The organism is Leptospira mtsangambouensis, from assembly GCF_004770475.1.
GTDB classification, from domain to species: domain Bacteria; phylum Spirochaetota; class Leptospiria; order Leptospirales; family Leptospiraceae; genus Leptospira_A; species Leptospira_A mtsangambouensis.
Genome location: NZ_RQHK01000017.1, coordinates 1,095,759 through 1,153,429, shown reverse-complemented (window position 1 = coordinate 1,153,429; position 57,671 = coordinate 1,095,759). Strand labels below are relative to the sequence as shown.

Genomic DNA, 57,671 nt, shown 5'->3' with positions numbered 1-57,671 from the left:
TATTTAATGTTAGGTATCAAAAAATCAGTCGCACAACTTGTCTTTTCGTTACCAGAACATTGGATATCTGCTTTGGCGCGTAAAAATAACCAACCGGAAACAAGCCAGTTAGACCCGCGTTGCGCATTGGCATGTAACATTGCGAAGTTCCTACCGAAAATGGAACAAATGAGTCCAGAAAAAGCACGTAGGCACTACCGCGATCAAATGCGAATCTTCGATGAGCAGGAATTTCCCATTGCTCATATCGAAGACAAACTCATTCCCACTCCTAGTGCCTCATTCATTCCCATCCGAGTCTACAACGCCAACCCACAAAAAAGAAATCTTCCCACCATACTCTTCTTTCACGGTGGCGGACTCACCATCGGCAATTTAGAAACACATGATAATTTTTGCCGAAGAATGTCTCATTACACAAAAAGTATTGTGATTGCTGTAGATTATCGTTTGGCACCGGAACACCCATACCCTGCAGCTCATGATGATGTTTGGCTTGCCTACCAATATGTTCGCAATACTGCTTATCTGTTTGGAGGATCACCAAACGCCATTGCTGTTTGTGGAGATAGCGCAGGAGCACTCCTTGCCACTTCTCTTTGCCTCCGTGCCAAGAAAGACAAAATCCCTGTTCCTGTTTTCCAAGCCCTGTTGTACCCAATGCTTGATACAACAAAAGAATCGGAAACCTATGAGCTCTTCGGGGAAGGTTATGTCCTCACAAGGTCTCTCATGAGATGGTTCATTCAAAACTACCTTCCCAATCCAAAAGATCGACTTTTACACAATAATTCCCCGGTTTTGGCCGACCCAAAAGAATTAAAGGGCCTTCCTCCCACTTATGTCGGAGTTGCGGGTTACGACCCTCTCCGGGAGGAAGGCGAAACCTATGCCAGACACCTGCAAACCGCAGGAGTCAAGGTAGAGGAAAGACTTTTCCCTTCTCTGGTCCATGGATACATCCAATTGACAGGGCTCATTCCCAAAGCCAAGGAAGCCGAACAGGACCTCTTCCAGTCCCTAGTGCGATTTTTTTCTGCAAGAAAAATCTGAGCCAGTCCATTCAAGAATCGACAAGGCAGGATTCGATACTATAAAAGACAGAATTCCCTGAGGTACGTCATGATTCTACGATTCTCCATCGCTCTCGCTTTCTTACTTGGGATTTCGGCCCTTTCTGCTGAAAAACCGGCTTCTGCTACCTTGAAGGAACGTGAGACCCAAAAACAAATCGATCTCCAAAGAAAAAACGGGTTTGGTGATAACGAAATCGACACCCTTCACTCAGATATCATTGGAAATTTGCGTAAAATCAAAAAACTCCAAGAGTTAGGTGTGGATAAAACAGCAGCTCAGTATTTGGCGCAAACACCTGAAGAACACAAAGAACTTTATAAAAAAGACAAAGATGGGAAACCTTATTTGGAAATCAAACTTCCGCAAGGACAGTCTTACATTGATTATCCGACAGTTTTTTTATATGATGGACTTGCTTATATCTACCCGAAAGAAGATTTCAGTGATTTGGACAAAATCATTTTAACATTCCGCCGGGTAAATGCTGATGGAACCATCCACGTAAAAGAAATGAGACGTCTTGTAAACCCGTCCCCAAGATCAGAAAGTCCAGAAAAAGATGAAAAAGGGGAAGCGAAGTTAGATACAAACTCTGACATTCGTTTGGAATACTACAGATCTCTTACATCCGATACCATTTGGCCAAATGATCCGGTACAACCAGCAGAACCAGACATTGCAATGGTTTTGAATGATGAAAAAGATCCACTCCCTTACGACAAACAAAAACATATCATGAGATCTTACAAAAAGATGTTACGAAAAATTGCAAAACAAACTGCATTCAAACTACGTAATATTGAGTTAGATCAAAAACAAATGATTACTAAAATTTTGGATTACAATACGAACTAAAAAATCATAAAACAACAAACCAAAGTTCAGGTTTGTTGTTTTTCTCTTCGACTGATGAGGAGCTGCGAAATCGTTTGCTCTTCTGTCACATACTTCCTCTTTAAATACGACAGGGCATTGTTAATAAAACGAGGCACCTTTTTTTCAGCATCCAGTAGATCCATCTTTGTTAACATTAGTTCATCGATGGTGGCCAAAGCCAAATTTCTTTGGCTCTGGTGTAATTCAAAATCGTCCTCGTCTTCTACAATCATGTTTTTTCTTGGAACGCTTGAGCCGCTTCAACTCCCCTTTCTTCATTCACAAACAAGTTAATGACAAGCGATAGAAAATAAAAGAAAGCAACCACAAGGAATGCATTTCGAAGTGTTACTAGTGTTTGGATGTATCCAAAAAGAAAAAGCCCTGCTGCTGCTGCAATTTTTCCAGAGAGTCCCCACATTCCAAAAAATTCCCCCGATTTGGATTCTGGACTAAAGATCCCAACGAGGGCTCTGGATGCTGATTGGGTAGAACCAAGTCCCATTCCAGCAAGAGAAGAGATAAAAACAAAAACCCACTGAACAGTCCAAGTTTTACCAAGACTGGCATTGGCAAAGTTTGTTAGATCATGTACAAAATATATTAAAGCACAGGTCACGAGCCAGAGAACAAGAGTTAGATTGAATGTTTTTTTAGCACCAATACTATCTTGGATCACACCAAAGGCAAGTGCTCCCACAGCCGCAAAAATTTGGATAAAAATAAACATAGCTTGTTTGTGTTCGGCTTCGATATGAATTTCTTGTGATCCGTAAATAAAGGCAAAAGAAATGACAATCGCAAGAGCTGCCATCGTAAAGAACAAGGAAACCAAATACACCATTAAATCTTTGAAGTGGCTTGCATCCTTTAAGGTTTGGACCACACGATCTTTTCCGATCTTAAAGTAATTTACATGATGCGAAACACCAAGTGGTAAATGAGGTTCTTTCAAAAATAAGAAAGTAGGAATTGCAGCAATTAAAAAGAAAATTGCAGTGTAAGGACCAACTAACTTTAAATTTTGAAAATTGTCTAAGGTATAATCGCCAAGAGTGGTCGCAAGAGCAACAGACCCAATCCCACCAAAATATCCAATCCCCCAAGCATATCCTGAGATTTTACCCAAATCTTCTTTGGATCCAAGGAAGGGTAAAAAGCTAGAGGCAAAGTTTTCTCCAGAAGCAAAGAAAAAGTTAGAAAAAGCAACAAGCACCATTCCAAGCCATACCATCCCTGGTTCCACATAGTAGAGTGCAAAGGTCGCAACGACACAACCGATATAACTTAGGAAAAGAAATAGTTTTTTCTTAGAACTGTAGTCCGTGATAGCACCAAAGATGGGTCCAGTGGCGACCACAAATAAATACGAGGCAGCGAGCGCCCAAGCCCAAAGGGAATTTCCCATTCGGTACGGATTGTCCGATCCCATGTCGGCAGGGACAACAAGTCTGGTAAAAATCTCACAATAAACAACGCTGATGATAACTGTGGTGTAAGATGAGTTCGCAAAATCGAACATACACCATCCGAATATTTCACGGTTTTTTTTCTTTTTGGCTTCCGGGTTTCTGTCTTGGGACATAGAGGGTGTTAGAATTTTCCTTGGTTGAAAGTAATTAAAGAGTTTCCCTCCCTTTCGTAAATCTGTCAAATGATTAGTTCAGGTATGGAACCTTTCGATTTAAATTCCCTCATGAGACCCAAACGGGTCTGTTTATGTCGAATGGTGACGGAAGATGATTTAGTCCGTGCCATCCATGCGGGCGCCGTGACAATGGAACAAATCAGAGAAACCACAAGGGCCTCTACCGGCTGCGGAACCTGCTCCATGCAGGTGTACCACATCCTCCAGCGCGAATTGCAGAATCTCTCACGGAGGAAAATTTCATGAAATTATCGATCAATATGGCCATGACCTTGGACGGGAAAGTCGTTCGACCGGATGGCCGGTGGTATGGTCTTACATCCAGTGAGGACAAAACGCAAATGGATGTCTACCGCTCCCAGTCCGATGCAATCCTTGTAGGAAAAAACTCTATATTAAACGACAACCCCATTGTTAAAATCCGTGCGGTTCCCAACGCATTGAATCCAAGACCAGTCATTTTGGTCCGCAAAGGGACTCTCCCTCCTGACAAACATGTCTTTGAAGAATCCGACCATATCCCCTTAATCATTTGTACCAAATCCAACCTAAAAGAAATCAAAACAAGCCTTGAGAACAAAGCGGAAATCTTCGCTCTGGATTCTGATGACATTGATCCGAAAAAAGTCACAGGAATCCTAAAACGCAAAGGGTATAAAAATGTCCTCTTAGAAGGTGGGCCCAAACTGAACTTTTCCTTTTTGGAAGCGGACCTGGTGGATCGGATTTATCTGACCATTGTGCCCTTTGTGATCGGTAAAACTGGCCTCCCTGGAATTGCTGACCGCAATTCAGAACTCCCCGGGTTCGATCAGAACCGTTGGACCCTAAAGGACCATTTTGCCAAAGGAAACGAAATCTTTCTCGTTTACGAAAAACCTTAAAATTTTTTAAAAATAGTATTGACGGGTTTGGTCATCATTAAGTAGTTTGATATTAAACTATTTAGCGATAAGAGGTTCTATGTTTTATAAATTACTCGCAACAAACAAAGACATCACACTCACCATCCTCCGTGTCACACTCGGTCTGGTGATCCTTCCCCACGGAGCTCAAAAAGTTCTAGGTGCATTCGGCGGATACGGATTCGAAGGAACAATGGGTTTCTTTACAGGAACACTGGGCATTCCGTACTTCTTTGCTCTTCTTGCCATTGTCGCTGAGTTTTTTGGTGCCATTGGTCTTATCGTAGGACTTTTCACAAGAGTAGCAGCGTTTGGAATTTTCGCTACTATGCTTGTAGCAGCAGTGCTTGTACATTTACCAAACGGATTCTTTGCTGATAAAGGTGGATACGAATACCAACTTTTAACTTTTGGTTTGGCAATCCCTCTGATCATTAAAGGCGCTGGTTCGTTTTCTTTGGATGATATCATCGCTCATAAAATCGAAGGATAATAGAAAAATCGTGACTAAGACTATCTAATAGTGTTAGCCAAACTTTGACCTCTCTGATTCCTTGTCTTAAACCAACGATAAGGAATCGGAGATGAACCAACTCAATCTATCTGCTCTCCAGTCATTACTTCCAGAAGCAAAGTTTCAAAATACAGAAAGTATTCTTTCTCTTTCTTTTACAGGACTCGCTTCTCTTTCATTAGCTAGTACAAACGATATTTCTTTTGTAGCTTCCAAAACATTTGTCAATGATGCCAAAACTTCCAAAGCTCCCGTACTCATTGTATCTTCTGATATCGTTGATTCCCTTCCAGACAAAGCATTGATCATAGTTCCTAAAGTGGAACTCGCAACTGCAAAAATCATTCGCCACTTCTTTCCTGAAAAACAACCATCAGGAAAACACAGTGCACAAGTTGCCATCGATCCTACAGCAAAAATTGGATCCAATACTGATATTGGACATTTTGTATCCATAGGTAAAAACTCTATCATTGGAAATGATTGTATCATTGAAGATGGAGTCAAAATTGGGGACAACGTCCATATTGGTGATGGCGCAAGGATTGGGAAAAACTGCGTATTCTTTGATGATACCATCATCGGAAAACGTTTCATCGTATTTGGAAATTCCAGTTTTGGTGGCGATGGTTTTGGATTTGTTTTTGCTGATGGCAAACACAACAAAATCCCACAAGTGGGTCGTGTTGTGATTGGTGACGATGTGGAAGTAGGAAGTAACTGCACCATCGATCGTGGAGCTCTGACAGATACAACCATTGGCAACGGATGTAAATTTGATAATATGGTTCATATAGCGCACAACTGTAAAGTGGGAGATCATGTCATCATTGCGGGCCAGTCCGGTCTTGCAGGTAGTGTGACACTTGGAAACCATGTGATCATCGGTGGAGCTTGTGCCATTAGTGACCATTTAACACTTGTTGATGGAACCATCATTGCTGGTGGATCAAGCCTTCGCACATCCCCTAAAACAAAAGATGTTTATGTGGGTTGGGACTTGGGCCTTACCTTCCCTGAATTTCAAAAGTATCGTGTGAATATCAAAAACATTGTGAACCTAAACAAATGGTTAAAACGCATTGAAAACATTGAAAAGAAAGTAGGAATCGAAGCTAAGGAATCTTAATTAAATTCCTAAGGAAAGATTTTCGAAATACAGATGTTCATCAATCTTTCAGATTTTTATTTTTATATTTAGGAAACCGAATCAATATACAATTGAACTCGGTTTTGGATCTCCACAAGAATGGATGGATCTGGGAAAGGAATCGGATTTCCTTCTGGATCTGTCCATTGTAACTTCCCTTCCTCCCCTTTTCGTAAACTCAAATAAAAGATAGGTGCCGGATTCCTTCGATTCCCTTCCAATCCACCTAACCTTAATGTTACGGAACCCATATCTGAAATTACCCATTCAAAGATCTGTCCCATCTGTTCTGTCTTCCAACGAATGGGAAATTCGATAGGTTCTTGGGTATGTGGTTTCGGAATTTCTATATTTGGATACTTTGCCAACAACCAACGAAAAACACGAAGGGATTCTTCTCTTAAATAAGGCAAATCATTGAGTTCAATGGCATTCATAGTTTGATAACACTGTTTTTAATTTTGATACGAAAGAATACTCGCCAAACAACCATCATTTGAATTCTTTTTTTGCTTCTTCTTCTTTTAATTGCAACTTTGCTTTGTCCCAAAACTGATCTAGTTCTGCAAGGGAATGATCTTTTAAAGTTTTTCCGGTTTTTTCCACAAATTCTTCCACCATACGAAAACGAGTTTCAAATTTTTCATTCGCACGGCGAAGACAGGTTTCGGGATCAACGGACAGTTTACGAGATAAATTGACGAGTAAAAAGAAAAGATCACCTAACTCGTCTTCGATGCGTTCGTCATAAGGTAATTTTTTCGTATTTAAAGATCCTTGGGATTTTAGTTCTGTATCCAATTCTCCTATTTCTTCTTGGAACTTTTCAAACACTCCCGAAACAGTAGGCCAGTCAAATCCCTGTTTCGTGACCTTACTTTGAATTTTTTCTGATCTCTGGATGGCAGGGAGAGCTTTTGGAATCCCCGCTAGAATACTTTTATCCGAACCGGTGTTTCCCTTTTTCTCTTTTTCTTTTTGTTTTAACTGATCCCACTGCGAGAGCACCTGTTCCCCAGAATTAATTCCTTCTTTGTTCCCATAAACATGGGGATGGCGAAACACTAATTTTTGAAATACATCATTGGCTACGTCTTGGAACTCGAAGGCTCCTCTTTCCTTGGCCAATTGGCTATGAAAGGTAATCTGAAAAAGTAGATCACCCAATTCTTCTTTTAGGTGGTTGTCGTCTCCCCTTTCAATTGTATCAACGACTTCGTAGGTTTCTTCCAGTAAATGGGGAACAACGGAAAGATGGGTCTGCTCTTTGTCCCAAGGACAACCTTCGGGACTGCGTAAATCCGCCGTCAGAGCAAGTAGGTTTTCCAAGGGTGAATCAAAATTAGGAGGGTTCACTGATTGTATTTTTCCCGAACCTTGCGGGAAGCAAACGGAAATTTTATCTTGCGAAAGCCCCCCCCCTTTACGAGTCTATCCCTATGTTCCAATCTCGTGTCTCCGTTGCCATCCTTATGGTGATCGCTACTGTCATCAGCCGTATCCTACCTCACCCACCGAATTTTACGCCCATTTTGGCCGTTTCTTTGTTTTCGGGTGCCTATTTGACAGACAGACGACTTGCTCTTTTTGTTCCTATCTTAGCGATGTTCGTATCCGATTATTTCATCGGGTTTCATGACTTAATGCCTGTGGTTTACGGATTTATGATCCTTGCCGTTCTCTTTGGAAAACAAATTGGAACTTCCCTTACAAAATCCTTTGGATTCACAGTGGTTGGATCGGTTGTTTTCTTTATTCTGACGAACCTAGCAGTTTGGGCCACCAGCGGAATGTATATTCTTGATGCTTCTGGACTTGCGACTTGTTTTACACTTGCCGTTCCTTTTTTCCAAAACTCAATCGCAGGTGATTTAGTATATTCTGGAATCCTTTTTGGATCGATGGCTTTCCTCAATCGCACTGTATTTGTTACGGCAAAACAAAACGCATAAAAACCAATTTCTCTTTTACAATTCTTGTAACATTCGGTGGACTCGGGTCTTAGGTCCATCCGCCGAATTCTTAATTTTCTCCACTAACTGCAAACGATCTCTTAGTCCCATCCGGTTCGCAATCTGAATTCCAAGCCCAGGCCTTGCATTCATTTCCAAAAGAAGTGGGCCACGTAATTCATCGAGTACGATATCTACACCCAAATATCCGAGACCGGACATATCGTAACAACGAGAGGCCATTTCTAAAATGGTTTCCCAATGAGGGATCACTCTTCCACTTAATGTTTGTTTTGTGTCAGGATGTAAATGAATGATTTTATCATTACAAACGGCATGGGTGAGTGTTCCTGTAGTTAAGTCTACGCCCACACCGAGAGCACCTTGGTGAAGATTGGCCCTTCCCCCTGATTCTTTTGTTGGCAAACGTAACATAGCCATCACAGGGTATCCTAAAAATACAATCACACGAATGTCTGGAATTCCACGAAAGGAAATCTCACGAAAGAAAGAATGGCATTCCAACCTCTCTTGTAATACACAAGAATCCGAGTTTCCATCCAAGGAATAAAGTCCAGATAAAATCCCAGAAATATGGTGGTGAAGTTCTTTTTCTGAGATATTTTTTCCATCTACTTTCTGATAAAGAATAGAACCACTAGAGGTTTCCGATTCACCAGTAATTACAAGGATTCCATTCCCCATACCACCGTTAGCTGGTTTGACAACGAATCCAGGCCTTTTTTGGACGAGTTCCCGAGTGCCTCGGATTCCACCAAAAGCATCCACCACTCCGTAATGGTGAGGCATAGGAACATGGAACTGCCTAGCAAGTTCCGCAGTTTTCCATTTATCATCCACTAACGGATAATATTCTCTTGGATTGTAAGGCAAAATGTATTCGCCAATCCTTCGATTGATTCCAAGAATTCCCTCTTCTTCAAACTTCTTGAAAAGAGAGATCATGATTTAAAAATTTCCTTAAATCGAAAAAGTTCTGAAACTCGATACCCTTTGTATTGGCCAAGAAGGATTTGAATGGCAATGACTATGAACAACAATTCGGGATGAGTAAAAAAGAGAATTTGTAAAGAACCAAAAAAGAAAATCATATAACTAATGAGAGCGATGAGTAACGTTCCTGCAAGTGTCACAAATGTATGCAAAACGCCTTCTTCTATGATCATAATCGAAAATCTCTCTACAAAAATCGTAGTAATGACAATTGGAAACAAAGTAACACTCATTTGGTTAAAAAAAGAAATTTCTTCATTCAAAACGGAAAATAATATTAAGGTAATTACGGTGATTGTGAGTAGAATCGAAAGCCTTGGAACTGCTAGTAGATAGTATTTGTCCAAAGCATACCTTTCAAAAAACCCAAGCCCAATGATCAAAAGGAAAAAACAAATCCCGAACAGAAGATTGGTTTCATAAAAAAACATCGCAAGTAAGATCGGAGTAAAAATTCCAAAAGTAGGAATTCCTATCATATTCCTGGCCACCGATAAAACCAAGGCACCAATGGGAATCAAAATCACCAACCGGAACAAATTCTGTAGCGGCGTTGGCAAACTATACAAAGAATAATAACGCAAAAAACGATTACTAGTAGCTATTTCATCACTATACTCTTTAAAATTATACCGATTGACATTTGATTTTGTGATATAAGTCGTATAACGAAAGGTAGCTGGTTCTTCCCCAAGAGATCTTCTCTCTTCGACGGATTTCCAAAGTGGCAGATACCCGTTGACAGCACTGGCAAAAATATTTTTGTAAGTGGACACAAAATACCACTTACCATGAATTCTAATTTCGTTCCAAAAACTAAGTTTTGTTTTATTATCTTTTGTATTCTGTTTGGACAAATCAAAACCAGCCACTGTCCTGGCCTGGATTCCCCGTATCCTACAAAGTAGGGAAAAAAGAATCGCCTGCGTATAAGCACTTCCATTGTGCAAACGAATTGTATCCGAAAGAGAAATTTCTTTGGTTGTATTCAAAACTTCTTCGGAAATAAAATAAAAAATTTGTTTGGCAGCTGCTACATTGTCTTTGTCGTAAGGATGAATCTGTTCAAAGAGTTTTTTAGCTAACTGAATTTCTTCTGGAGAAAAATTCTTTAGAGAAAGATAATATGGTTCCTTTGCACTTTGTTTTCCCGTTGTTTGAGGAATATCATGCTCTGGATGAGAATGTGTGTAAGGTAAAATTTTTATTTTTGCATAATAACCAATTGGAGAATTCCAATCTTCTCCTTCCCAAATTCCCAAATGTCCATACTGTCTTTTTTGCATCCTAAAATCTAAATCCTCTATCTTCATATTGGATTTTAAAACTTTAGATTGAATGAATTGTTTTGGGACAGGAAAGTTCACTTCCGAAACGGCAACATTTTCTTTTGGAAGGATCACTACTTGTAAGTTGACAGTATCATCAACTTCCATTGGTAAAAGCGAAAGATCCGCAACCTTTAGTTTATAAAGAATCGATACAATAGGTAAAATAATCAGTATCGATACTGTAATTAAAGTTTTGCGATCCAAACTAATCCCCTAATGCGTGCGACAAAGATACATCGACTAAAAACTTACCCATTAAATAATTTCGGCCAATGAGAATGGGATAATTCAAATTCGTTCGATCATTCAAATTGATGATGACTTCTTCTTTGATTTTACCCATCTTCATCACCTCACGAATCATAATTCGTTTTTCAGAAACACCAGAAGTACTAGAAACTTTTGCTTCTTTTACAAATCGACTTTTCAACTTAACTGGTTTTTCATCCACAAAGGTTTCAAAAACAACAAATTCTTCCCCATTTTCCGTAAGTCTTTCAATATTGACTGCGTGGATGGAACAGGATTTAGCACCTGTATCGATTCTTGCCCGAAGTTTAAGTTTCCAATTGGGAAATTCAACCCACTCCACTCGACCAATGATGGGTTTTAAATATTGAGGTGGAATGACAATGGGTTTGATATGAGAATCTGGTTTTTTCTCAATGATTTGTTTCGATCCAAAACAATTGAGAAGAAGTGACATTGACCCAAGTAAAAGAATAAATAAAAAACGAGAATGATTGGAATCAATGGATCTGAATTGAAATTTCATAAAATGACTGGAAAAACTCATACTGACTTACGCTGCTTATTTTTCACTTCATTTTGGTATGCATTGAATAAATCAATATAACGCAAATAACCCAAACATTTACCATCTTCAACAATTGCAAGTTTGTCGACATCATATTCTAAGAGAATGCGTAACGCTTTTCCTAAAGTATCTTTCGTGCAAACAGAAGGAACATCTTGCACAATTTCTCCGCAAGTAATCAAGTTTTTTAAATCAGCTTCAAATTCTGGAAGGATTCTATTTTTCCGAAGGGAGACAATCCCTTTGTATTCTTCCCCGGCACCGACCAAAATGAAATCACTCGCTTGGATACCCGGCGCATTGGATTGTAATTCAGTCAAAGAAAGATGTTCTGAAACAATTGCATACTTTCTAAATTCAGAAAAATGATCAGTGATACGAATCCGATCCATAATGTCCTGATTCATATCCCAATGATGCGAAGGAGACAAAAATCTATTTTTAATTTGGTTTCTGTAAATAGAAAATTTATGAGACAAAACAACAGCAACAACAGATACAATCATAAGTGGCGGTAGGAGTTCATAACTTCCAATCATATCGCAAACCATAACCATTCCGGCAATGGGAGCTCTTGCCACTCCAGCAAAAAAAGATCCCATCCCCACCAAAAGAAAAGGAAAAATAACAATACCTAATTCAGGAAATACAACTTGTGCCATCGAGCCAACAAAGGCACCTAACATACCACCGATGGCAAAAGAAGGACCAAGTAACCCGCCTGAACTTCCAGATCCAACAGTCAGTGATGTAGAAAAAACTTTAAACAAAGCAACGGCCAAAAGGAAAAAAGGACCTGAAAAAGCAAAACTTGTCGACTCTAACACTTCACCATTGATCATTCTTTGGATGAGCCCAAACCCAGAACCCAAAACTTCAGGAAACAATAAAGCAATACAACCAACAATCAGACCACCAAACGCTGGTTTTAAGAAATTGGGTAAAGGAAGTTTTGAAAAAATATCCTGCACAAAATGGTATACTTTTACAAAAAAATATCCAACCACATAACAAAGAAGCCCAAGTAAAATATATAAAGGAATGTGCCTGTAATCGTTAAGACTATACTCTTGTACAGAAAATATAGAACCACTCCCTGCGATGCTAGTATATGTCAAATAGGCAGTAACAGATGATAAAATACAAGGAACAAGAGAATCACTTTCGATATCTTCTTGGTAAACCATCTCCACGGCAGTGATCGCTCCACCAAGTGGTGCACGAAAAATGGCTCCAAGTCCACCTGCAGTACCTGCTAACATCAAAGTCCTTCGGGCTCTGGCTCCGGCACCTAAGAACCCAGCCAAACTAGAACCAAACCCTGCACCAATTTGTGCTGTTGGTCCTTCCTTTCCTCCAGACCCACCGGAACCTAACGTGAGTATGGTGGCAATTGCTTTATAAAATGGAACCTTGGTTTGGATTTTTCCTTCATTAAAATGAAATGCATAAATGAGAGAATCAGTTCCTCCACCTTGGGCTTCGGAGCAAAAAAAACTTGTGATGATCCCAACAAGAAGACCACCGATGGCTGGTAAAAAAACAACCCAAAGAGGAGAAAGAGGACCCACGTCTCCTATGGAATGGAAATGCAAATCACCAGCTGGGATCCCTGGATCATAACCCATCAAACTTCCGAAGGTAAACGATTCCGTCCAAGTTAAGGCCCAGTTGAATCCATAGGCACCAAATCCAGAAAGGAGTCCGATGAGAAGCGAATAGACATAAATCGATCTCGGTCCCTGGATAGAAAACACGCCCTTTAGACCGAAATTTGACCCCATAGGGCAAGATTGCAAATTCGTCTAAATTTCCCAAGGAAATTCTGAATCCTCTTGACCAGGGAATGAATTCCTGTGACGATTGGATGGTATGTTTCGATCGACTGTTATCCTTTTGGTTCTTTCCTCCGTTTTTGCGGCTTGTGGTCTTAAAAACGAAAACAAAGCGGAATTGTCTATGCTCGCCGACGGAGAACCCGGCCTCTACTTTTTAGGGGAAGTGGATAGCGATATCACCACTAGTTGTGGCCAAGCCACTCCAGCAACGACCACAACGACAGGAACCGGAACTACAACAGGAACCACCGGGTCTACTTCAACTACAAATAACACCCGCTTTACGGTAATTTCCCAGTTGATTTTCAAAACAAAAGAAACACTTAACTTACGTTTTACTTATGATAGCACACAGATCCAAGGAAAGATCGATCCACAACAAGGTTTTGTTCTTGCAGGTGGTGCATTTGGAAAAACAGTCCAAGGAACACAAGGGACAGTGGAATGGTTTAACCAAGGGATCAATATTGACACTGCTTTACAAAGTGCCCAACAGATTTCTTTCTTCAACTTAGAACTCACACTCAATGGAACTTATAGTACCACAGCTACAACTACAAATGTCCTTCTTTCTTGTAATACATTGGATAGTGTAAATTGTACTTCAGGAACATCCACAACACAATGTTTTACTTCAGATAACAAAACTTGTTTAGTGCAAAACACAAGCACAGATTCAAAAGCCGTAATCATTCGCGGAACCATCAAATGTAATGCGCCAAATATTGTTCCGCAATAAGATAAAACTAACAGACCTTAACGATTGTATCGATTTCTTTTTTGCCTTTGTTTCCTTCCTCTCTCGCTTTGGGCGGAAGGGAATCCGGGACTCTGGCATTTAGGAACCAACCCACAAACAAAACAATCGGAACTTTCTCCCAAAGATTACCACCATCACTTTTATTTCGGTTTTACCAAAGAAGATCACTACTACCAAATCCAAATTGAGGAAAATGCATCACAGTATTTTCATTTTGAAAATGGAATGATCTCAGAACTGGATGTATGGTTCTTCCAAAATGATCGATTGATTTCAGAATTACAAACGGGATTACTACGAAAAAAAAATCCAGATGTTTTGTTTACTGGCGGATTTGTTTTACCCGCAAAGGAAAAGGGAACTTATCTATTCCGAGTCCATTCAGACGATCCGCACCGAATCAATTTTCGAATCCGAAGTGATTCCAACTTATTACAATATACTAAATCCATTTCTTTATGGCAGGGTTTTCATTTAGGACTTTGTATTTTAGTTTGTCTTTTGTCTGCGACACAGTTTGTGTTATTAAGAGAAAAAGTATATTTATTACTTACATTTGCGACTCTTTCTATCCTTTTTACCAATACATTAAGATCTGGACTTTTATATGAATATGGTGCCAGCAACTATGAATGGTTTTATCGTTACATACCAGGCCTCATTTCGCTTACTCCATTTGGGCTCGTCATCTTTTTGAGAGAGTTTTTACATACGAAAGAAAAATACCCGAATGCAGATAAATATTTTGTATCCTATGCCATCTTTATGTTGGCTTCAATATTAATTGTTTTTATAGACTTACAATATTATTTTCGGTTCATTTACTCAAATAGCCTGATGTTAACATCACTAACTTTTGGTTATGCAATCTATAGTTTAATCAAAAAGAAAGAAAATGCAAACGTATTGTTTTACGCATTTTTTGTTAGGCAACTAAGCACAAGTCTCCTTATTTTTACAAATTTTGGTCTTCTCCCCTCTTATCCCTTCTTAAGTTCTGCCAATGAAATTGGAGCAGCACTTCAAATGACGATCTTTACCATTGCTATTTCAAAGTTCCAAATTCAAACTCGTATCAAAAAAGAAGAAACAGTAACCAAAGAAAATGCGGAACTAGAAACAATCGTATGGGAACGTACCAAAGAAATTCAAAAACAAAAAGAAGAATTGGAGAAGGCCTTACTCCAAATCAGCCATACCGAAAGTAAACTTGTCTTTTCAGAAAAAATGTCTGAATTGGGGAAACTTGTCGCAGGGGTTGCCCATGAAATCAACAACCCTTTGAGTGCCATCAAAGCATCCATTGAAACTTTGATAGAATCCAAAAACAACGAAATTAAAAATTTAGGATCAAAAGAAAACATCTATTCTTCACTCACACCGCAAGAAATCAAAACAATGAAACAATTGTTAAGTTTTCAATCTGATTTTGGACTCGTTGCAAGTTACACAGAGAGGAAAGACAAAAAAGCAAACCTAAAACAAACATTCAAAGACAATGGATTAGAATTTGAAGATTCCATATTAGAAAGATTTTTAGATGTAGGAATTACAAAGTTATACGATGAAGAAATAACATTATTAAAATCGGGAGAAGATAAACTCACTAACCTTCTTTTGGAAGAAAAAAATTTCAAACTTCATTTATCAATCATTCAGATTGCAGTTGATCGATCTTCCAAAATCATTTTAGCACTCAAAAACTTTTCTCGAGTCACAAAGGTCGAAGAAAGAAGGATCTTTACCTTATTAGATAATATAGAAACAGTCATTACAATTTATCAATACAGAATGCGCGGGAAGGTATCTCTGAAAAAAACTTTCATAACAGATGCGACCATTCTTGGTTGGCCAGAAGATTTAATTCGTGTATGGACAAACTTAATTCTAAATGGTTTAGAAGCTATGGATCAAAAAGGAAACCTAATGATCACTACTGAACAGAAGGGAAACAGAGTGGAAGTAAAGGTAATTGACAATGGCCCGGGGATTCCATTAGAGATTCAGAACAAAATTTTTGATCCATTCTTTACCACCAAGAACCATGGAGAAGGAACGGGGATGGGACTTGGAATTACAAAGTCAATCGTTGAAAAACATAAAGGGAACATTTATATAGAATCTGAACCGGGAAGAACATGTTTTTCTGTTTTATTGCCGGTCATTGAATTCATTGACCCCAACGAACCTTTTGTGGAAGAAACCTAAGTAAGTCGTTCTAATTGTTCTACAAATAACTTACGTTCGGCGCTTGTAGGAAATTGATTTAAAAAACCAAGTAGGTATTTTTTTTCTGCATCCAACTCTTTCTGAAGTTTTTCAGAAATCTTTTTTGATTCCATCAGACCAAGAATGTAGGCTTCATCGGCCGCAGTCCTTTCTTCTTTTTTGAACACAGATTCCAGTTTTCTTTTTTCTAAAAGATTCAAACTTTCTCTCAGAACAAGAACCGGATATGTATAGAGTCCATTTTTAAAATCTTTTAAAAATTCTTTACCACTAGCACTTGAATCCGTAAAATAATCCAAACAATCATCTTTCTTTTGGAAAAGTTTTCCTAACCTAACACCGAAATCACGGATCACTGCCCTTTCTTTTTTTGACTTACCTGCAAGGATGGCTGCCGATTCTGTACAAACACCGAAAAGCGAAGCTGTTTTTCCATAAATAATTGAATCATAAACTTTTAAGGAAATTTTAGGATTTTTTTCCCATTCCATTTGCAAAAGTTCACTCACTGAAAGATCCTTCAAGACTTGGGAAAAAATTTCCATTAGTTCCGGATTTCCAAGTGAGTTGAGTCGACTGATTCCGCAAGCTAACAGATAGTCGCCGGCAAGAATGGCTGTTTTATTTCCAAACAAAGATCCAATGGTTGGTTTGCCTCGGCGGATAGGGGCATTGTCCACCACATCATCATGAAGTAAACTTGCTGCATGAATGAGTTCAGCAACACTACCTAGATCAAGCCAACTTGTATCTTTTACATTTAGAAATTGGCAAAAAAGATAATGCGAGAATGGACGGATCCTTTTCCCACCAGAAGTGATGACATGTTTTTTGATTTTTTTGAGAACGGGAATGTCTTCTTTGATAATCCCATCTAAATTTTTATCAAACTTAGCTAAAACAGATTGGATACTAAGATTTGATTTCATTCATTATTCCACATGAGTGGATCGACTTTCTAAAATCTGCAAATGGTCTTTAATGATATTTTCCATTTCTTTGGTTTGGTTGTCCCGATAGATATGGATTAAATTTCTGCACATACGTTTGATCATGGAAAGTGTGGATGCTTTTGTGAAATACTTAGGCGAATTGGAATATCCATTTGCCTCTAAAAACTTCTCACATGTGAATTTATCTAATAAAACACCGCCATGAAATGGATCGATATACGTAAAATACCCTTCCGATTCATATTGCAAAAGAAAATGAAGTGGCAAATTGGTTCCATAAAGAGGAAGTCCCAATCTTTGGCCAACTAACAAATATACTACGGAAAGTGAAATTGGGATGCCCAACCTACTTTTGATTACTTGATATAAATAAGAATTTCCTGGGTCATTGTAATTTTGAATATTCCCAACAAATCCTTCTTCTTGGAATAAAACTTGGCAAAGGATTTGAACTTTTAATTCATCTGTCAAATATCCAGAATGATCATCATACAACTCAGAAACTCGAAGGGCAATACGATCTAATTCGTGTTTGATCTCTGCATAGTTTTGGTCAGGAAAACCAATACTAGAAAGTTGAACACACATCTCTTCTAAATCTTTATAATGATTTGTATTCCCACGTAACGTGAGTTTGAAGAAGGAATGACGAAGTCTGTGACGAGTGATTTCAGATTTTAAACTACGAGCTTGTACTCGAAGGTAAGGATCTTTTACTTCTTCTAAGGCAGACTCTACTTGAATCTGCCATGGGACACGAGATGCGATGAGTTTTAATAAAAAACGTTTTTTTTCAGGAGGAGCAATTTCCCAATCATATAATAAACGAGTGATATCGTCTGGATAAAAATCAGGAAAAGAAGTTTGTCCCATAGAAAAACTATCTATATAAAAACAGAAATGTCAATCGAATCTAAAAGATTATACTAATTCTGCGAGTGCTTGCGCTTCTTGTTCTTTGTTCGGAGGTGTTCCATGCCATTTAGGATTGTTTTCCATATAAGAAACACCTTTTCCTAAAATAGTTCTAAAGACGATGAGAGTTGGTCCACCTGTATGTTGTTTTGCTTTTGCAAATGCAGCAAAGATTTCTTCCATATTATGTCCGTCTGCATTGATTACATTCCAACCGAACATCTCAAACTTCTTATCTAATGGTTCTAACTTCATTACTTCTTCAGTATTACCATCAATTTGGATGTAGTTACGATCCATAAAAGCAATGAGGTTGTCTGTTTTGAAGTGAACAGCAGATTGTGCTGCTTCCCAAGTCATTCCTTCACCACATTCACCATCAGAGATGCATGTATAAATTTTATATGTCTCTTTTTTTAATTTTGCTCCAAGTGCAAGTCCCACTGATACAGATAGACCTTGTCCAAGAGAACCAGAACTAGACTCGATTCCCTTCATATAACGAGTGGAAGGGTGTCCTTGGAGATAAGAATTGATATTACGAAATGTCAAAAGATCTTCTACAGGGAAATATCCAGAAAGTCCCATAGATGCATAACGTACGGCACAAACGTGGCCGTTAGAAAGAATGAGGCGATCTCTTTCTGCCCATTCAGGATTTTTGGGATCATGATTTAAAATAGAAGTATAGAGTGCTGCATAGATATCAGCAAGACCAAGGGGACCACCTGGGTGACCAGAGTTGGCAGCCGTAACCATTTTGATGACTTGGATTCGGATATCTTTTGCAAATTTCTTAGCGACTTCAATTTTTTCCATGAACATTCCTTAAAGCGGTTTTGATTGAAATAAAAACAGACCGGAGATATAAACAATCGTGTACAATGGCAAAAAGATGTAATGCAATTTTACGTGTAAGTTACGTTTTCTTTTCCACCCCAAATATCCCATACACAACATTAGGACAAGGGCAATGGCTGCAAAAAACCTGTGGATATGGATGATGGTTTCCGGTGCTGTTGGATAAATTTGGTGTAAAGTAACGCCACCTAACAAATATTTCATGCTCAAGAGATAAACAGCAGCGGTGAGATTTGCCAAAATCCCAAGTGAATTGAAGAACCTATGGAGTTTTTGGTCTCTCTTTCGAAAAAAATACCCTAAATAAAATCCAATTAGGGAGATCGTCATCAGAGAATTGACCCAAAATAGTGCCATCTCCTGTCATTCTGAAAGAAACCATCTCCACTCAAAGAATTTTTATTTGACCTTAACAGCTTTTCCCAAAAATTGGATATGCATGCCGCCTTAGCTCAGTGGTAGAGCAGCTGTTTTGTAAACAGCCGGTCGGAGGTTCAAATCCCTCAGGCGGCTCCATGCAACTTCTTCGGGTAGGTACTCAAGTGGCCAACGAGGGCAGACTGTAAATCTGCTGGTTTTACCTTCGAAGGTTCGAATCCTTCCCTGCCCAAACTAAGAAGTCTTTATCACCACAAACCAATCCCCAGCTAAATCACCCAGTTCTGAATCTTAGTTCTATAGAAAAAGTAAGCCCCGTCTTTTTTCCTTTGCAACTGCACTCCAAATTGTCCGCGTTTCGATCGCACAACTGAAATGAAATGCATAGGTTCTTGCCCTTCCCAAGAGACAGTTGGAAACAATTGTTTGCCAGATCCATCATAGAAAGCCCATTGTGTTTCTTCAGTTTCAGTGAGTTCTTCGGTAAAAAATTGGTCCAAACCCACTTCTGTTTCTGGTAAAAATTGGCAAGTCGTGGAAGGAGATATCGGATTTCGACCAAACACTAACAACGGTTTCTGTTTGCAAAATCGAATTTGGTCTCGTGATGACCCGACAAGTTCCAATCGCAAAGTTTGTTCTGGTGTGACTAAAAAATTAGCGAATAAAGAAGAAGCTAAGAGAAAAACAAAACCGAAAACAAAGCCCATGGTATTAGATTTTTTTTTCATTGGTTTGTCCCCGGAAAGAGTAATGTTAAAAATTCATTCCCTTCTCTTTCGGCTAAAATCCGAATGCTTGGTTCATATGGTTTCCAAGAATTGTTTGGATTGGGAGAACAATAAAAATGCAAAAGAGTTTCGATTTCATCTGTGGAGGACGGTGAAAATTTAAATGTCGAACACATCTCTTTCGCATTTCCTTTTAAAACCAGAGACTTGGTGGTTTCTAAATCCGCTCTTGGTTTGGATCCAAAACTTCCACTCATCCGAAAGTATCTTGCGGACAAATCGTATTCTGTTGTTTGGCGGTAGTACACTCCCATCAAATACAGAACATCCGATTTTTCTTGGTCTGATCTTTCTGATTCAGATTCACCCAAAATGGTTTTCAAAAATTCCTTACCGGAATCGGCTCCAATTTTAAATTCAGAAATCCCAATAAATAATGGAGTTTTTGCCATTGCCTGGTTTTCCGCATAAATCGATAAAATCACTTTGTATTGTTTGCGTTTCAAAAGAATGATGGAAGCAAATTCATATAACTTTTGTGAGTTGGCAAGTTTTAGGTGTTCTGATAATTCCGTAAATTTATCCGCAGAGGCTTTGGCTGCGTGTACGTAGGTTACAGAGAGTTCGGCAACCCCGATCGGTTTGTAGATTTCTGCCAAATGAGTCCAAATCCAACCTCTTTCTTTCGAAGGGATGAGAGAGGGAAATTTACTTCCTAAAAACAATGCATCCAGTAACTTTCCATGTTTTTTATACAAAAAGAAAAGTCTGGATACCACTGCCTTTTGTAATTTTCCAGATGGTTTTTGTGTTAATGCTTTTTCATACAGAGGAATGGCAAATAGAGTATTCAATTGTTCCATCTCATACCCTGCTTCATAATAAGAATCTGCAAATATCGATGAAGAAAATCCAAACAAAGAAAAAAGCAAAACGAAACGAATCAAACTAATCTGAATCTTTTTCATCTAATACAACCCTTTCATCAAATCTTTATTTTCTGAATGTGTTGCTTTATGGTCTTCTGTACAAATTCCCTCGGGGGGATAATCAGAAAGATACAACTCATTTGCCACTGGACAATTGGCACCTGCTTGTTTTCCTGTCAACGAACAGATCTTATATGGTTTTGCATAAACTGGTTGGCTGAATTGGATTTTGGGAATTATATTTTTTTTATCAATAGAAGATACAATTTCTCCCCAAAGTGGAGCGGCCACTGCTCCACCAAGTCCGCTCGGACCCATTCCAAATTTTGGATTGTCATAACCAACCCAAACGGCCAATGCTAAATCGGGCCTTGCTCCCACAAACCAAGCATCTTTGTAATCATTCGTAGTTCCCGTTTTGCCGATTAAATCTCCCACATAACCACCGTTTCTGACTCCACTGGCACGACCACTGTCACGTAATAAAGATACCATCACTTCTGCAGTATCAGGACGAATCACTTGGCGCTCTGGTGGGAGTTTTAATTTAAACTCATCAGTTCCACCCACTTCATACAGAACCACACCTTTTGCATTTTTAATTCTTTGGATGAGATAAGGACGTTTGACTGTGCCTTGGTTGACAAAACCTGTAAAGGCGGATGCCATCTCCAAAGGAGAAATCTCTAAAGTTCCCAGAGCCAAAGACAAATCACCTCTGTATCGATTTTTCTTTTCTGAATCATTTGGAAAAAAGTATTTTGTAAAATAACGTTCAATGCCTGCACTACCCAATCGTTCTGCAACTTGAACTGCTGCGGTGTTTTTGGATTTTACAAGTGCTGTGCGAAGAGAAATCTCGCCATCAAAACTTCCTCCTAAATTTTCAGGAGCCCATTCTTTTCCACCACCGCCACGATAATACAAAGGAGCATCCAAAATTCTTGTACCAGATTGGATCACACCGGCATCAATCGCAGAGGCATATAACACGGCCTTGATGGAACTTCCAGTTTGTCTCCGCATTTGGGTGGCGCGATTGAATTGGTTCTGCGAATTAAACTCTTCACCACCATGCAAAAATAACACCTGACCGGTATTTGGTTGTATTCCAACAATTGCAGCCTGGACGGCACTAGTGTCTTTTTCAGATTCCAAACTATCCGTATTCCATACTAGTTCGTTTAAAATAGATACTTCTTCCATCCTTTGTCGAAATGCTAAATCTAAAGATGATTCCGGCTTTACTCGAATCCGTTTTTTTTGAATTTTCCCTGACTTCCGGGATTTTGTTAAATATTCACGAACAATTGGACCAATAAGTTCTTGGGCACCTCGGTCCAAAGTTGTTTCTACCGTATACCCACCACTTTCATAAATATTCTTATCCCCTTCTAAAGAAGAAAGAATTCCACGCACATGTTCAGTCACATAAGGAGCAATGTCTTGCCTCGAACCAAAAACCGTTTCATTCGGAGAACGAGTGGATAGATTATGATAAAAACTAACAAACTTTTCACGATCTAAATTAGGATAAATGCCTCGATTCCGAAACATCTGTAAAATGGCACGAACACGTGTGTATGAATCTTCTGGATTTTTTAATGGAGAATATTTGTTAGGTGCGGAAGGAAGTGATGCGAGTAACACCATTTCTTCTTTGCTCAACTCCATTGGATTTTTTTGAAAATAGAATTTAATTCCCTCACCAAATCCAAAGGCACCATGACCTAAATAAACATGGTTCATATACATTTCTAAAATTTGTTCTTTGGTTAACACTGACTCCAAAGCAAAAGCCAGTTGGGCTTCTCGCCACTTTCGATTCAAACTTTTACGACGATCATCAAGGATAATCCTTGCTAACTGTTGTGTAATGGTGGAGGCACCTTGTTTATAACTTAAATTTACAATATTTTTAAAAAATGCTCTAAGAATTGCAGAATAATCAATTCCACCATGAAAGAAAAACTTTTGATCTTCAATATTCAAAAGTATGGAAATCATATCCTCTGGATAGTCTTGCAAACGTAAGGTGGAAGTTCTTTTTTGGAAAATTTCACTCACCATCTGCCCATTACGATCTAAAATTTTTGTAGGAATGTTTTTAGATAATGATTCCAAATACAAAGGAACTTCTTTTTTAGTGGAAAGAACTCCCGCAACAAAGTACGAAAAACCAAGGATCATTAAAAAAAGACAAATCGAGGTGAAAGCAAAAGTGATTTTCCAAAAAGAAGGAGTTGATTGTTTCGCTTTTCCCGAGGTGATCCTTTGTTTCAAAGGTTTTGGTTTGAACTTACGTTCTTCCGGTTCTCTTTCAAAAACCACCTTTCGTTCCCAAAAAGGTTTTGATTTTGGTTCTAATTTTTCTTTTAAAGAATTTGATTTGGAAATGGATGGAGTTGGAATTTTAAACGGTTGGAAAGATTGGGCCGCATCAGAAACCGAAGGTTCCCTCGAAACCACTTGCAAAATTTCGAAACGATAATCCGTAAAATTGAGAATTACTTTTTCGCTACAATGAGCACATGTTAGCTGGAACTTCCCTTCTCTTGGAATTGGTTCTGGCAACCGAGATGCCTTTTGGCAATGTGGACAAAGGTATTTGGGAGAAGGTGCCGACATAGGATCTCCCTATTCTTATCGGACGTTTGTTAAAATTACAAAATCAGCGATTTTCACAAAATCCTGGCTTTCTTCTCGATCTTTGGCAAACCCGGAGATCACAAGAACAGAAAGTCCCATTTCTCGTAGTCTGTGGACGACACCACCCTTACGATCGGAATGAAATCGACCATTCAAATGGACCACCTTCTTTCCAGATTTGTAGAATTCCCGAGAAATCGATTCGGCCATCCCTTGGTCCCAAGTTGCCTGGCCAAGAACCAAGTATTGATTTGTAGGTCCGTGACTCACTCCGTGTCCACTGGCAAACAAAGCAGTTAACCGTTGTTTGTAATCTTCCGTTAGATATTTTTCTAAACTATAAGCAGGAGGTATATAGGCAATAGCTAAATCAGAAAACTCACGGTAAGCAGCCAAACCTTTTCTTGAAATTAGATTTACATAACGACGAGGAGGATTTGCAGCAACAACATTGTATTTTTTTTCTTTTGCGATAGAAACTAACGGTAAGTAGTCGGTTTTAAACGATTTCCAATGAGAGGTTGAAGATAAAAAATGTGACTCGGTAATGGTTCCTCTTAGAAACTCGTTTACAATATTTTGCCCGTCTTGTTCTAACATTTCCAAAGACAAAGAAGTTGGCTCTTGGTCAGAGATTTCTTTAAACAAAGATTCATAAAAACGATGGAGATCTTGGTTGTCATGTTCCTCCCCCAAAACAATGACATTGTATTTAGAAGTTTCTTTCAGAATATCGGAAATGGTTACGGTCTCTGCCGTGGATGTCCGAACAATTTGTACGGTTGAATTTACTTCCTCAGCAGAAATCCCAAAACCAAAAGAAACACAACAAAACGAAAAAAGAAATCGATTAAAGAAGGTTTTCAATGGCTTGTTTTAACTCCGCAGATTCCGGTTTGGTTCCCGAAGGAAATCTCCCCACAACATTTCCATTTTTATCGATGAGGAATTTTTCGAAGTTCCATTTCACATCCCCTTTTTCTTTTGCATTCTCTGTTAAAAATTGATATATTGGATCTTTATCATTTCCCAAAACTTTTGTTTTTTTCATCAGATCAAAACTAACCCCAAAGTTTAGTTTGCAAAACTCGGCAATTTGGGTTTCGGTTCCTGGTTCTTGGCCACCAAAATCATTCGAAGGAAACCCTATGACTTTTAATCCTTTGTCTTTGTAAGACTGGTGAATTTTTTCAAGTCCATCATATTGTGGCGTATAACCACATTTAGACGCAACGTTTACGACTAGGACGGGATGTCCTTTATATTCAGAAAGGGAAACGTCTTTTCCTTGGATGGATACAGATTTGAAATCGTGGAATGACATCTTTTTTCCTCCAGCATAGATATGGAAACCGATTAAGAGAAAAATGGCAAACAAAACTTTTCTTTGCATGGAACCCCCCTGTTTCATGTTTAGACTATGTCTGCATTGTTTTTCGCTGTTCTTTCCGAGGCCAAACCTTGGATCACAAAACTACAGGCGAAACCCATTTCCCATTTGGGGAAATTTCGAATTTTCCAAAAAGAAGATCATTATATCATTATTTCTGGAACAGGCAAACTTTCTGCTGCATTGGCTGTTTCCGAATTTGCCCACATTCTTCCGAAACCAGATCGAAACCAAATGAAAATTTGGAATTTAGGAATTGCAGGTTCAAATAATAACGAACTTTCGTTAGGTGATTTTTTCTGGATTCATAAAATTACCGATGCAGCAACAAAAAGAGATTTTTATCCAGATCGAATTGAAAAATCAAAATTCACAAAAGAAACAACTTTAACCACATTTGACAGACCCATTACCAAAAATGAAAATTCTGACCGATTTTTATTTCTCCCACAAGAGGAGTTAAAAGGAATCCAATTGATTGATATGGAAGGGTCCGGTTTTTTTGAGGCTGCCTCTTTATACTTTCCATTAGAAAATATTTCTCTTGGAAAATTAGTTTCAGATCATCTGGAAGGAACCTTTTGTAAGGCAGAAACTGTAGAATCCATGATGGCAGAAAAGATGGAAGGACTATTTGATGAATGGACTTCCCCCCTCCCTTGGACAGGAATTGATTCAATTGAAACTTTTGATTGGCCATTGGTTGAAGCATTCATCCAAAACCTTCGCCTAACAGAAACAATGAAACATGATTTAAAAAAATCGATTCGGTTTTTTCGATTACGAAATCCAAATACAATTCTTCCTTTTCCAGAGGAATCTCTTAAAATCCATTTAAAATCAAAATCTGATCTCAAAGAATTCTTTGAACAGTGGAGAGAGTCTCTACATGTTTAAGTCATTCTCTCATATTTATATTGAAGATGGGATTCGTGATCATTGGAGGACCAAAGAAATATTAAAACGTTTTCCCAATGCCATTCCTATTCCCATCAGACATTACAAAGATAGTTTTAATCGAAATTCCCAAAACTTTCGGGTCCAAAAAGAAACTCCTAAGTTGATTTTGGCAGAAAAAAAAGAACATTTTCTTTATCCTGGAAGTGATTTTTCACCTAACTTCTCTCATCCACATTTTTATTATAATACAATCGCTCTCAATTGTATTTATGACTGCGAATATTGTTACCTACAAGGAATGTTTCCTTCCGCCAATCTTGTGTTATTTGTCAATTGGGAAGATTTTTTTGATGCTACAAAAGAATTTATAGAAAAAAATCAATCTCTGTATTTGGCTTTGTCATACGATACCGACCTTTTGGCTTTGGAGTCATTTTTCCCTGCAACCAAAGCCTGGTTAGAATTTGCCGCAACCGAACCAAGATTAAGTTTAGAAATTCGCACAAAGTCGACTAACTACAGTCAAATTGCAAAATTCTCACCAAATCCGAATGTTATTTTGGCTTGGACCATCAGTCCACAAGCCATCATTGAAACCATAGAACATGGGACTCCACCACTCCACACAAGAATCAAGGTTATCAACCAAGCAATCCAAGACGGATGGAAGGTCCGAATTTGTATTGATCCAATCTTAAGAGTTCCGAATTGGAAAACCCATTACCAATCGTTAGCTGATACATTAGGGAAAGAACTAAAAATAGATGGCCTGGTTGACATCAGTATTGGTGGATTTAGAATGAATATTGATTTTTTAAAGAGAATGATGGATGTAAGAAAGGACTCTTCCATTTTATTTCATGCTTTTGAAAAAAAAGATAAAATTGTTTCCTATTCAAATTTAGAAACGGAAGAAATTTTAGAACTTATGTCATCGGCACTTCACCAATACGTTTCTCCTTCAGAAATAAAAGTAAGTTATACTTGAATTTTTCCTTTTCTTTTCTGTCACTAGTTCTTAACCTTAGTGCCTACCTATGAAGAAAAGATTCATTTTAATATTCCTGTTTTGTATGTTCTTTGGATTCTCCGCCTGCACGGAAGTCAATCGCAACAAACCAATTGCAAAGGAAGGAAAGATGGATTTGTCCTCATGGGACTTTTCGAAAGATGGAAACATCACTCTTGACGGAGAATGGGAATTTTATTGGAAACAAACGAACAAAGGCATTCAAATTGACACTGAATTGGGAAGGGAACCTAAGTACATCTACCAAACAGTACCATCCAATTGGAAAGGTGTGGATTGGTTTGGTGAAACTCTCGGCGGATTTGGTTATGCGACATATAAGTTAAAAGTCCTTTTTCCAAAAAACACACCCACCCTAGCCTTTCACAACTTAGACCTCTCCTCTGCTTATCGCTTGTACATTAACGGCAAACTGGTGGTGGAACAAGGAAGTTTTGGAATCAATCCTAATTACTTTGAACCATCCTATAAATCTGTTCTTTTGGATTTAGAATCCCTGTCAGGTGAAACGGAAATCGTGTATGAAATTTCCAATTTTCATTATTCCAAGGGTGGATTTTGGGAAAGTATGGAAATCGGCGAAAGACGGATGTTATATGACAAAGTCAATCGCAGCTACCAAATTACTTCTTTTCTTGCTGGTAGTATTTTTTTATGGGCTTTGTACCACTTGGGACTTTTTGTTATGCGCAGGCAAGACAAAGCAAGTCTTTTTATATCTTTATTTAGTTTGCTCATCGTTATGCGACTTCTAACGATCGGCGAAAGAAATATTTTAAACATCTTTCCTGACATGCCAATGGATTTTCTCATCCGATTGGAATTTGCAACCATATACATTGCCACCATTGTTTTTGCCTATTTTTACCGTTTGGTATTTCCCAATACTGTGGGAAAAAAGACGATGTGGGTTTTAAATGTTCTGAGTACTCCATTTCTTGTTTCCCTATTTTTGCCAGTGGCTACCTTCAGTGCCCAAATTCATTTTTTCCAAATTTTTTTGATTTTAGTCTGCGTTCGAATCACCATTGCGATCATCATGGCTTACAGGTCAGACACAGTGGGTGCAGGCCTTTCTCTTATCGGTTTTAGTTTTGTATTTGGAACTGTCGTCCATGACATTCTTTATCAAAACAATGTCATCAATACAATGAACATAACTCCCTTTGGATTTTTAGGATTTATTTTATTCCAAGGCTATATTCTTTCGTATGGATTTACAAGGGCTTACCTTTCTATTGAAAAACTTAAAGAAAAATTAGAAGTATCCAACAAAGAACTCAATATCTTAAAAGAAGGACTAGAAGACATTGTTGTAGAAAGAACACAGGAATTAGAAAATTCGAAAGCAAATATAGAAAGGCTAAATGAATTTGCAAAAACATTAAACACATCTCTTGAACTAGATAGTATTCTTACAAAAGCTTTTGATTACTTAAATGAAGAAGTATTTTGTGATTCCATGATTTTACTTCTTGTGGATGCTGAAAATTCAAAACTCACTTACCATAAATCTGTTTTTTCTTCCAACTCAAGATTGTCACTTGAATCAAAGTTAAATGGTATGAGTTTTGCTTTGGACTCAAGTGCTGGAATTTTTTATCACGTTTACAAAAGAAATCGTCCATTCCGATTTGCAAAAGTCTGGGAATCACGTCTTACCGAATCCAACCAACAATTTCTCCAAATGGTGGGAAAACACCCTGGTATGATCATCCCTCTCAGTTCTCAGGGTAAAGTAATCGCCATGTTAGCCCTCTTTAGTGAACAAAAAGGAAGAAGTTTTTCTAGATCCCAACTCCAGTTAGTCGAAAACACTGCAGAGAATATTGCAACTGCTGTTACCAACTCCATTCTTGTGGAAGAAATGAACCGGGAAAAATTCATTGCTGAAAACTCCAGAATGCAAATGGAAAATGCTAAAAATGAGGTTGTTAAGTTAAACGAATTCACAAAAAAAATAAACTCTGAATCAAGTCTCTCACAAATCATAGAAGAGATGTTTAACTACATTCTAAAAACATTTGAAATTGAAGCAACTCTCCTCCAACTCATTGATCCTAAAAAAAACGAACTTTATACCTATAACACTACCATTCCTACTTATGCGACAGAGGAACAGTTGTTATTTGCAAAATCAATCAGGGTCCCGCTAAATGAAAAAGGAGGGATCATATATAAAACTTTTCTTAGAAAAAAAGCTTTGTTTGTTCCCAAACCTCCTAAACGATACGAATCCGAATTAGATGAACAGATTTTTTCACAACTAAGTCTTACTTCTTTCGTTGCGGTTCCACTTGTGGTTCAAAACGAAGTGATCGGTATGGCCTATTTCACTTCTTTCCAAAAACCATTGGAAGTCACGAGAGAAGTCCTTCGTCGCATTTCAGGATTTTGTGATCAAATTGCGGGAGCCATCCAAAACTCTTTATTGTTACAAATCACAGAAGAAGAACGCAAAAAATCAGAACAGGCAAAAGCAGAGATCCAAAAAATGAATGAGTTTGCAAAAAACGTAAACTCACAAAACAATTTAGAAAACATTCTCGCAGAAATTTTCGGATTCATTCGAAAAAACTATAAAATCGAACACTGTGTCCTCTATTTTTTAGATAAAGAATACAATGAGTTTCGTTATCTAAATCACTCAGGGTTTGATCTATTAGTGGATGAAAATATAAACTACTTTAAATCTCTTCGGTTTCCTCTCCGAGAAGAAAGTGGTTTCGTTTACAAATGTTACAAACGCAAACGACATTTTTATATGAAACATGTTCCAAAGTCACTCCCGTTTGCCATTGACAAACAAATTACAGAAAGATCGGGAATGAATGGGTTTTTAATCTCTCCACTTGTGAACAATGACGAAGTGGTTGCGATGGCTGTCTATGGAATTGGAGATGAAAACATTCAGTTGAATAAAGATGAAGTGAATTCCATTGTAGGTGTTTCTGAACACATTGCCAGTGCCATCAACAATCACTTTTTACTTAAAAAAATTGAAGAAGAAAAACAAAGATCCGATTCTCTTTTATTAAACATCCTTCCTAAAAACGTAGCAGAAGAATTACAAAAAAAAGGCAGAGTCAACCCTGTTGAATTTGAAAATGTCACCTTACTTTTGACTAGTTTCCCCGGATTTTCCCAAATCACAGGACAACTCACTCCGGAAGAACTTATCGAAGGATTAGATTTATATTTTTCACGTTTTGATGAAATCATCAAAGCACAAGGGATGGAAAAACTTCGGATGACAGGCGATATGTATTTGGCAGCAGGAGGACTTCCTGTTGGAAACTTTACACATGCTGTTGATGCTTGTCTTGCCGCCTTACAAATCAAAGACGAAGTAATGCGAATGATCGAAGATTTCAAAGACATTCCTTTTCGTCCGAATGGAATTACCATTGCAATCCATTCGGGTCCCGTAGTTGCGGGAGTCATCGGGAAATCAAAGTTCAATTATGATGTTTGGGGAAAAACGGTAACACAAACCCAGGCAATTCGAAGAGGAGGAGTTGGGGTTCCAATCAATATCTCTCAAGAAACTATGGAAAAAGTAAAACGACTCTTCCATATAGGGAACCAAAGACAAATCAATACCTACGAAGGAGATCAAGTCCCCATTTATGAATTGTTATCTTTAAAACCTGATTTATCTGATGATACAGGATCAACACCAAATGAAAAATTTGGGAGATTGTATACACAACAAAAACGGGGAGCAAAGATTCTAATCAAATGATCTATGCCCTTGTCGCCATCGCCATTCTTTTTGTATGCATTCTATACGGAATGTATTCATTATACAAACAAAAAGAAGACAAAGAAAATACGATCATCGTATACCAAGCTGAAGTTAAATTATTAAAAGAAGATTTAGAAAAAAAAGAAAAAGAACTCATCAGCACAAAATCCATCTCAGAAGAATTCTCAGACAAACTCGTTGACTCGTATGCTCAGTTATCCGACTTAGATGGGCTCCTAAGAGAAATCAATTCTGCTTCAGACTTAAAAGATATTCTCAAAATTTTAGGACGTTACATTCGGGAAAAATTCAAAGTCCCTCACTATTTATTATATGTTTACAAAGAAGAATTAGAAGCACTCGAATTTTTTCACAGCAATTTTCCAGAAGAACTCACGGACAAAGTTAAAGAAGAAATTATGGAAAGAAAAATTCCAGTTTCCGACTCATACGTTACTATGTATGCACATGCTTATGTTCGAAAACGCAAACGAAGTTTTTATATCCAAGATTTCGAATCATATAAAACGGAAGGAGTTGAGCTTGCGAACAAACAATCGGCAAATTTAAAATCCCTTCTCATCGTACCACTATACTTACGAAATAAATTCATCGGAACACTCGATTTATTAGATTATTCAGGAAATTTTGGACTATCAGAACAACAACTGAACCAAATCAAAATCATTGCTGATTATATTGCAGGTACAATTGAAACTGGTTACCTACTCAATGAACTCAAAGAAGGGAACATCACGATTCAAAGAGAGAAGGAAAACATTGAGTCCAATCGACTAAAATTAGAAAACTTACACCGATTCAACCGAAGGATCAATTCATATTCACAAATTGAAGACATTGCTAGAGAAGTATTTTCCTATCTCAAAGTTAACCATAGAGTAGAGTTGGGATTTATTTTACTCGTTGACCCAAAAACAAATTCACTTGTACCTCTTATGGAAGGGGCAGAAGTTTTTAACAAAGGTCTCCTTGTTACCAATTTCCTTAGAACATTCCGAACTGCACTTTCACCAAACATAGGTTCGCTTTACAGAACATTCGAAAAACAAAAACCGGTTTACTTAAAAAAATCCTTAAAGTGGAAACAACTTACAAACATTGATACATCCATCGTGGATAGTTTCAAATTAGAACTGTTTGGGCAAATCCCACTCGTAGTCCAAGGCCAGACCATTGGCATTATTTGTGTCACTCGCCTCACAAGAGAACAAGATTGGACCAAAGATGAATTTGCAGAAATCATTTCTTTCTGTGAACAGGTTGCAGGTGCCATCCACAATGCAAATCTTAGGCGGGATCTAGAAAAAGAACGAGAAAAAACACTTCATTTCATTCGGAATATTTTACCGGGAGATTTAGCGGATGAATTGATTGAACGAGGTGAAGTGGTTCCAATGGAATATGAATCTGTCAGTATTCTATTTACGGATTTTAAAAATTTTACCCTAGCAGCAGAATCACTTTCGCCAGAAGATCTGATTGAACAATTGGATGGTTGTTTTTCTCAGTTTGATGATATCGCTGTTCGCCATAATTTTGAAAAACTAAAAACCATTGGTGACTCTTATATGGCTGCCGGTGGAATCCCACAAGGTAACTTCACACATCCAGTAGATGCTTGCCTTTTTGCAATGGAAATCAAATCCTTTATGACACAAATCAAGTCATTCAAACAGATGTTAGGTCAGGACTTTTGGGAAATCAGAATTGGAATCCATACTGGTCCTGTCGTAGCAGGTGTAGTTGGAAAAACCAAATTCGCTTATGATGTTTGGGGGGACACTGTGAACATTGCAAGTCGTATGGAAAGTTCTGGTGATGCAGGAGAAATTAATCTTTCGGAAACCACATATGATAAAGTGAAACGTTTCTTTGAATGTGAATATAGAGGGAAAGTAAAAGCCAAAAACAAAGGTGAACTTGGAATGTATTTTTTAAAAAGGCTTCGTCCAGAATTTTCAAGAGATCTGGAAGGAATGGTCCCAAACCAAATCTTTTTGGATTTATATAAAAATTTGCAGATCGGTGCCAAAATCATTTACAGACAAACTGGTTCCTAACCTAACTACCTCCTCCCGAAGAACCGGAACCACTACCGCTACCACTTCCGGAACCAGACCCGGATCCAGAACTGGAGTTTCCCCCACCGCTGTTTCCGGAACCGCGACCAGAAGAACTACTGTATCTTGTCGTAGAAGAGCTGCTAGTGGAAGGGACAGGACATTTGTCGTAACACATTTTATACATGGCTACACAAGCAATTGTTGTCGCAGTAGCATTGTCTAGTTGTGGTGCAACAGCCAAGGCACAGACATATTGTTCGCGAACACATCGATCTAGACACTCAGATCTTGTCTCAAAATTTTTTGAATTAGAACATCCGTAAAATCCCAATACAAATCCGAAACAAAGAAACCAAACTTTTAACATGCAACGGTTCATACGATTATGATCGCATCACTTCCGTTGTTCTCCAATGGAGGATGTCCGCAAATGTGGATACTACCTAAGAAACTCGCTTGCGCATCCAGGGACTAGTTGCAAAGTTAAGATAGAAATATGGACACTCGTAAGGTAAGAATTCTTTTTTTAGCATTTTATGTTCTATCGTTGATCGTGTGGATAGCTGAAGAAATTTTCACCTTAACAAACCCACCAGAATACTTTGATCGTTTTCGGGTCGTCATTGCGACAGTGGAATCCTTCATCGCTATTTCATCCTTTCTCGTGGTCTTTATTCTTTACAAAGAGTTAAAAGCAGAAGCGGTTGAAAATATACACGCCAAGTCTCAAATCCATGATCTAAAGCGTACCAATCGCATCTTAAAAAATCCAGAGATGGGTTTTTGGGCAGAAGCAAAGGCCCAGATGGAAGAATGGAAATTGTCAGATGCGGAAACTGAAATCGCAATCCTTCTGCTTCGTGGGTTTTCTCAAAAACAAATTGCTGCTGTTCGAAAAAAAAGCCTTCGCACGATCGAAAACCAAACGGCATCCATCTATGAAAAATCATCGATGCGGGGAAAATTGGAATTTATTTCTTATTTTCTGACTCCCCTGTTGCCTGAGGAAGAATAAACAAAAAACCTTGACCGTTCCCCTTTTCTTTGGTTTTTTATAGTTTGTTTTATGAAAAATCAGAAAATCCTTTTTACCTCTATTTTTCTATTGTTTTGCTCCTTACCCGTTTTGTCTCAAACCTCACTTGAGGAAAGGGACAAACAAAGGCAATCTGGTCTTGTTTCTGCCAACCAAAAGAAACAAGAGGAGATTTTACAAAAATTCAATGACTTCGTCAGTCGTGTTCAAAACAAATATCCCGGACTCAAAATCGCAAACTCTCCCATCGACTTAAAACAAGCAGAAGGGATTTCTGATCACAATGCAGCACCTGGTGCCAAAGAAAAAAAATCAAAATCACTTTCAGCCATTGCTGGAGATTCCTTTTTTTTACAACTAGAACCCTCCAACCAACCTTCCACTCGATCAACTACCAAGGTGAAAAAAGGAGAATCTGTAGAAGTGGTGATGGTCTTAAAACAAGATGTAACTGCTAAAACTGAAAAACCACATTGGGTTCTTGTAAGAACCAAATCAAAACAAGAAGGGTATATTACTCAAGACCTACTTTCTCCAACCAAACCTGCAGTTAAATCAAGAAATACAGATGGATTGTCTTTAGATTTATCTTCACTTTCGGGAAGAGTTACAGAAACACCTAACACAAATTATTCCAATTCAAAAAAGGGAAAAGATATGTGGGTGGAAGCAAGTTCTCTTAACATGAGGGGAGAACCAGATGTAAATGCTTACGTTGTGGCAAGATTACCCAAAGGTCAAAAAGTTAAAATTGAAACTTCCAGTAGTTCCGAAGAAACCATCGATGGTATCACTTCGCAATGGCACCAAGTATCATCTGCTTATGGCACCGGTTGGGTGTTTGGTGGTTATTTGAGTGCATCAGAAGTTGTTTCTTACGATGTCCAACCGGGTGAGATCTCTTACCCACAAGAAAACCCAGATGAATTAAAAAGTGGAGAAAAACGATATGTTCGATCCACAAGTCTAAGAATGAGAGATGAACCAAACGATTATGGTTCCGTTGTCACATCAATTCCAGGGGATGAAAAAATCAAAATCATAGATACCAAAAAAGAAATAGAAACCATTGGTGGAGTTAGATCCAGATGGATCTATATATCTTGGAATGATGAATGGGAAGGATGGGTTTTTGGAGGGTTTGTTTCCAAAGATCGTGGACCTCTTGTTGATAGTGATGATATATCTAAATACTTTCAAATCCCTGTGGACAATGATCGTTATGTATCTTCTAATTTTGGTACGAGAGTTGATCCAGTAACTGGAAAAGTTGGTGCTTTCCATTCAGGGATTGATTTACCTGCGTCTATTGGTACACCGATAAAAGCAGTTAGCGATGGAAAAGTTTGGAGAACCATTACAACTAGCGGTGGTTATGGGATGTTGACGATCCTTAGCCATAAAAACAATATTTTCACCTACTATGCCCACCAAAATGAACGCCAAGTAAAAGAAGGTGACAGTGTCCGATCTGGCGATATCATTGGTCAGGTAGGAAACACTGGCAAATCAACCGGCCCACATTTACATTTTGAAGTTAGGAAAGGACCTGACCAACAAGCTTTGGATCCAGATGCCTATTTACCCAAATGAAACATAAATTTTTTACTTTCAGCTTAGCCCTTCTATTCGTTTCTTTCGGATCTAGTTTTTCACAAGACAATCCACCTGAAACAACCACGATCACTCCAGTGGCACCTGACATGGTGCAGATTCTACTAAAGGGAAATCCAAAAGATTTTGAAACTGCCATCACAAACGGCGGTGACATCAATGCCAGTGACGAATCCGGAAAAACACTTCTTGTCCTAGCCGTTGAAAAAAACAAACCAAAACAATTTGAAACTCTACTGAATCAAGGTGCCGATTTAAACAGAAGAGATTTGTCAGGCAAAACATTATTACACTACGTTGTTACCTCGCGTTTCACAAACCAAATCAAAACCATTGTAGAAAAAGGTGCCGATCTAAATGCTTATGATGCAGATGGGAACACTGCCCTACATGTGGCCATACTTAAATCAAATCTTGCAGTACAAAAGTTACTAGTAGAAAGTAAGGCTGATGTAAATTTAAGAAACAATCCAAGAAAGTCCCCTCTTTACTTAGCTTTTGAAAAATCAAAACTGGATTCTATTACTTACCTTCTTCAAAATGGAGCTGATATCAATCTTCCTGACTTAACCGGAAGAACTCCCGTATTTGTTGCCATTGACCAAAGGAATATAAAATTATTAAATCTAAGTTTGGACTCCAATGGGAATCCTAACACGGAAGACACAAAGTCCATCAGCCCCATTGTTTTTGCGATTGAAAAAGGATTCACACAAGGTGTGGAAGTTCTTTTGAATCGAGGTGCAAATGTCAATGCAAAAACACCTGAAGGAGAATCTCTGCTTTTTTATTCCGTAGAAAAGAAAAACCTAACAGTCACTAACTTACTTTTAAAAAAAGGTTTGAATGTTGATTCCAAGAACTTAACTGGAAAAACTTTATTTGAAATCGCCTTACAAAAAAATGACACCAATCTTTTGAAACTTGTTTTAGATGCAGGTGCAAATCCAAATCAAACCCTCTCTTCTAACAAAATTCCACTCGAAGAATCTATTGAAACTTCCAAATGGGTAATTGCGGAAATATTAATCCAAAAAAATGCCGATGTTTTAACACCAAATTCATCAGGTTATTTGCCCATTCATTTGGCCTCTAGAAAGTCAGGCTTAAAAATTGTAGAAGAGTTACTTAAAAAAAATGTTCCTGTTGATGTTCAAAACCAAAGAACCGGAGAAACTTCCCTTTCTTTAGCTTTAGAAAACAAACAGCTACCTATCACAAAATTCCTTTTATCAAAAAAAGCAGACCCAAACCATAAACAAAAAGACGGTTCCAGTCTAGTTTTTTCAACCATTGAAAGAAAAGATGCGGAAGGATTCAAACTTTTGGTATCCGCTGGTGCCAATCTCCAATCACTCAATGAAGAAGGCGAAAATTTAATCACTACCGTTTGTAAGTTGGACATTGAAAAAAAGGATCAAAAATTTTCTGACGAAACAATCAAGTTATTGATCAGTAAAGGTGTGAACCCCAATACTAAAAACAAACGAGGGTTAAGTGCTCTTCACGTTGCGCTCAACCGAAATCGAATCGAAACAATGTCCCAACTCATTACATTAGGTGCAGATCCCAACCTAACAGATAATAACGGACTGACCGTATTACATAAGGCCATTCAAAAATTCTTATCTTCCAAAGATAATAACCAAACAGAAAACTATAAGAAACTAGTACTATTCCTAGTAGAAAGAAGAGCGAACTTAAACCAACAAGATAAATTAGGGAAAACTATACTTTCCGAACTAGCACTCCAGTTTGATCCTGGTAAAAGTGATTCCATTTTGGAATTGGCGAGGGTCTTCGTTTTAAATGGCGGAGATTCTAAACTAGAAGATAAATTGGGAAAGTCTCCTCTGGAATATGCGGAGGATAAAAAAATACCTGAACTGATTGAGATTTACCGCGGCCTTTAATGTCCATTCCTAAAAAAGACAATCGAATCAACATCTTTGACTTCGTGAATACTGTCCCTACAAAGACATTCAAACGAGGAGAAATCATTGTAAGAGAAGGAGAACCGTCCAACGAAAAGATGTATTTCATCTTAAGTGGTTCTCTTTCTGTTGGAATGGGTGCACCAGACCAAGGAAATTTTCATGAAGTAAGAAAACTTTCCACTGGCGAATTTTTCGGAGAGATCGCATTAATCTCAAGCCATCCAAGGGCGATGACAGTTTTTATTGATTCAGACAGAGCTCAACTCGGAATCCTTGATAAACAGAACTTAACTCGCATTGCAAATTCAAACCCAATGTTTGTATATGCTTTGCTACAAACATACGTTGAACGTTTAATTGAAGCAGAACAAAGATTAAAAGATCTAACGGAGTCAAGTGATGGGACTTAAAGAATCTCTCGCAAAACTAAGTATGATCAATATAAAACGTGGGGAGGTTCTCTTTAAAGAGGGAGTTCCTTCGAACGGTGCCATGTTCTTTTTGTTTGAAGGACAGTTGGATATTTATAAACAAATTGAAGGCAAACATATAAAACTAAGAAGTATCCTACCGGGTGAATTCTTTGGTGAAATGGCTATTATCAATAATAGTCCGAGAGCTGCATCAATTGTTGTTGTTTCAGAAGCTGCAAAATTAGGAATCATCAACCGAACCACCTTTGTTCAGATGAGCCAAGAAAGTCCTGAATTTTTATTTTTATTACTCAAAAAAGTAATCGAACGATTGTATGAAACCGATGGAAAAATCAGGGCCATCAAACGGAAACAAGACGAAGATTCGATGATTGCAAAAGTAATTCCAGCGTCTGGTACAAACTCAGATGATAACGAAGGAAGCCAACCGGAACCGTTCTCAGACGATATTGCTCCTATTGGGGAATGATTAATTCTGTTTTTTACGTTTAATCTTAAATAGTTCCGGCGAAATTTGAATTTCAGGAACTACCCAATGCCGATCCTCGGCAACCAGTTCTTGAATAACTTCTGCAATTTGTCCTGGCAATAAATAAGATTTCGGATCTTCATCCGGTTCAAAATTTAAGTGATTATAAAAATCGGTTTTTGTGATATCAGGTATAACCAGATGAACCTTCACACCAAACTTACGTAATTCGGAAAAAAGCTCCCTTGCATAATGATGAATCCCTGCTTTGAGAGAAGCATATACGTTCCCCCAAGGTGAAATTTCTTTTCCTGCCACAGAACCAATAAAAACAATTCGTCCATGGTTTTGTTTCAAAAATCGTGTTAGTTGACTTGTAAGTAGCATGGGAGCTGTTACATGAACATTAACCATCTCGCGAATTTTTTCAGAAGACAATTCTTCAACTGGGGCAAAATATGCAAGACCAGCAGAGTGAACCAACAAATTGATTTCATTTTTTTTGAGAATATGAACCAAAAGTTGATCTATATCTTTTGCTTTCGAAAGATCACATGAAAGCAGATGAAATGATTCATTTTTATAATTGCATTGTTCTGGATTTCGGCAAACTCCATAAACAAAATATCCCATACCAACTAACATCTGAGAAATGGCAAGTCCGATCCCTCGAGATGCCCCTGTAACCAAGGCTATTTTGGAAACAGTCACAGACTCTCCATAAAATCCCAAACAAGTTTGGAACCATCAATGACTTTTGTTGTTTTTCCCTGATTGATAAAAGGAATCATTGGTGTTTCTCCTGGCCAACTATGCCCAAGGCCATTTAATTGAATCAATCCAACTTTTTTATCTTCTGTACAACTTTCATATCTAAAAAAATCAATTTTTATTTCGCTAAGATCTTCTTTGAAAGTTTCTGATTTTTTGTTAACTGAGTCAGAACATTGGTTCCACTCTTTCCATCGCAATATAGAATCATCAACGGATAAAATTTCTCCACCATCTCTCACATAACCACCACTATATGGAACAAGTGGATCTTCAGTCCCAGCAATAATGCCTACTGATACAGGGTTTGTTTTTAGTGCAGCTTTTCGTTTGAGTGTGAAAACTGAAATTTGGGCCGCCACACTTACAACTCCTTTCCATAAGTTTGGTTTCTCAACGGCAAGACGTTGGGCCATAAAGCCACCATTGGAATGCCCCACCAAAAATACTTTTTTTGGATCAACAGAACCCTCAGCAATCATTCGTTTTACGATTGATTCGATAAAAACTATATCGTTGATCTGATCTTCATCCGCAGGGGTATTCCCCCTTCCATCAGCCCAACTTCTTTTGTAACCATCAGGAAACACAACGACAAACCCTTTAGAATCGGAAAGAATATCTAACTTAGTTTGTCTGATCATACTTGATCCTGACCCATATCTTCCATGCAACGCAACTAACAATGGTATCGGCGACCCATTCCAGTTTTTAGGATAATGAACTATATAGGTTCTTTTTTTATCTTGGATATCAAATGAATCTATTTTTTCATTGGGTGTTAGTCTTCGAATCAATCCAAAACAAGAAACCAATAAAAAGCTAGATATAATAACTAAATATAGACTTTTCATATTTCTTTTATCTCCAACTTAGTAGCATCAATCAATTGTTCTTTATAAATTCGATTCGGCCAATGTGTGATCATTAGTAAAATAACAGGAATCCCTCTCCACTGATCCATACCCATATCATACACGGACTCATTTACAAAAACACCTAGATTCGTATAACGAAACGTAAGCGTATGTTCGGTTCTAATATGTGAAGGGACAAGTCCCCCAGATAAAAATGTTAAAACAAAATTCAGTCGATGGATTAATAAATATCGATATACCGGATCTTTTTTTTGCAAAATCACTTCTAACTCTAAATTTGAGTTTTGGTCTTGAAGAAAGCCTGATTTGAGTAAGGTATCTTGAATCTGTTTTTGTTCCTGTTCATAACGATAAAATCCAGTAAAAACAAACCTTACTTTTTCTTTTGGTATCGAATAAAGTTTACGTTCTTTGGAAGTAACAATATCAGGAAATGCGGCACAATTTAAAAACAAAAGAAGCCAAAAGAGCGAAAGTAACTTTAAAAATTGAGATTTACAGTTCATCCTGAGCATCTCCTAAAAATTTTGATACCTTTTCTGCAAGGATTGTCTTCCATTCATTCCGATCATCACCCCACATCAGTAGAAGAGAAACCCAACCAAACACTCGATAAGACTCCATCGGGTACCGGTATTCCTTTTCTAATTTCCCTTTTTTACTTAGGCGAAAAACCAAATAATCATCATCTCTATCGATATCTGGAATAACAAAAACAGTACTAATCGCAAGGAAACGATTCAGCAAATAAGCACCAAACCTTATTGGATCTCTCTCCGGTAAATAGGAAACAGGCTCCGTTGATTCCCCTAGAAAAAATTTAAATCTGGGACTGGACTCCAAAATGATTTGCAGATGTGCATCTGCCTTGGTTTGGTTTTGGTACTGAACAGCTGTAAATTTTCCAGAGGATTGTAAAGCAGAAAGAATGTAAGAAATTCTGCGTCGGTCAGCCTCATCATCCCAACCTATTAATTCGTAACTTAATGATTTATCTTTGATATGTTTTGAAAAATCCAACTTAGGTCTTTCGGAAGAATAAAAAACAGAACAAAACTCAAAAACAAAAGGAAAAAAAATTACAAGCAATATAAATGATTTTTTTCTCAAACTAAGTTCCTATCCTCATTTCAATTCAAATTTTCGCATATCATATTCGTTTCCATTTAACAAAATCGAAATCGTTTGGGTTCCAGGATAATACACTCGAGTGGTAATGGGTGCAAATGAATGTTTTTTGGTTATCTCTATGGTTTCAGATGGCAACAACATTCGTTCACCTAACTGAAATACTTTAAATCCATGTTTTCCATTAGATAACCGGAACCCAATTTTATATTCTAGTCTCAATTTCGTTTTATCTTTTGAATTTTGACTCAAATGAATTTTAAATTCAAGTGCATTTCCAACTTTAACTTCCTTCTGTGACAGTGAAAATTTAAATTTTTCTGGTTTCCATTTTGTGTTATATGAAAAGAAACCCAAGGCTTTGGTATTTCCTTTTTTAAGAAGTGTACGGAGGGAATGTTTTAAGGTTTTGTCTAACTCAGGTGTTTTGCCAAACTTATGTATACAGAATTCTAATACTAATTCCGGATTTAACTTTGATATATCGTTTAAATGATTTGCAACACTCCGACGGACAATTTCGTTCTGATCATCCCAAAGAGATTCTAGTATCGACAAATGAATTTCTGGATTTTTTTTGATTTCCGGAATTCCAATTCCCCAAGGTAACATCGGGCGGCTCCCTTCACTGGCCAACCTCCGAACCATTGGCTCCTTGTGTTTCGACCAAAGAAACATCTGTTTTAAAGTTCTATCAAAGTGTTGTTTATAAAAAAAACGAATCGCAAATTCAGAACTGGAAAACACAGTAATTTTTTCAAAAGCTTTCATTGATGATTCGAAATCACTTAACCCAGATTTGGTGACAATATCGTTTAAAAAAATATATGGAAAATTAAAATCAGAAATCCCTTGGTTACGAAGTGAATCAATTAAAGTAACAAGATTAGGATAAATATTTGCGATTGGACCCTGCCAATTTTGAACCACTACTTCGGCAAGTCTGTTGATTCTTTCTTTTAATTCCATCTCCTTCCAGGGAGAAGAAAACACCTGTTTCTGAAATTCCAAAGGTTTTATATTGGAATCAACTGCGTTCAGGTGGTTTCCCAAATTCAAAACCCAATCACGGGAATACATATCTTTCAAAGGGTCCATAGAAACTAGTACGAATCTACATTTGCCTATCGTAATTGGAATCGAAAAAGCAAACTTGATCTAATTTACGAAATACAAATATCTGTTAAAATTCTCCATTTTTTCGGGCCAAGGCCTGACCCATGCCCCCTTTCTGCGAATACACGAAGAGCGCATACGAATAAATCCAGGAATTAAGAATTAGAATTTAAGTCTTCTTCGGCAATTGGCAACCAAACAACAAAACAAGCTCCGTTTGGCACATCCTCTAATTCAATTTTTCCACCTGTTTGTAATACAATTTTCTTACAAATATCAAGACCTAAACCCATCCCTTCTCCGTCTGGTTTTGTGGTAAAAAACGGATCAAAAATCTTATCTTTGATTTTGTCAGGAATCCCCGTACCAGAATCAATGATCGAAACTTTGATCCATGGTTCAATCGATTGAATTCTGATTTCTAGTGTTCCTGCATAACTCATAGCTTGTAATGCGTTGTTCAATAGATTGATCCAAACTTGATTGAGTTTATCTCTATTTCCTTTACATTTTTTGTTAGTTAAATAAGACTTAACTATATTAACTTTACTTAGGTTGTAATGATAAAGAGACAGTATGGTTTCTATTTCAAAAATTACATCAACAACTGTGTTCCCACTCAAAATATCTTTATCTGTAACCAAATAACTTTTGAGTGCACGAATCACATGTGTCGCTTTTTCTGATGCAACTGAGATGATTTGATTCGAACGATAAGCTGCAGCCATCGTTGCAACAGTTTCAAGGATGGTAAGCGAGTTTTCGCTTTCTAAGATTTGGGAGAGTTCATCACCCAATCGATAAGCTCCCGTTTCAACGACAAGTTGCATATGTTTTCCATATAAATCCATCTTTAACGTTGATGAATATTTTGAAGCAAGATCCTTTTTGATTAATCTTTCCGTTTTTCCTTCAAGGAAAGTTTGGTTTTTGATACTTTCTTCTAACACTTTATTAAATCGAATAGAATCCTCTTTACTAAATCCAAGAATGGTTTCGACGATTTTATTAATTTTATTATTTAGAAAATCTGCAAGAGATTGATTGGAAGAAACAATGGCTCCCAATGGTGTATTTAACTCATGGGCCATACCAGCAGCAAGTTGTCCGAGCACTGCTAATTTTTCAGAAGAAAGAAGTCGATCTTGGGCTTCTGTAAGCTCTTTTAAAGTATTCAACACACTTTGATTCAATACTTGTAAATATTCATTAGAATTTTTTAATTCTTCTGTTCGAACTTCAACCTGTTTCTTTAAGTTTTCAGAATATTGTTTTTCCAAACGACGCCATTGCACCAACCAAACAACTATAAAAATAGAAACAACTGCTCCAAAAGAATAATAAATCCAATCGTAATTTGTTTGAGGATTGGGATCATAAATAAAACCCCGTAGATTCATATTTTTAGGAAGCATTCCGAGGTCTGCATACACATCATTGATGTGTTTCCAACGTCCTGGATTCATATAACCCATCTCCACAAGCACAGGTTGGATTAATGGAGTCATTTGTTTTGCTTCAAATAACAGTCGCTCCTTCGAATTTCTTTTAGAGTATTTTTCATAAATCAAATCTACAATTTCTTCTTGATGGTTCATTGCATATTGCCAACCACGTAGACTTGCTTCTCGAAATGCTTTTACTCGATCGGGATGTTCCCGAACCTCAACTTCACTTGTAAAAAAATTATCACCATAAAAATCAATTCCAGCTACACGAGGTGAATATTCTACAAAAGAAAAACCTGCTTTTTTAAAATCATAAGCTTGAGTTGTGGCATATCCTGAATAGGCATCCACTTTACCTAAGATCAAATCATTTGGATCAAATTTATGCTCTATGAGCTGCAAATCTTTTAATTCTATACCTTCTTTTTTGAGATAAGCAACTATTTCATCCATCCGAGGAGTTAACATCACTCGTTTGCCAGCTAAGTCATGAATACTTTGAATATTTGATGTTTTTTTAAAAAACAAAACAGAAGGTGAATGTTGAAAAATGACTGCAAGAACAACCACAGGTTTTCCTGCGTATCTTTCTTGGATAAGTTCATTACTCCCTACACCATAATGACCGGGAGATTGGATTACTTTTTCGTGAATACCTTTGATTCCAATCGTACTTTCAAAAATCTCAACATCAAGTCCAAGATCTTTGTAATATCCTTTTTCAAGTGCAGCATAGTATCCAGCGAATTGAAATTGATGAAACCATTTCAGATGAAGGGTTACTTTCTCTGTTCCAAAAATTGGGGAACAAAATATAAACGTAACACAAACAGAGAACACATAGTAACATCTTTTAGAGACAGTGCCCCAGCCCATCATCTGTTTTTTATATAGATTATTGATACCAAATCAATAATTAAAATAAAAAATTAGCTTTTAATTTTACTTTTAACTTTATTTATCCAATCTAAATTTAGTTTTGTTTGTTTTTCCGCATACTCAAGGGTCAAAGACCAATACTCCAAGTCTGGATGTTTTTCCCAATCTGTATCCAGTTCCTTTTGAAAGTTTTTTAATAGTTTTAAATCTTCCTTTTGTTTGTGAACTTCTTCTTCTAACTGTTGGGTTAATAATTTTGGATTCATATGCCTTCCAAAAAAAACTTTAAATAACAATTCGTTTCTTTTGTTTGTTTGGATCGGAGATTCGTCCATCCAACGTCGGAATGCCTCAAGTCCAGGACGAGTGATTTTATAAACTTTTTTCTTTTTCCCGTTGTTATCCGTTTTTTCCCATTCTCGAATCAATCCTTCTTCTTCTAACTTTGCCAAAGTGGGATAAATTTGTCCGAAACTTTCGCTCCAGAAAAAACTAATTGTGGACTCAATGTATTTTCGGATTTCATATCCATTCATTTCACATTGAGAAAGGATACCTAACAATGCATACTGTGTTTTGCTTTCTCGTTTCATTAGCTTATTTTAAATCATTAATGAAATGATAGTATGTTGAAACAACTTCTTCCGGGGACTCAATTTGTGGCCAATGTCCTATCTTTTCAGATAAAAAATAAATAGGCCTAGAAGGAAAAACTTTGGAAAAACGATCTGACATATTTAATCCTGAATTTGGATCCGCTGGACCACATATATAACAAAATGGGATCTGGGTAAACAACATAGCGTTTGTCCAACGTTTTTGATAATGAACTTTTTCAAACACCAGTCGGCCAATGAGATAAGCTATCGTTTTTCCTTCTTTATAGTTTAAAACTTCCCAAAAGATATCTAACCAATTTTTGTTTGGTTGGGTAGTAGGTCCGAAAACACGAAAAAGTGATGCCTCTACAGATTTACGACTCATTGCCTTACTGATTAATTTTCCAATGAAGTTTGGAGTTTGAGATAAAAACCTTTGGATTAGTCTTGGTTTGTAAACATCGGAGAAAAGACCTCCATTCATAAACGCGATCGAACGGATCTTAAATTTATTTTTTTCAAGTGAAGATAACATTTCTTGCACAACACTAACAGCTAAATCGTGGGCTAAAATATCTGCCTCAATGATTCCTAAATGGTTTGCAACTTCATTTACAATTTCTGCATATTCCTCAAACGTATAACGATGATTTTGTGGTTTATCAGAAAATCCCATACCTAAAAAATCCAAAAGAATGATCTTTCTATCTTTGGATATTTTTGGAATGACTAAACTCCAATCATAACAATTGAAAGGATAACCGTGTAAAAGAAATAAATTCCTTCCTTCTCCAATCGTTCGATAGTATATAGAATGACCTTTAAAATTTAAATATTGTCCATTAGATTCAAATTCATTTAGGTCTTTATGAAATAGTTTCATACTATTTACCTTGTTTGGCAAAAGATTCAACATCTTTGGTCCATTTCAAAAAGTCAGATTGTTTCCTAGTTCTCACCTGACCAAAAATTGTTACTTTAACAGGTGAAACTCCACAAAACTCCAAAGTTCCAAACTTCAACAATTGGACACCTGGAGATTTATTAAACCATTTGTAATACCAACTAGGAGCATCCATCGTTACAAAGATACGAGCAGTTTTACCTAACAAAAGTTTTTCGGGAAGTGGCGAGTTTTTTCGGTATTTAAATGAGAATCCCGGTAAAAACACTCGGTCAATCCATGCCTTTAGAACTGCTGGCATACTGGCCCACCAACTAGGAAAAACAAATACCAAATGGTTTGCATCTGTTATTAATTTTTGACTTCGGATTAAATCTGGTTCGAGCGTCTGAGAGGAATCTTTTTTATGGCCCATGTATAAATTATAATCAAAATTTAATTCGGCCAATTTTAGATAATTCACTGTGTGGCCCGATTGTTTTGCTGAATTTACATAAGTCTCCGCTAAATGAGCACAAAGTGAATTTGGATTCGGATGACCAAGAATAACAAGTATATTCCGTTGGTTGGTTTGCATGGGGCCTCATATCTAATAGATATATTTTTAAGCTATATCTATTAGATATGAATAGTCAATCAAATAATTGAAATATTTTTTATTGTTCTGCGCAGTAAAATTTCAAATCACTAGTACAAGCTACATTCAAATTATTGAGTAACGCTACATTATTGCTACTAGAAGTCCCGACAATTCCGTTGCCAGAGCTTGAATTTGTCCAATTGGAACAATTGTTTGGATCTGATTGCCAGGAAGTTCCCAATCCAGTCCAAGTGGTAACTCCAGGAGATTCAATTCCATTCACAATTGGAAGGGTAAACAATGAAACTGCATTCGTAGTCCCGACCGGCGTTATATTGTCGCTTTGAACATAAGATGCGAATGGTTTTAGAACCCAATCGACTTGACCATCGCCAACATCTCCCGTAATAGTTGCCCTTCGAATTCCCGAATCTGTACCAAGCATTGCCTTACATTGAGATCCAACAGGGCATTTAGGATCGGAAGAACATGTGGAATCTGCTCCAGAAATACCACCTAAATTTCCTTTGGTGAGAGTTGAATTCACAAATAACCTTTTATCGTTATCAAAAATCTGCATTGAGATAAATCTTTCTTGAAGTCTTAAAGAAGTATCCGCTGAAGTCGGCACCAGCCGAATTAAAAAATCCCTAGTCCCATTTAATAATGTATCGTTTACAGCTGTTACAGTAATTATCTTTTCCGAATTCCAATCATTGGGTGTCCAAATAATTGTAGTTGGACTGACTGTGGCATAAGAAGGGTTTGAAACGACTATGTTGACATTCACATTTTCTTTTGGCTCAGACCCAAAATTTAATTTATAAGTTAACGAAGAACCAAGGACAGCATTCCCACCATGTTCAGAGAGACGACCTGTTGTCGCACTAAGCAATAGGCCAAAATTATCTTTAATTGTGATACCTGGAAAACATAGGTTTTTCTGTTCACCCGAAACTGCCATCACCAAAAATGTCATGGCATAGGATTTTGATTCTGGGTCACAGGGATTATTATAAAGATTTTTGCTACAAGAAAGGAAAAGAAGACCAAATAGAAGAACTCTAAAAAACATGAAATATCAATCTCTTATTTCTACCAAATCTCGAAATAAATAATTCCAAGCAATGAAAAATAAGAATTATATTCGCCAAACGAAAATTATATGCAGATTTTGGATTTCAAAGCTTTACGATAAATTAGAAAATTACTTTTTCAATCAATGTTATGTCATCATTTAAAGCAAAACTTGAAACGTTCAAATTACGCAAAGCGGTCTTTTTTTCAATTTTTTAGTTGGAAAATAATTTAAATTTTAATACTCCACACAAAGTAAATTTGCTTGGTTACTACAAGAATAATTTCCACCAAAAAGTGTATTATCGGTATATTGCGTTCTGAAAACATAGCCGGTGTTCATTACAGTAATATCAGACCAATTAATACAATGATTCGCACCGATCACCCAGCCAGAAAAACTTCCAAGCCATACTCCAGAAGAAACTGAGTCAATCACATTCGAAAATGGTATTTGTAGTAGGGATGTAGAATTTGTATTGGAAACAAACGTGGTTCCATCTGGCATATAATAATGTGTGTTGGGATGTAATACCCAATCGATTTGTCCATCACCAATATTTGCAGTAACGGATGCAACCCGCATAACTGCATTTAAAATCATTGCCTTACAAATTGAACCATTGGGACATTTGGCATCGGAAGCACAAATGGCATCGGCTCCAGAAATACCACCAAATTCCCCTCCTCGATATGCACTTGCAGATAGGAACAATCGTTTTTCATTATCAAAAATTTGTACATCGACTGTATTCGGATTTAGATCTAAGTTTTTATCTTCCGAATTAGGAACAAATATAAGCCGGAATTGCCTAGTTCCATTTAGAATTGAATCATTAACTCCCGTTACGATCACATTCTGAGGTATAGACCAATTACTTGAATCAAAGTTAAGAGACGTGGGAAAAACGGTTCCATAGGAAGGATTTGATACCACAACCTGAACACTAACGTTAGCCCCTGGCCTTTCCTTCAATTGAACAGAAAAAGCAGCGGAACTACCGATTACCAAACTACCGCCTCCCTCAGAAACACTACCATACTTAGGGTTCAAAGAAATTACAGAAGGATTGAAATCGATCATCCCAGTAGAACAATAACTTTTTGTTTCACCTAACAAATTGAAAACAAAAACAGATTCCAAGTAGGAATCAGATTTGATATCACATGCATTGTTAAATGATTTTTCACGACAGGAAAAAAAGAATAATAAAATAACGATAAATCGAAACATAGAAAATTGAATAAGATTCAAACGATACAAAATTCACAAAAGGAATAATGTACGCAATTAATATTCAAAATCTATAATTTATTACCTATGGGTTATCGTATTCCCTAGACTAACAGATATCAGCCCATCATAGATAAAGAAAAACATTACATTTAATTTTCTTCTTAGAAAAAAGGTCTACTTGGTTTTTAAACCAGCAAGGCCAATACGATCAGTATCTGCATCCTTCAACAAACTTTTTAAATCATCAGGAATGGGCATAGATGCAAAAATTGGCACAGAAACTCCACCCGTATTCCCAACCGGAATTCGATTGAATAAACTACCGATCCAACCGAATAAAACTCGAATCATTTGACCGAAAATTTCCTTTCCATCCAAAGTTCTAATCCCAAACACCAACATTCTAAAGTGAATTCCTGTATGTGAGATTGGATGGTATTGGCCAATGACATGGGCTCTTTCTAAAAAATACCAAGCTTGCACTAAGTTTTTTTCCTTCAAGGATACGTGGTAGTTTTCTAATTCTTTCCGATAGGCTTTTCTAAAATCTTCAGGCATTTTAAAATTCATTTTGGTCAACCTACTCACAAATAGTCTATCTTGAAAATCGACAATTCAAAAGATTCCAAGATTTGTTCATATTACTTCAAGTAAGAATAAAATCCTTGTATAAAAGGGCTAAGATGAGAATATTTTTAATTCAAAATGTGGATTTTTTTTTAACTCAGAAGGGCTCAAACCAAATGATCTACGTAACACACGATTAAAATGTGGCTGATCAAAAAATCCACCTTCATATGCAGCACTCATCAAATCTTTTTGATTGATAAGAATGAAAATAGCTTTCTGCATTTTTTTCCACAACTTATAACTTGAAAATGTAATTCCAGTTTCACTCCGAAACAAATGTCGAAATCGACTGGGAGAAAGGTTTGTTATTTTAGAAATTTGTTTTAAAGTGAGTTGGTCTAATTCATCTTTTTGTATGAACGACAAACTATCTTTAATTCGATTGTCAATATTTCTTTGGGTTTCTAAAATAAACTTATCTTTGAGTAATTGAAGGATTCTATTTTTTGCTTCACCTTGATTTGATTTTAGTTCTGTTTCTAAAAACAAAATATCTGAATTAGAAATAATATCCTTTAAATCAAATGCAGGATTACCTTCTTTATGTATAAAACCTGTATGAAAAGACACAGCAAATAACAAAGGATCGATCAATAAAATAATAAAACGATCGTTCCCAAAAGTTGTTTCATGACTCACTCCCGAAGGGACCAAAGCTGCTTGTGAATAAAAATCTTTACCATTTTTCCCTTTCAGTAAGAAGGGTTTGTCTAAAGAAAAACAAAACTGATGATAAAAGTGGCTGTGACGTTTGGTGGCAAAGGATACTCCCGTATATGCGGCCATTTCTTTCCAAATATAAAAGCCTGACTTCTCCTTTGTTTCCATAGCGATTCAATCTGACGAATTCGTTTTTAATGAATTGATAAACTGGTCCATTAGATTTTTTACTGATTGTTTCGTTTGTAAGTCAGTAATTTCTCCATCGATAGAAACCTTTCCTTTCACTCCAGAAATCAACAAATTGGTTTTTTCCGATAACTTAGCACCGATTGTTTTTAAGACCAATAGTAAAGATTCATGTGCCTTTTCACCAACAGATGCTGCGGTGATGAGTGCCACAGGTTTATCTGTAAACACAATAGAAGAAACTGCCCATTCAATTGCATTTTTCAAAACTCCAGGAATGCTAAATACATACTCGGGAGAACATATTAAAATCCCATCAGCTTTCTCTACTTCCTTTAAAAAAGTTTTCACTATCTCAGGAGTTTCTTCATCAGAGATTCCAGAAGCAAAAAACGGAAAATTGGCGATCTCATCATACATCATAATTTCACAATCATCTGCAAAATTTTGTTTTAAAGTATTCAGAATCTTTTTATTATAAGAAGAGGAACTAATTCCTCCTGAAATTGCTAGAACTTTGGGTTTTGAATTTGGCATAACTGATTAAATTGAAATTCCCATAATTTTTTTAGTTCCATCCATCTCTTTGGTATAAGAAAATAATTTTAAGATAGAAAACTTTTCATATCCATTGTCTTCCGTTTGGTATTCCCAAAGCCAACCCCACAAACTTCCTCTTTTTACATAACCTCTTTCTATCTCTGTTTTTTCTTGATACAAAGCACCAAGCAAAACATAGGTGGAGTATTGGTTGTCTGATTTAGTTTTATTATGATAGTAACCAAGCCCCGCAAGGACCAATTCGGTATTTTCTTCTTCTGAGTCAAAAAGGTAATATAGAAATGGCCCATACAATCGAGACTTTTCTTTGTTTGCATCTGCAGTTCTTACGATCGGAAAAAAATTATAAGTAGTTCGGTAAGACCTATCGTCATAACCTAACCATAACAAAGTGATTCTATTAATTTCTGACTTTCCTTTGTCAAAACCCCACAACAAACTACCAACACTTCGGAACTGATAACTCACTTCTGTATTTTCCGATTCAATTAAATATAAAAAATTATAATAATGGCCTTTTCGATCCCATTTTAGATAATTTAAAAAAGTAAAAGTCGAAAATCCATCTTCGTGCCAATCATTAAATGACAAAGGAATTATTGAAAAACTAGATTTTGTTTTATAAAATGGAAAAATTAAAAGATGAGAAAGTTTTTCATCCTTCTCTAAAGGAATTACCGGTTTGGTTTTTGCATTAGTGCCATAGTCTCGTTCTTTGTACCATTCCCAATCTATAAACCAAAATAAATTGGTTCTACTTCCCCCATTGTTTGTATTTCTATAAAAAAATGGAGTCACCCAAAAAGTTTTTTCTTTTTCATTAAGATGAGAATTTTTTTCTTCATAAGAAATCCATAAGGGCCAAAACAAAAATCGAATATCAGGATCAGTAGAAGTTTTTGTTTTCCGATAAGATGAAAACAATGTAAACGTATCACTATGTTGGTGTTTATCGGTTCCATAGTTCCGATGAACATAAAACGGCAAAACTCTATGTCCAGAATCAATGTCTGATTCATAAATATTCACAAAAGGCCAAAAATAGAATCTTTCTTTACGATTATTTTCTCTAAGGTCTTCCGTTAAATAGAAATTCAAAAGATAAGCACGGAATTCTGAATCTTTGTCTTTTTGTTTACCATATAGTGGAAATAGTATCTTGTACTCTAGGTCATCCGATTGGTAACTAAACCAAATGGGAAAAAAAGGTGGCAATAAAACCACATTATCTTTTGAAGCTTCATCCCAAGTAAACCAGGCAAGTGGCAACAAACGAATGTGTCTTTTGGTATCTGCCTTTTCATAAGAAAAAATTCCAAAAAGTAACTGGTATCCAAAAAAGCTATCACTATTGTCTCGATTAAATTCTCTTTTTTTAACTACCTTGGGCTCGTTTGAATCAATAGAATTTGTTTTATTTATTTGGTTACTACTATTCAGAACTTTGGTTCTCTGTGAATATCCAACCAAATTATATAAAATTCCAAAGTCAAAATCAACATACAAATTCCCTTCGTTTGTTGCAACATTTACATTGGCTGAATTTGTTTTCGTATACCATAATAAATTAATGTGATAATCTTCTTCCTCATCGGCATAATTAAGATACACAGGAAAAATAAAATCAAACTCCTTTCCTGGTTTTCTATATCGTCCAAAAATAGGGAAGGCTACAAATAGACTTTCTTCTTTGGCTTTATTGTTAGAATAGTAGACTGGTCCCATCCAATATTCATTTTCATTTGACCTTTGGTTTTGATAATAAAGAAGGATCGGCACAAACAAATAATTGTTTTTGGAGTAATATACCAAAGGGAAAAAGGAAAACTTATGAAATCCTTGGTTCTCGTTGATTTCAAAGTGCAAAAAAGTTAACAAGCGGGAATAATAGTTTTTATTTTCTCCCGCAGTTCCTCGATTATGATAGTATAACAAAGGAAGAACGGGAAATCCCAATTTACTATTTGTTTCATTAGAACTAGAAAAGAAAAACGGAATTGTTGTTAAATAAGATTCCTTTGTGTCTTTACCCCAAAAAACAAATGGGTAAAAGGATTGATCGACTGCATCTCTCTCTTTCGTTACGTTTACATTTAAAATTCGTTTGTATTCCCGGTTATCGGATTTACTTTGAATATGATAAAAAAAAGGAAATATAGATTTTGTTTTTGCTTTTGGATAATCATAATAACGATAGAATCCCAAAGCCCGCACTGAGTAGTGGTTTGTCCAATTTTCTACGTCATAGAAAATGTTACTCGCAGTAAACTTAGCACTTCTTTCACTCCCATACACTTTGATTTCCTTTTCTGATTCTAAGTCAGACCAAGTTTTAGGGAAAATTCCAAGTGGGAAGGTAATAAAAAGAAAAACTAAAACATATTGATTAAATTTGAAAATCATTCCAGCAAGAACACCTTTAACAATTGGATCATTGTAATCGTTCTTGCTTTTATGCAAGAAATTACTTTGTTACTTTCGATGGATCTTTGATCGGCAAATTTATCAACTTTTTAGTTTTCTTGGGAATATGTTCGATGATCTCAGCCCCTTTCGGAATTTTGGAAGTTGGATTCATTTGAGAGTATTTATAATTTATCTCTGATAACAAAATGGGTTTGGAAGATGGATACATTTGACCAATTTGTTTTTTCCCTTCGCGGTCATACAAAGGAATTACTGATTTAGAAATAGAACGATAAGGAAGATAAGTAGAAACTTTGACCAAACGTCCCTCTTTATCATATTGATAATCATTAAAACCTAATACGATTTCTTCCTTGGAGACAATGATACCTTCCATCACATCTTCTGTAAATTCATAGGTTCCTTTTCCCATTCCGAAGATAAAGGCAGTACCTGTAAAAGCTACGAAAACAATTCCCAAAGCAGCTAAAGCAACCACACTGGAGGTAGCGTAAACAGGCATATAAACAGGAGACCTTTCATTAGCTCTTCGAATATCATACTCACTCCTCAAGGTCTGCCTAATCGAAAGATGTTTCGAAACATTAATCGCATAGTATACTGGATAGTAGAAATATTCTTCTGGTTGCAAATCCATATCTTTGGAATCGACAAGGATGGCAATACTCCTCACGATTCGACTGTTGTCTTTATCTCGAAGAATCCCGTAATAAATTTTGCCATGAGAATTAGGTCTTTCAATTGAATCAGAAACAATAGGCAAAAGGGATTCTGAAAATTCTAATTTTTCGACAAACTCCGCAGGCATCAAAGTCGCATTTAGATTTTCTTTTGGAATATAAACCGTCTGCGTTGAACAAGAAAAATACGACAAAAGCAAAACAAATGTAAAACTATTGAATAAGGTTGATTTCATTTTTAGATTCAATGAATATAAAAAATAATTCAACAATCTGTAACAATCAATTTTTTAACGTTAATATTTGTAAGTCTCAACCACCGTTTGTAAATGTTCTCCGGTCACTTCAATATCTTTGGCAGTTTCTAGAAGGACCAATGAATTATCAGCAATTACCTGTGTACCTGTCGCAATGGTTTCAATTGATTTGGAAATTTCTTCTACAGCTATTTTTTCTTGCGAAGCTGCATTTAAAATCTGAAGTGAGTTTTCATTGATTTTATGAACAGACTCTACAATTCGATTGGTATCAGTAGTTTGTTTCTCCTGGGCAGAACTAACTAGTTTTGCAGTTTCCTGAATCTTTGAGATATTAGCGAGTAATTCGCGAAAACTCTCTTCTGTGTTCATCATCAGTCCGACACTTGTTTTGATTGCATTTTTTGTGTCAGTAGTCAATGACTGAATGTTTCTTGTATTATGTGCTGTTTGTTCAGCAAGTTTTCCGATCTCCTGGGCCACAACTGCAAACCCACGTCCAAGTTCACCAGCGCGGGCGGCCTCGATGGCAGCATTGAGCGCAAGTAAATTGGTTCGATCGGATATTTCATTAATGATATTAACGACTTCATCAATTAACTCGGCCTTTTGATTTACGATGTGAATGGAATCTGCTGTTGTTTTTGTTGTTAACATTCCATCATTGGCTTGTTTATAAAATTCTTCTGTTAAATTTGTCATGCCGAGCATTGCATTTGCTACGTCTGTCATTGCCATTTTGAAATCAGATGTCACTTTTTCTATTTCCTTCAAATGATCCGCTTGGGTAGAGATACTAGAAAAAACATTTTCAACAGAAGCTGCCAACTCTTCCGTTGCCGCAGAAGTCTCTTCTGTTGAAGCAGCTTGGTCTTGTGTTGTTGCAGAATAATTACGAACCAAATTGGCAGCATCTTTTGATTTATTAGATAACTCACCTGATACTTGGCGGAGGATAAAAACAATTTCAGTAATATTTAAAATAAAAACACCCATCCATTTCAAAAGACCTCCAATTTCATCATGGATCCCGTAGTCCAAATTTTCTTTGAGTTCACCTGACCCACGAACAATTTGTGAAATAATATCTGTACTATTTCGAATCACGGACATGATGCTATGAATGATTAAATATTGTAGGAGAATAAAAAAGACTAAAGCAAAGGAAGTCAAAACAAGAACCATGATAGCATAGATTTTTGCGATATTTGCTCTTTCTGCAAACTTCTCAGAAAGTTGTTTGGAAATGAGTTCATTCACATTGAAGATCTGATCAATTAAATTGGTTGTGGCATTGTAGTATTCTATCGTTTTGATTGTTGGAATTTTTTCTTTGATCACTCTATTTTGAATCAGCTCTCGTAAAACAGGGAAATCAACTTCTGCTTTTTGGAATGTGTCTACAATCTTCTTACCATCAGGATTAAATTTTCGGATCGCAGCCATACTCACTGTAATGGACTCAAAATTGCCTGCAACTGATCCAATGATTTCCTGAAGCAAACTTTTTTCATACGGATCTGCTTTCGCTCCTTTAACCAAATGCGCCAATCCTGTCCCTCGGAGTTGTCCAAGTTTTTCAGCTAGATATGGTAACTTAGTCAATGAAACTTCGATCATAAAGTAGGTGTCTTTTTCTGGGTCCAAAAATAAACCTGACGACTCCCCTACTTCATTGTTTACATTTAACATCCTTTTAATTATGCTTACATGCTCAACGTAACTTTCCTTTGCCGTTAGTGTTGAGTTGATTTCCTTCAAGTGATTCCATCTTTTATGAATATCCTTAGATTCTTTATAAACTTGAAAAAAATTTCCCTCCTCTTCGTTTAATTTTAAAAAAATTTGATAAGCACCGTCTAACTCCTTTTCAATTGAATTTGCTTCCTCTTTAGCACTTTGGTCTCCGTTCAAAACCCGAGCCATAAACCCTCGGTGTTTTGCAGTGAGTCGCATAAGTTTGGCAAGACTTAAGTTATATTCTGCACCTTTGAGTCGATTCAGTGCACCTTCATATTCTTGTTTTTTGATTAAAATTAAATTGATTCCCAATGCGGACATGAGGACCGCCATAAGACCAAACACAAACAAAAGTTTGGTTTTTATTTTGAATTTATATAAAATCTTTTTTGGATTCAAACTAAAAGCGGATTCGATTTTTTCGGGATTTAGGTAAAAGTTTTCTCCATTTAAAATTTGTTTTTCTGATGCAGTACGTCCAACAAACATATGTCCAACGGTTTTTCCATCTTTATCATAATAAGGTGTAATCGTTGTGTTTGCCCAAAAAAATTGCCCTGCACTTGTTTGGTTTTTTAGGAGCCCATTCCAAGGTTCATTTTCATTCAAGGTCTTTTGTATGTTTTTGTAAACCAACTCAGGAGTTTCAGAATTTTGGATTTTTTTGAACGACTGGCCTAATAACTCCCTCCGCTCAAATCCACTGAATTTAACCAAATCATCGTTAACGAAAATAATCGTACCGGCAAGGTCCGTTTTCATTGATAAAGTTGTATTTTGTGGGATTTTCACCTGGACACTCATACCGATGCTCCAAACTAAATGTAGAATCTAGAAAGAAATGAAAATAGAATTTGCGAATATGAAAATATGTTAAAACTAACGAATACTTACTCTCATTCTAAAGAGGTTGAAAATTCTTTTTTTTAATAATGAGGGAAAAAAAGAGCTGTTTCCTTCCAACTTTCCTCCGACTAACAAAAAATTCTGTGTTCCTTTTTTTCATTTTTTTTGAAGAATTAAGCCAAATATGCAATAAATCGAAAATCGACCAAACTTGGTTTCTGCGCAAAACTACCCATCTTTGGAATTTTGGCCTTGAGCTCCAATCCGAAGGAACAACTTTTTCCCTTACCCGGAAAAATTCAATAACGAGCGTTAGTCTAAATAATTACACCAGATCGATTGGGCTAAGAAATCAAAATGATTCGCATAACAATCGATAAGTTTAATTCAAAAATAAAAGATACATATTGGCTAACGCATCAGTTAAAATTCTAGAACTATTCTAGTAATAATTATAAAATTTACTATTTCTTGTTAGTTGTTAAATTCATTCTAATATTTGAATTTGGTTCCTTTTAAAAATTTGAGTCGCATTTGTTTATTTTAAAATAATACTATGTACATTGTGTTATCAATGTGTCACTGAGGATGAAGCACTTTCAAGTTTTTGAAAATAAAAAACATCTAACATTGATTCAAAACAGAGAGAAGGAGGATCGTTAGTGGTCGCAAAAAACGATGTCATTATCATCGGAGCAGGAATCGCAGGATTGGTGGCAGCATTTGAATGTTTAAACCAAGGAAAATCTGTTTTAATTTTAGATAGAAACTCTGAGGAACATTTAGGTGGTCTCGCTAAACTATCATTTGGTGGTATGGCCCTAGTTGGCACTCCATTGCAAAAACGTTTGGGAATCAAAGATACTCCCGAGATTGCTTTGGACGATTGGTATTC

The 57,671-nt window shown here is 36.9% G+C and carries 54 protein-coding genes and 2 tRNA genes (2 of these 56 cut by a window edge); 22 read left to right on the top strand and 34 right to left on the bottom strand.

Annotated elements, in window-relative coordinates; genetic code table 11:
• From EHR01_RS17965 to EHR01_RS17955, 3 genes are all read left to right on the top strand, one after another.
• On the top strand, positions 1-7 hold the final stretch of the coding sequence (locus EHR01_RS17965; RefSeq protein WP_135696908.1) for a DUF2779 domain-containing protein. Its footprint begins 1,499 nt before the window's first position; 7 of the gene's 1,506 nt are visible here — the last part of the coding sequence; its start codon lies off the left edge, out of view; the stop codon is at positions 5-7.
• On the top strand, positions 7-1,053 hold the full coding sequence (locus EHR01_RS17960; protein ID WP_135696905.1) for an alpha/beta hydrolase: 1,047 nt from the start codon (positions 7-9) through the stop codon (positions 1,051-1,053). Before EHR01_RS17965 ends, EHR01_RS17960 begins: the two co-directional genes overlap by 1 nt.
• 69 nt (positions 1,054-1,122) lie before the next feature.
• Positions 1,123-1,932, top strand: coding sequence for an LIC13212 family protein (locus tag EHR01_RS17955; protein ID WP_135696903.1), 810 nt, complete (start codon positions 1,123-1,125; stop codon positions 1,930-1,932).
• Positions 1,933-1,958: 26 nt separating this feature from the next.
• Here the strand turns inward: EHR01_RS17955 and EHR01_RS17950 are convergent, their stop codons facing one another.
• Together EHR01_RS17950 and EHR01_RS17945 are read right to left on the bottom strand one after the other, a co-directional pair.
• Positions 1,959-2,186, bottom strand: coding sequence for a hypothetical protein (locus EHR01_RS17950; RefSeq protein WP_002971906.1), 228 nt, complete (start codon positions 2,184-2,186; stop codon positions 1,959-1,961).
• Complete coding sequence (locus EHR01_RS17945; protein WP_167482959.1) at positions 2,183-3,538, bottom strand: MFS transporter; 1,356 nt, start codon at positions 3,536-3,538, stop codon at positions 2,183-2,185. Before EHR01_RS17945 ends, EHR01_RS17950 begins: the two co-directional genes overlap by 4 nt.
• A gap of 69 nt (positions 3,539-3,607) precedes the next feature.
• On the opposite strand from EHR01_RS17945, the gene EHR01_RS17940 reads away from it, so the two are divergent.
• From EHR01_RS17940 to lpxD, 4 genes are all read left to right on the top strand, one after another.
• Positions 3,608-3,847, top strand: coding sequence for a (2Fe-2S)-binding protein (locus tag EHR01_RS17940; RefSeq protein WP_341866998.1), 240 nt, complete (start codon positions 3,608-3,610; stop codon positions 3,845-3,847).
• Positions 3,844-4,485, top strand: coding sequence for a RibD family protein (locus tag EHR01_RS17935; RefSeq protein WP_135696899.1), 642 nt, complete (start codon positions 3,844-3,846; stop codon positions 4,483-4,485). The genes EHR01_RS17940 and EHR01_RS17935 overlap by 4 nt, the downstream gene beginning before the upstream one ends.
• A gap of 79 nt (positions 4,486-4,564) precedes the next feature.
• Positions 4,565-4,999, top strand: a complete 435-nt coding sequence (locus tag EHR01_RS17930; protein ID WP_135696897.1) for a DoxX family protein — start codon at positions 4,565-4,567, stop codon at positions 4,997-4,999.
• A 91-nt stretch (positions 5,000-5,090) separates the two neighbouring features.
• Positions 5,091-6,149 (top strand): UDP-3-O-(3-hydroxymyristoyl)glucosamine N-acyltransferase, encoded by a 1,059-nt coding sequence (gene lpxD / locus EHR01_RS17925; protein ID WP_135696896.1) that lies wholly within the window; start codon positions 5,091-5,093, stop codon positions 6,147-6,149.
• 68 nt (positions 6,150-6,217) lie between these two features.
• On the opposite strand, the gene EHR01_RS17920 is transcribed toward lpxD, so the two are convergent.
• A complete protein-coding gene (locus EHR01_RS17920) occupies positions 6,218-6,607 on the bottom strand; it encodes an LIC_13241 domain-containing protein (protein ID WP_135696894.1) in 390 nt (129 codons plus the stop codon).
• A gap of 55 nt (positions 6,608-6,662) precedes the next feature.
• Positions 6,663-7,526 carry a nucleoside triphosphate pyrophosphohydrolase gene (gene mazG / locus EHR01_RS17915; protein WP_135696891.1) on the bottom strand — a complete coding sequence of 288 codons (864 nt, stop codon included), beginning with the start codon at positions 7,524-7,526 and terminating at the stop codon, positions 6,663-6,665.
• An 83-nt stretch (positions 7,527-7,609) separates the two neighbouring features.
• Here mazG and EHR01_RS17910 point away from each other — a divergent pair, with 83 nt between their 5' ends.
• Positions 7,610-8,122: a DUF6580 family putative transport protein gene (locus EHR01_RS17910; RefSeq protein ID WP_135696889.1), complete on the top strand. Its 513-nt coding sequence runs from the start codon at positions 7,610-7,612 to the stop codon at positions 8,120-8,122.
• A gap of 15 nt (positions 8,123-8,137) precedes the next feature.
• On the opposite strand, the gene EHR01_RS17905 is transcribed toward EHR01_RS17910, so the two are convergent.
• The 4 genes from EHR01_RS17905 to EHR01_RS17890 are packed head-to-tail and all read right to left on the bottom strand — an operon-like array spanning position 8,138 to position 13,041.
• Entirely contained in the window at positions 8,138-9,088 is a 951-nt protein-coding gene (locus tag EHR01_RS17905) for an alpha-L-glutamate ligase-like protein (RefSeq protein WP_135696886.1), read from the bottom strand.
• On the bottom strand, positions 9,085-10,671 hold the full coding sequence (locus tag EHR01_RS17900) for a 7TM domain-containing protein (protein WP_135696884.1): 1,587 nt from the start codon (positions 10,669-10,671) through the stop codon (positions 9,085-9,087). The genes EHR01_RS17905 and EHR01_RS17900 overlap by 4 nt, the downstream gene beginning before the upstream one ends.
• A gap of 1 nt (position 10,672) precedes the next feature.
• Positions 10,673-11,242: an ATP-dependent zinc protease family protein gene (locus tag EHR01_RS17895; RefSeq protein ID WP_244310179.1), complete on the bottom strand. Its 570-nt coding sequence runs from the start codon at positions 11,240-11,242 to the stop codon at positions 10,673-10,675.
• A 17-nt stretch (positions 11,243-11,259) separates the two neighbouring features.
• The gene (locus EHR01_RS17890) at positions 11,260-13,041 is read right to left on the bottom strand and encodes a chloride channel protein (RefSeq protein WP_208721806.1); all 1,782 of its coding nucleotides are present in this window, start codon (positions 13,039-13,041) and stop codon (positions 11,260-11,262) included.
• A 115-nt stretch (positions 13,042-13,156) separates the two neighbouring features.
• On the opposite strand from EHR01_RS17890, the gene EHR01_RS17885 reads away from it, so the two are divergent.
• Positions 13,157-13,861 (top strand): LIC10920 family plasminogen-binding lipoprotein, encoded by a 705-nt coding sequence (locus tag EHR01_RS17885; protein WP_135696880.1) that lies wholly within the window; start codon positions 13,157-13,159, stop codon positions 13,859-13,861.
• A 24-nt stretch (positions 13,862-13,885) separates the two neighbouring features.
• Positions 13,886-16,090, top strand: a complete 2,205-nt coding sequence (locus EHR01_RS17880; protein WP_135696879.1) for an ATP-binding protein — start codon at positions 13,886-13,888, stop codon at positions 16,088-16,090.
• Here the strand turns inward: EHR01_RS17880 and EHR01_RS17875 are convergent.
• From EHR01_RS17875 to EHR01_RS17860, 4 genes are read right to left on the bottom strand one after another with little or no spacing between them, the layout of a single operon-like run.
• Positions 16,087-17,040: a polyprenyl synthetase family protein gene (locus EHR01_RS17875; RefSeq protein WP_135696877.1), complete on the bottom strand. Its 954-nt coding sequence runs from the start codon at positions 17,038-17,040 to the stop codon at positions 16,087-16,089. The two genes, EHR01_RS17880 and EHR01_RS17875, sit on opposite strands and share 4 nt — an antisense overlap.
• A 3-nt stretch (positions 17,041-17,043) precedes the next feature.
• The gene (locus EHR01_RS17870) at positions 17,044-17,937 is read right to left on the bottom strand and encodes a transglutaminase-like domain-containing protein (RefSeq protein ID WP_135696875.1); all 894 of its coding nucleotides are present in this window, start codon (positions 17,935-17,937) and stop codon (positions 17,044-17,046) included.
• Between the two features lie 48 nt (positions 17,938-17,985).
• A complete protein-coding gene (locus EHR01_RS17865) occupies positions 17,986-18,798 on the bottom strand; it encodes a transketolase (protein WP_100718239.1) in 813 nt (270 codons plus the stop codon).
• Positions 18,799-18,807: 9 nt separating this feature from the next.
• Positions 18,808-19,197: a hypothetical protein gene (locus EHR01_RS17860; RefSeq protein WP_135696873.1), complete on the bottom strand. Its 390-nt coding sequence runs from the start codon at positions 19,195-19,197 to the stop codon at positions 18,808-18,810.
• A gap of 84 nt (positions 19,198-19,281) precedes the next feature.
• Here EHR01_RS17860 and EHR01_RS17855 point away from each other — a divergent pair.
• Positions 19,282-19,356 (top strand) — tRNA-Thr (locus tag EHR01_RS17855).
• A gap of 12 nt (positions 19,357-19,368) precedes the next feature.
• A tRNA-Tyr gene (locus tag EHR01_RS17850) sits at positions 19,369-19,450 on the top strand.
• Between the two features lie 37 nt (positions 19,451-19,487).
• Here the strand turns inward: EHR01_RS17850 and EHR01_RS17845 are convergent.
• From EHR01_RS17845 to EHR01_RS17825, 5 genes are read right to left on the bottom strand one after another with little or no spacing between them, the layout of a single operon-like run.
• Positions 19,488-19,928: a hypothetical protein gene (locus EHR01_RS17845; RefSeq protein ID WP_244310204.1), complete on the bottom strand. Its 441-nt coding sequence runs from the start codon at positions 19,926-19,928 to the stop codon at positions 19,488-19,490.
• A gap of 17 nt (positions 19,929-19,945) precedes the next feature.
• Positions 19,946-20,917: a hypothetical protein gene (locus EHR01_RS17840; protein WP_135696869.1), complete on the bottom strand. Its 972-nt coding sequence runs from the start codon at positions 20,915-20,917 to the stop codon at positions 19,946-19,948.
• On the bottom strand, positions 20,918-23,506 hold the full coding sequence (locus tag EHR01_RS17835; protein ID WP_135696867.1) for a transglycosylase domain-containing protein: 2,589 nt from the start codon (positions 23,504-23,506) through the stop codon (positions 20,918-20,920).
• A gap of 15 nt (positions 23,507-23,521) precedes the next feature.
• Entirely contained in the window at positions 23,522-24,394 is an 873-nt protein-coding gene (locus tag EHR01_RS17830; RefSeq protein ID WP_135696865.1) for a ChaN family lipoprotein, read from the bottom strand.
• On the bottom strand, positions 24,378-24,920 hold the full coding sequence (locus tag EHR01_RS17825; protein ID WP_269155337.1) for a glutathione peroxidase: 543 nt from the start codon (positions 24,918-24,920) through the stop codon (positions 24,378-24,380). The genes EHR01_RS17830 and EHR01_RS17825 overlap by 17 nt, the downstream gene beginning before the upstream one ends.
• 27 nt (positions 24,921-24,947) lie before the next feature.
• Here EHR01_RS17825 and EHR01_RS17820 point away from each other — a divergent pair, with 27 nt between their 5' ends.
• The 9 genes from EHR01_RS17820 (at position 24,948) to EHR01_RS17775 (ending at position 38,169) form a co-directional block, all read left to right on the top strand.
• The gene (locus EHR01_RS17820; RefSeq protein ID WP_135696862.1) at positions 24,948-25,814 is read left to right on the top strand and encodes a nucleoside phosphorylase-I family protein; all 867 of its coding nucleotides are present in this window, start codon (positions 24,948-24,950) and stop codon (positions 25,812-25,814) included.
• On the top strand, positions 25,807-26,805 hold the full coding sequence (locus EHR01_RS17815; protein ID WP_135696860.1) for an SPL family radical SAM protein: 999 nt from the start codon (positions 25,807-25,809) through the stop codon (positions 26,803-26,805). The genes EHR01_RS17820 and EHR01_RS17815 overlap by 8 nt, the downstream gene beginning before the upstream one ends.
• Positions 26,806-26,854: 49 nt before the next feature.
• Complete coding sequence (locus EHR01_RS17810) at positions 26,855-30,592, top strand: adenylate/guanylate cyclase domain-containing protein (RefSeq protein ID WP_135696859.1); 3,738 nt, start codon at positions 26,855-26,857, stop codon at positions 30,590-30,592.
• Positions 30,589-32,676: an adenylate/guanylate cyclase domain-containing protein gene (locus EHR01_RS17805; RefSeq protein ID WP_135696857.1), complete on the top strand. Its 2,088-nt coding sequence runs from the start codon at positions 30,589-30,591 to the stop codon at positions 32,674-32,676. Before EHR01_RS17810 ends, EHR01_RS17805 begins: the two co-directional genes overlap by 4 nt.
• Positions 32,677-33,175: 499 nt before the next feature.
• Positions 33,176-33,694, top strand: coding sequence for a helix-turn-helix transcriptional regulator (locus EHR01_RS17795; RefSeq protein ID WP_135696853.1), 519 nt, complete (start codon positions 33,176-33,178; stop codon positions 33,692-33,694).
• Positions 33,695-33,745: 51 nt separating this feature from the next.
• A complete protein-coding gene (locus EHR01_RS17790) occupies positions 33,746-35,308 on the top strand; it encodes a peptidoglycan DD-metalloendopeptidase family protein (protein WP_135696851.1) in 1,563 nt (520 codons plus the stop codon).
• On the top strand, positions 35,305-37,242 hold the full coding sequence (locus EHR01_RS17785) for an ankyrin repeat domain-containing protein (RefSeq protein ID WP_135696849.1): 1,938 nt from the start codon (positions 35,305-35,307) through the stop codon (positions 37,240-37,242). Before EHR01_RS17790 ends, EHR01_RS17785 begins: the two co-directional genes overlap by 4 nt.
• The gene (locus tag EHR01_RS17780) at positions 37,242-37,676 is read left to right on the top strand and encodes a Crp/Fnr family transcriptional regulator (protein ID WP_004787483.1); all 435 of its coding nucleotides are present in this window, start codon (positions 37,242-37,244) and stop codon (positions 37,674-37,676) included. The genes EHR01_RS17785 and EHR01_RS17780 overlap by 1 nt, the downstream gene beginning before the upstream one ends.
• Positions 37,666-38,169: a Crp/Fnr family transcriptional regulator gene (locus EHR01_RS17775; RefSeq protein ID WP_135696847.1), complete on the top strand. Its 504-nt coding sequence runs from the start codon at positions 37,666-37,668 to the stop codon at positions 38,167-38,169. Before EHR01_RS17780 ends, EHR01_RS17775 begins: the two co-directional genes overlap by 11 nt.
• Here EHR01_RS17775 and EHR01_RS17770 read toward each other — a convergent pair whose 3' ends face one another.
• The 17 genes from EHR01_RS17770 to EHR01_RS17690 all read right to left on the bottom strand — a co-directional run bounded on the left by EHR01_RS17770 (position 38,170) and on the right by EHR01_RS17690 (position 56,734).
• Positions 38,170-38,880, bottom strand: coding sequence for an SDR family oxidoreductase (locus EHR01_RS17770; RefSeq protein ID WP_135696845.1), 711 nt, complete (start codon positions 38,878-38,880; stop codon positions 38,170-38,172).
• Positions 38,877-39,794, bottom strand: coding sequence for a CE1 family esterase (locus EHR01_RS17765; protein WP_135696843.1), 918 nt, complete (start codon positions 39,792-39,794; stop codon positions 38,877-38,879). The genes EHR01_RS17770 and EHR01_RS17765 overlap by 4 nt, the downstream gene beginning before the upstream one ends.
• Positions 39,791-40,324 (bottom strand): hypothetical protein, encoded by a 534-nt coding sequence (locus EHR01_RS17760; protein ID WP_135696842.1) that lies wholly within the window; start codon positions 40,322-40,324, stop codon positions 39,791-39,793. The genes EHR01_RS17765 and EHR01_RS17760 overlap by 4 nt, the downstream gene beginning before the upstream one ends.
• Positions 40,314-40,928, bottom strand: coding sequence for a hypothetical protein (locus tag EHR01_RS17755; protein ID WP_135696840.1), 615 nt, complete (start codon positions 40,926-40,928; stop codon positions 40,314-40,316). Before EHR01_RS17755 ends, EHR01_RS17760 begins: the two co-directional genes overlap by 11 nt.
• 15 nt (positions 40,929-40,943) lie before the next feature.
• A complete protein-coding gene (locus EHR01_RS17750) occupies positions 40,944-42,044 on the bottom strand; it encodes a DNA alkylation repair protein (protein WP_135696838.1) in 1,101 nt (366 codons plus the stop codon).
• A gap of 173 nt (positions 42,045-42,217) precedes the next feature.
• Positions 42,218-44,386 (bottom strand): ABC transporter substrate-binding protein, encoded by a 2,169-nt coding sequence (locus tag EHR01_RS17745; protein ID WP_135697445.1) that lies wholly within the window; start codon positions 44,384-44,386, stop codon positions 42,218-42,220.
• A gap of 53 nt (positions 44,387-44,439) precedes the next feature.
• Positions 44,440-44,982 (bottom strand): PadR family transcriptional regulator, encoded by a 543-nt coding sequence (locus EHR01_RS17740; protein ID WP_135696836.1) that lies wholly within the window; start codon positions 44,980-44,982, stop codon positions 44,440-44,442.
• A gap of 4 nt (positions 44,983-44,986) precedes the next feature.
• The gene (locus EHR01_RS17735; protein ID WP_135696834.1) at positions 44,987-45,871 is read right to left on the bottom strand and encodes an alpha/beta fold hydrolase; all 885 of its coding nucleotides are present in this window, start codon (positions 45,869-45,871) and stop codon (positions 44,987-44,989) included.
• Between the two features lies 1 nt (position 45,872).
• Entirely contained in the window at positions 45,873-46,469 is a 597-nt protein-coding gene (locus EHR01_RS17730) for an NAD(P)H-dependent oxidoreductase (RefSeq protein WP_135696832.1), read from the bottom strand.
• 79 nt (positions 46,470-46,548) lie between these two features.
• Positions 46,549-47,547 (bottom strand): DUF1554 domain-containing protein, encoded by a 999-nt coding sequence (locus tag EHR01_RS17725; RefSeq protein WP_135696830.1) that lies wholly within the window; start codon positions 47,545-47,547, stop codon positions 46,549-46,551.
• 240 nt (positions 47,548-47,787) lie between these two features.
• On the bottom strand, positions 47,788-48,783 hold the full coding sequence (locus EHR01_RS17720; RefSeq protein WP_135696828.1) for a DUF1554 domain-containing protein: 996 nt from the start codon (positions 48,781-48,783) through the stop codon (positions 47,788-47,790).
• A gap of 177 nt (positions 48,784-48,960) precedes the next feature.
• Positions 48,961-49,344, bottom strand: a complete 384-nt coding sequence (locus tag EHR01_RS17715; RefSeq protein ID WP_244310178.1) for a DUF3703 domain-containing protein — start codon at positions 49,342-49,344, stop codon at positions 48,961-48,963.
• A gap of 120 nt (positions 49,345-49,464) precedes the next feature.
• A complete protein-coding gene (locus EHR01_RS17710) occupies positions 49,465-50,244 on the bottom strand; it encodes a helix-turn-helix domain-containing protein (protein ID WP_135696824.1) in 780 nt (259 codons plus the stop codon).
• 6 nt (positions 50,245-50,250) lie between these two features.
• Positions 50,251-50,802: an NADPH-dependent FMN reductase gene (locus EHR01_RS17705; RefSeq protein WP_135696822.1), complete on the bottom strand. Its 552-nt coding sequence runs from the start codon at positions 50,800-50,802 to the stop codon at positions 50,251-50,253.
• A gap of 6 nt (positions 50,803-50,808) precedes the next feature.
• Positions 50,809-53,229, bottom strand: a complete 2,421-nt coding sequence (locus tag EHR01_RS17700) for an LA_1737 family protein (RefSeq protein WP_135696820.1) — start codon at positions 53,227-53,229, stop codon at positions 50,809-50,811.
• Positions 53,230-53,290: 61 nt separating this feature from the next.
• Positions 53,291-54,169, bottom strand: coding sequence for a hypothetical protein (locus tag EHR01_RS17695; protein ID WP_135696818.1), 879 nt, complete (start codon positions 54,167-54,169; stop codon positions 53,291-53,293).
• Positions 54,170-54,229: 60 nt separating this feature from the next.
• On the bottom strand, positions 54,230-56,734 hold the full coding sequence (locus EHR01_RS17690) for a methyl-accepting chemotaxis protein (RefSeq protein WP_135696816.1): 2,505 nt from the start codon (positions 56,732-56,734) through the stop codon (positions 54,230-54,232).
• Positions 56,735-57,438: 704 nt separating this feature from the next.
• On the opposite strand from EHR01_RS17690, the gene EHR01_RS17685 reads away from it, so the two are divergent.
• On the top strand, positions 57,439-57,671 hold the beginning of the coding sequence (locus tag EHR01_RS17685; RefSeq protein WP_135696814.1) for an FAD-binding dehydrogenase. It continues 1,417 nt past the right edge of the window; the window shows 233 of its 1,650 coding nt (coding positions 1-233); it begins with the start codon at positions 57,439-57,441; its stop codon lies beyond the right edge, outside the window.

What these genes read in the sequence shown, in the direction of transcription:
- EHR01_RS17780 (WP_004787483.1), top strand. Translation starts at nt 37,242, where the DNA reads ATGTCCATTCCTAAAAAAGACAATCGAATCAACATCTTTGACTTCGTG.
- EHR01_RS17715 (WP_244310178.1), bottom strand. Translation starts at nt 49,344, where the DNA reads ATGCCTGAAGATTTTAGAAAAGCCTATCGGAAAGAATTAGAAAACTAC.
- EHR01_RS17920 (WP_135696894.1), bottom strand. Translation starts at nt 6,607, where the DNA reads ATGAATGCCATTGAACTCAATGATTTGCCTTATTTAAGAGAAGAATCC.
- EHR01_RS17810 (WP_135696859.1), top strand. Translation starts at nt 26,855, where the DNA reads ATGAAGAAAAGATTCATTTTAATATTCCTGTTTTGTATGTTCTTTGGA.
- EHR01_RS17745 (WP_135697445.1), bottom strand. Translation starts at nt 44,386, where the DNA reads ATGGGCTGGGGCACTGTCTCTAAAAGATGTTACTATGTGTTCTCTGTT.
- EHR01_RS17865 (WP_100718239.1), bottom strand. Translation starts at nt 18,798, where the DNA reads ATGGAAAAAATTGAAGTCGCTAAGAAATTTGCAAAAGATATCCGAATC.
- EHR01_RS17690 (WP_135696816.1), bottom strand. Translation starts at nt 56,734, where the DNA reads ATGAGTGTCCAGGTGAAAATCCCACAAAATACAACTTTATCAATGAAA.
- EHR01_RS17960 (WP_135696905.1), top strand. Translation starts at nt 7, where the DNA reads ATGTTAGGTATCAAAAAATCAGTCGCACAACTTGTCTTTTCGTTACCA.
- EHR01_RS17940 (WP_341866998.1), top strand. Translation starts at nt 3,608, where the DNA reads ATGATTAGTTCAGGTATGGAACCTTTCGATTTAAATTCCCTCATGAGA.
- EHR01_RS17795 (WP_135696853.1), top strand. Translation starts at nt 33,176, where the DNA reads ATGGACACTCGTAAGGTAAGAATTCTTTTTTTAGCATTTTATGTTCTA.
- EHR01_RS17845 (WP_244310204.1), bottom strand. Translation starts at nt 19,928, where the DNA reads ATGGGCTTTGTTTTCGGTTTTGTTTTTCTCTTAGCTTCTTCTTTATTC.
- EHR01_RS17740 (WP_135696836.1), bottom strand. Translation starts at nt 44,982, where the DNA reads ATGAAACGAGAAAGCAAAACACAGTATGCATTGTTAGGTATCCTTTCT.
- EHR01_RS17820 (WP_135696862.1), top strand. Translation starts at nt 24,948, where the DNA reads ATGTCTGCATTGTTTTTCGCTGTTCTTTCCGAGGCCAAACCTTGGATC.
- EHR01_RS17705 (WP_135696822.1), bottom strand. Translation starts at nt 50,802, where the DNA reads ATGCCAAATTCAAAACCCAAAGTTCTAGCAATTTCAGGAGGAATTAGT.
- EHR01_RS17945 (WP_167482959.1), bottom strand. Translation starts at nt 3,538, where the DNA reads ATGTCCCAAGACAGAAACCCGGAAGCCAAAAAGAAAAAAAACCGTGAA.
- EHR01_RS17895 (WP_244310179.1), bottom strand. Translation starts at nt 11,242, where the DNA reads ATGAAATTTCAATTCAGATCCATTGATTCCAATCATTCTCGTTTTTTA.
- EHR01_RS17765 (WP_135696843.1), bottom strand. Translation starts at nt 39,794, where the DNA reads ATGAAAAGTCTATATTTAGTTATTATATCTAGCTTTTTATTGGTTTCT.
- EHR01_RS17885 (WP_135696880.1), top strand. Translation starts at nt 13,157, where the DNA reads ATGTTTCGATCGACTGTTATCCTTTTGGTTCTTTCCTCCGTTTTTGCG.
- EHR01_RS17785 (WP_135696849.1), top strand. Translation starts at nt 35,305, where the DNA reads ATGAAACATAAATTTTTTACTTTCAGCTTAGCCCTTCTATTCGTTTCT.
- EHR01_RS17720 (WP_135696828.1), bottom strand. Translation starts at nt 48,783, where the DNA reads ATGTTTCGATTTATCGTTATTTTATTATTCTTTTTTTCCTGTCGTGAA.
- EHR01_RS17905 (WP_135696886.1), bottom strand. Translation starts at nt 9,088, where the DNA reads ATGATCTCTCTTTTCAAGAAGTTTGAAGAAGAGGGAATTCTTGGAATC.
- EHR01_RS17805 (WP_135696857.1), top strand. Translation starts at nt 30,589, where the DNA reads ATGATCTATGCCCTTGTCGCCATCGCCATTCTTTTTGTATGCATTCTA.
- EHR01_RS17710 (WP_135696824.1), bottom strand. Translation starts at nt 50,244, where the DNA reads ATGGAAACAAAGGAGAAGTCAGGCTTTTATATTTGGAAAGAAATGGCC.
- EHR01_RS17700 (WP_135696820.1), bottom strand. Translation starts at nt 53,229, where the DNA reads ATGATTTTCAAATTTAATCAATATGTTTTAGTTTTTCTTTTTATTACC.
- EHR01_RS17840 (WP_135696869.1), bottom strand. Translation starts at nt 20,917, where the DNA reads ATGAAAAAGATTCAGATTAGTTTGATTCGTTTCGTTTTGCTTTTTTCT.
- EHR01_RS17825 (WP_269155337.1), bottom strand. Translation starts at nt 24,920, where the DNA reads ATGCAAAGAAAAGTTTTGTTTGCCATTTTTCTCTTAATCGGTTTCCAT.
- EHR01_RS17790 (WP_135696851.1), top strand. Translation starts at nt 33,746, where the DNA reads ATGAAAAATCAGAAAATCCTTTTTACCTCTATTTTTCTATTGTTTTGC.
- EHR01_RS17955 (WP_135696903.1), top strand. Translation starts at nt 1,123, where the DNA reads ATGATTCTACGATTCTCCATCGCTCTCGCTTTCTTACTTGGGATTTCG.
- EHR01_RS17870 (WP_135696875.1), bottom strand. Translation starts at nt 17,937, where the DNA reads ATGGGACAAACTTCTTTTCCTGATTTTTATCCAGACGATATCACTCGT.
- lpxD (WP_135696896.1), top strand. Translation starts at nt 5,091, where the DNA reads ATGAACCAACTCAATCTATCTGCTCTCCAGTCATTACTTCCAGAAGCA.
- EHR01_RS17935 (WP_135696899.1), top strand. Translation starts at nt 3,844, where the DNA reads ATGAAATTATCGATCAATATGGCCATGACCTTGGACGGGAAAGTCGTT.
- EHR01_RS17930 (WP_135696897.1), top strand. Translation starts at nt 4,565, where the DNA reads ATGTTTTATAAATTACTCGCAACAAACAAAGACATCACACTCACCATC.
- EHR01_RS17730 (WP_135696832.1), bottom strand. Translation starts at nt 46,469, where the DNA reads ATGCAAACCAACCAACGGAATATACTTGTTATTCTTGGTCATCCGAAT.
- EHR01_RS17860 (WP_135696873.1), bottom strand. Translation starts at nt 19,197, where the DNA reads ATGGCACTATTTTGGGTCAATTCTCTGATGACGATCTCCCTAATTGGA.
- EHR01_RS17695 (WP_135696818.1), bottom strand. Translation starts at nt 54,169, where the DNA reads ATGAAATCAACCTTATTCAATAGTTTTACATTTGTTTTGCTTTTGTCG.
- EHR01_RS17835 (WP_135696867.1), bottom strand. Translation starts at nt 23,506, where the DNA reads ATGTCGGCACCTTCTCCCAAATACCTTTGTCCACATTGCCAAAAGGCA.
- EHR01_RS17910 (WP_135696889.1), top strand. Translation starts at nt 7,610, where the DNA reads ATGTTCCAATCTCGTGTCTCCGTTGCCATCCTTATGGTGATCGCTACT.
- EHR01_RS17815 (WP_135696860.1), top strand. Translation starts at nt 25,807, where the DNA reads ATGTTTAAGTCATTCTCTCATATTTATATTGAAGATGGGATTCGTGAT.
- EHR01_RS17725 (WP_135696830.1), bottom strand. Translation starts at nt 47,547, where the DNA reads ATGTTTTTTAGAGTTCTTCTATTTGGTCTTCTTTTCCTTTCTTGTAGC.
- EHR01_RS17875 (WP_135696877.1), bottom strand. Translation starts at nt 17,040, where the DNA reads ATGAAATCAAATCTTAGTATCCAATCTGTTTTAGCTAAGTTTGATAAA.
- EHR01_RS17735 (WP_135696834.1), bottom strand. Translation starts at nt 45,871, where the DNA reads ATGAAACTATTTCATAAAGACCTAAATGAATTTGAATCTAATGGACAA.
- EHR01_RS17950 (WP_002971906.1), bottom strand. Translation starts at nt 2,186, where the DNA reads ATGATTGTAGAAGACGAGGACGATTTTGAATTACACCAGAGCCAAAGA.
- EHR01_RS17760 (WP_135696842.1), bottom strand. Translation starts at nt 40,324, where the DNA reads ATGAACTGTAAATCTCAATTTTTAAAGTTACTTTCGCTCTTTTGGCTT.
- EHR01_RS17750 (WP_135696838.1), bottom strand. Translation starts at nt 42,044, where the DNA reads ATGGACCCTTTGAAAGATATGTATTCCCGTGATTGGGTTTTGAATTTG.
- EHR01_RS17775 (WP_135696847.1), top strand. Translation starts at nt 37,666, where the DNA reads ATGGGACTTAAAGAATCTCTCGCAAAACTAAGTATGATCAATATAAAA.